Annotated in this window: 54 protein-coding genes and 3 pseudogenes (1 of these 57 running past the window's edge); 22 read left to right on the top strand and 35 right to left on the bottom strand. The window is 61.7% G+C overall.

Annotated features, from left to right (window positions below):
• Positions 1-13: 13 nt before the first annotated feature.
• The 20 genes from trbL to HAP41_RS43455 form a co-directional block, all read right to left on the bottom strand.
• Complete coding sequence (gene trbL / locus HAP41_RS43360; RefSeq protein ID WP_166075477.1) at positions 14-1,237, bottom strand: P-type conjugative transfer protein TrbL; 1,224 nt, start codon at positions 1,235-1,237, stop codon at positions 14-16.
• Entirely contained in the window at positions 1,234-1,605 is a 372-nt protein-coding gene (trbK-alt, locus tag HAP41_RS43365; protein ID WP_166075476.1) for a putative entry exclusion protein TrbK-alt, read from the bottom strand. The genes trbL and trbK-alt overlap by 4 nt, the downstream gene beginning before the upstream one ends.
• On the bottom strand, positions 1,605-2,336 hold the full coding sequence (gene trbJ / locus HAP41_RS43370; protein ID WP_166075475.1) for a P-type conjugative transfer protein TrbJ: 732 nt from the start codon (positions 2,334-2,336) through the stop codon (positions 1,605-1,607). Before trbJ ends, trbK-alt begins: the two co-directional genes overlap by 1 nt.
• A complete protein-coding gene (trbE, locus tag HAP41_RS43375) occupies positions 2,333-4,774 on the bottom strand; it encodes a conjugal transfer protein TrbE (protein ID WP_166075474.1) in 2,442 nt (813 codons plus the stop codon). The genes trbJ and trbE overlap by 4 nt, the downstream gene beginning before the upstream one ends.
• Before the next feature lie 10 nt (positions 4,775-4,784).
• Positions 4,785-5,048, bottom strand: coding sequence for a VirB3 family type IV secretion system protein (locus HAP41_RS43380; protein WP_166075473.1), 264 nt, complete (start codon positions 5,046-5,048; stop codon positions 4,785-4,787).
• The gene (locus HAP41_RS43385) at positions 5,048-5,374 is read right to left on the bottom strand and encodes a TrbC/VirB2 family type IV secretion system protein (RefSeq protein WP_166075472.1); all 327 of its coding nucleotides are present in this window, start codon (positions 5,372-5,374) and stop codon (positions 5,048-5,050) included. The genes HAP41_RS43380 and HAP41_RS43385 overlap by 1 nt, the downstream gene beginning before the upstream one ends.
• A 1-nt stretch (position 5,375) precedes the next feature.
• Positions 5,376-6,290 (bottom strand): P-type conjugative transfer ATPase TrbB, encoded by a 915-nt coding sequence (gene trbB / locus HAP41_RS43390; protein WP_175617985.1) that lies wholly within the window; start codon positions 6,288-6,290, stop codon positions 5,376-5,378.
• A 210-nt stretch (positions 6,291-6,500) separates the two neighbouring features.
• Positions 6,501-7,829: an MFS transporter gene (locus HAP41_RS43395; RefSeq protein ID WP_166075470.1), complete on the bottom strand. Its 1,329-nt coding sequence runs from the start codon at positions 7,827-7,829 to the stop codon at positions 6,501-6,503.
• A 135-nt stretch (positions 7,830-7,964) separates the two neighbouring features.
• Positions 7,965-8,387 (bottom strand): CopG family transcriptional regulator, encoded by a 423-nt coding sequence (locus HAP41_RS43400; protein WP_166075469.1) that lies wholly within the window; start codon positions 8,385-8,387, stop codon positions 7,965-7,967.
• Between the two features lie 6 nt (positions 8,388-8,393).
• Positions 8,394-10,379, bottom strand: coding sequence for a conjugal transfer protein TraG (locus tag HAP41_RS43405; protein WP_166075468.1), 1,986 nt, complete (start codon positions 10,377-10,379; stop codon positions 8,394-8,396).
• Positions 10,380-10,415: 36 nt separating this feature from the next.
• Entirely contained in the window at positions 10,416-12,179 is a 1,764-nt protein-coding gene (locus HAP41_RS43410; protein WP_166075467.1) for a relaxase/mobilization nuclease domain-containing protein, read from the bottom strand.
• Between the two features lie 556 nt (positions 12,180-12,735).
• Positions 12,736-13,824, bottom strand: a complete 1,089-nt coding sequence (locus tag HAP41_RS43415; protein WP_166075466.1) for an IS110 family RNA-guided transposase — start codon at positions 13,822-13,824, stop codon at positions 12,736-12,738.
• 193 nt (positions 13,825-14,017) lie between these two features.
• The gene (locus HAP41_RS43420) at positions 14,018-14,917 is read right to left on the bottom strand and encodes a lytic transglycosylase domain-containing protein (RefSeq protein ID WP_166075465.1); all 900 of its coding nucleotides are present in this window, start codon (positions 14,915-14,917) and stop codon (positions 14,018-14,020) included.
• Positions 14,914-15,426, bottom strand: a complete 513-nt coding sequence (locus HAP41_RS43425; RefSeq protein ID WP_166075464.1) for a S26 family signal peptidase — start codon at positions 15,424-15,426, stop codon at positions 14,914-14,916. The genes HAP41_RS43420 and HAP41_RS43425 overlap by 4 nt, the downstream gene beginning before the upstream one ends.
• On the bottom strand, positions 15,423-15,887 hold the full coding sequence (locus HAP41_RS43430; protein WP_166075452.1) for a DUF2840 domain-containing protein: 465 nt from the start codon (positions 15,885-15,887) through the stop codon (positions 15,423-15,425). The genes HAP41_RS43425 and HAP41_RS43430 overlap by 4 nt, the downstream gene beginning before the upstream one ends.
• A 289-nt stretch (positions 15,888-16,176) precedes the next feature.
• The gene (locus tag HAP41_RS43435) at positions 16,177-17,058 is read right to left on the bottom strand and encodes a replication initiator protein A (RefSeq protein WP_166075440.1); all 882 of its coding nucleotides are present in this window, start codon (positions 17,056-17,058) and stop codon (positions 16,177-16,179) included.
• 22 nt (positions 17,059-17,080) lie between these two features.
• The gene (locus HAP41_RS43440) at positions 17,081-17,362 is read right to left on the bottom strand and encodes a helix-turn-helix transcriptional regulator (RefSeq protein ID WP_166075418.1); all 282 of its coding nucleotides are present in this window, start codon (positions 17,360-17,362) and stop codon (positions 17,081-17,083) included.
• Between the two features lie 131 nt (positions 17,363-17,493).
• Positions 17,494-17,766 carry a DUF2285 domain-containing protein gene (locus tag HAP41_RS50440; RefSeq protein ID WP_321576690.1) on the bottom strand — a complete coding sequence of 91 codons (273 nt, stop codon included), beginning with the start codon at positions 17,764-17,766 and terminating at the stop codon, positions 17,494-17,496.
• 307 nt (positions 17,767-18,073) lie between these two features.
• Positions 18,074-18,268, bottom strand: coding sequence for a transcriptional regulator domain-containing protein (locus tag HAP41_RS43450; protein ID WP_166075416.1), 195 nt, complete (start codon positions 18,266-18,268; stop codon positions 18,074-18,076).
• Between the two features lie 164 nt (positions 18,269-18,432).
• A complete protein-coding gene (locus tag HAP41_RS43455; RefSeq protein WP_166075337.1) occupies positions 18,433-18,705 on the bottom strand; it encodes a DUF2285 domain-containing protein in 273 nt (90 codons plus the stop codon).
• 230 nt (positions 18,706-18,935) lie between these two features.
• Here HAP41_RS43455 and HAP41_RS43460 point away from each other — a divergent pair, with 230 nt between their 5' ends.
• Positions 18,936-19,163: a helix-turn-helix domain-containing protein gene (locus HAP41_RS43460; RefSeq protein WP_166105412.1), complete on the top strand. Its 228-nt coding sequence runs from the start codon at positions 18,936-18,938 to the stop codon at positions 19,161-19,163.
• Between the two features lie 130 nt (positions 19,164-19,293).
• On the opposite strand, the gene HAP41_RS43465 is transcribed toward HAP41_RS43460, so the two are convergent.
• The 3 genes from HAP41_RS43465 to HAP41_RS43475 form a co-directional block, all read right to left on the bottom strand.
• Positions 19,294-20,484, bottom strand: coding sequence for a DUF932 domain-containing protein (locus HAP41_RS43465; protein ID WP_175618244.1), 1,191 nt, complete (start codon positions 20,482-20,484; stop codon positions 19,294-19,296).
• Between the two features lie 376 nt (positions 20,485-20,860).
• Positions 20,861-21,172 carry a DUF736 domain-containing protein gene (locus HAP41_RS43470; RefSeq protein ID WP_166075307.1) on the bottom strand — a complete coding sequence of 104 codons (312 nt, stop codon included), beginning with the start codon at positions 21,170-21,172 and terminating at the stop codon, positions 20,861-20,863.
• Between the two features lie 716 nt (positions 21,173-21,888).
• Entirely contained in the window at positions 21,889-23,901 is a 2,013-nt protein-coding gene (locus HAP41_RS43475; RefSeq protein WP_166075267.1) for a ParB/RepB/Spo0J family partition protein, read from the bottom strand.
• A 718-nt stretch (positions 23,902-24,619) separates the two neighbouring features.
• On the opposite strand from HAP41_RS43475, the gene HAP41_RS43480 reads away from it, so the two are divergent.
• Positions 24,620-24,883 carry a hypothetical protein gene (locus tag HAP41_RS43480; protein ID WP_166075265.1) on the top strand — a complete coding sequence of 88 codons (264 nt, stop codon included), beginning with the start codon at positions 24,620-24,622 and terminating at the stop codon, positions 24,881-24,883.
• 40 nt (positions 24,884-24,923) lie between these two features.
• Here HAP41_RS43480 and HAP41_RS43485 read toward each other — a convergent pair whose 3' ends face one another.
• Positions 24,924-25,112, bottom strand: coding sequence for a DUF3606 domain-containing protein (locus HAP41_RS43485; RefSeq protein WP_166075261.1), 189 nt, complete (start codon positions 25,110-25,112; stop codon positions 24,924-24,926).
• Positions 25,113-25,216: 104 nt separating this feature from the next.
• Here HAP41_RS43485 and ligD (HAP41_RS43490) point away from each other — a divergent pair, with 104 nt between their 5' ends.
• Together ligD (HAP41_RS43490) and HAP41_RS43495 are read left to right on the top strand one after the other, a co-directional pair.
• Positions 25,217-26,137 carry a non-homologous end-joining DNA ligase gene (ligD, locus tag HAP41_RS43490; RefSeq protein ID WP_166075252.1) on the top strand — a complete coding sequence of 307 codons (921 nt, stop codon included), beginning with the start codon at positions 25,217-25,219 and terminating at the stop codon, positions 26,135-26,137.
• Positions 26,137-26,307, top strand: a complete 171-nt coding sequence (locus HAP41_RS43495) for a hypothetical protein (RefSeq protein ID WP_166075206.1) — start codon at positions 26,137-26,139, stop codon at positions 26,305-26,307. Before ligD (HAP41_RS43490) ends, HAP41_RS43495 begins: the two co-directional genes overlap by 1 nt.
• Positions 26,308-26,338: 31 nt before the next feature.
• Here the strand turns inward: HAP41_RS43495 and HAP41_RS43500 are convergent, their stop codons facing one another.
• Complete coding sequence (locus HAP41_RS43500; RefSeq protein WP_166075197.1) at positions 26,339-26,953, bottom strand: DUF1682 domain-containing protein; 615 nt, start codon at positions 26,951-26,953, stop codon at positions 26,339-26,341.
• 135 nt (positions 26,954-27,088) lie between these two features.
• On the opposite strand from HAP41_RS43500, the gene ligD (HAP41_RS43505) reads away from it, so the two are divergent.
• The gene (gene ligD, locus HAP41_RS43505) at positions 27,089-28,036 is read left to right on the top strand and encodes a non-homologous end-joining DNA ligase (RefSeq protein ID WP_166075180.1); all 948 of its coding nucleotides are present in this window, start codon (positions 27,089-27,091) and stop codon (positions 28,034-28,036) included.
• A gap of 76 nt (positions 28,037-28,112) precedes the next feature.
• On the opposite strand, the gene HAP41_RS43510 is transcribed toward ligD (HAP41_RS43505), so the two are convergent.
• The 3 genes from HAP41_RS43510 to ku all read right to left on the bottom strand — a co-directional run bounded on the left by HAP41_RS43510 (position 28,113) and on the right by ku (position 30,074).
• Positions 28,113-28,577: a metallophosphoesterase family protein gene (locus HAP41_RS43510; protein ID WP_166075154.1), complete on the bottom strand. Its 465-nt coding sequence runs from the start codon at positions 28,575-28,577 to the stop codon at positions 28,113-28,115.
• Positions 28,574-29,077, bottom strand: a complete 504-nt coding sequence (locus HAP41_RS43515) for an NUDIX hydrolase (protein WP_166075110.1) — start codon at positions 29,075-29,077, stop codon at positions 28,574-28,576. The genes HAP41_RS43510 and HAP41_RS43515 overlap by 4 nt, the downstream gene beginning before the upstream one ends.
• 64 nt (positions 29,078-29,141) lie before the next feature.
• A complete protein-coding gene (gene ku / locus HAP41_RS43520; RefSeq protein ID WP_166075061.1) occupies positions 29,142-30,074 on the bottom strand; it encodes a non-homologous end joining protein Ku in 933 nt (310 codons plus the stop codon).
• A gap of 144 nt (positions 30,075-30,218) precedes the next feature.
• On the opposite strand from ku, the gene HAP41_RS43525 reads away from it, so the two are divergent.
• The 4 genes and pseudogenes from HAP41_RS43525 (at position 30,219) to dinB (ending at position 32,938) form a co-directional block, all read left to right on the top strand.
• A complete protein-coding gene (locus HAP41_RS43525) occupies positions 30,219-30,614 on the top strand; it encodes a hypothetical protein (RefSeq protein WP_175617984.1) in 396 nt (131 codons plus the stop codon).
• A 47-nt stretch (positions 30,615-30,661) separates the two neighbouring features.
• Positions 30,662-31,111 (top strand): hypothetical protein, encoded by a 450-nt coding sequence (locus HAP41_RS43530; RefSeq protein WP_166105410.1) that lies wholly within the window; start codon positions 30,662-30,664, stop codon positions 31,109-31,111.
• Positions 31,112-31,114: 3 nt separating this feature from the next.
• A complete protein-coding gene (locus tag HAP41_RS43535; protein WP_166075049.1) occupies positions 31,115-31,840 on the top strand; it encodes an SOS response-associated peptidase in 726 nt (241 codons plus the stop codon).
• Between the two features lie 62 nt (positions 31,841-31,902).
• Positions 31,903-32,938 (top strand): annotated as a pseudogene (dinB, locus tag HAP41_RS43540) (DNA polymerase IV).
• A 208-nt stretch (positions 32,939-33,146) separates the two neighbouring features.
• Here dinB and HAP41_RS43545 read toward each other — a convergent pair.
• The 4 genes from HAP41_RS43545 to HAP41_RS43560 all read right to left on the bottom strand — a co-directional run bounded on the left by HAP41_RS43545 (position 33,147) and on the right by HAP41_RS43560 (position 37,355).
• Complete coding sequence (locus HAP41_RS43545; RefSeq protein ID WP_166075020.1) at positions 33,147-33,593, bottom strand: hypothetical protein; 447 nt, start codon at positions 33,591-33,593, stop codon at positions 33,147-33,149.
• Between the two features lie 34 nt (positions 33,594-33,627).
• A complete protein-coding gene (locus HAP41_RS43550; RefSeq protein ID WP_166075013.1) occupies positions 33,628-34,209 on the bottom strand; it encodes a hypothetical protein in 582 nt (193 codons plus the stop codon).
• Positions 34,210-34,528: 319 nt separating this feature from the next.
• Positions 34,529-35,404, bottom strand: coding sequence for a hypothetical protein (locus tag HAP41_RS43555; RefSeq protein WP_166075004.1), 876 nt, complete (start codon positions 35,402-35,404; stop codon positions 34,529-34,531).
• A gap of 478 nt (positions 35,405-35,882) precedes the next feature.
• On the bottom strand, positions 35,883-37,355 hold the full coding sequence (locus tag HAP41_RS43560; RefSeq protein ID WP_166074983.1) for a DNA cytosine methyltransferase: 1,473 nt from the start codon (positions 37,353-37,355) through the stop codon (positions 35,883-35,885).
• Positions 37,356-37,456: 101 nt separating this feature from the next.
• Here HAP41_RS43560 and HAP41_RS43565 point away from each other — a divergent pair, with 101 nt between their 5' ends.
• Positions 37,457-38,653 carry a restriction endonuclease gene (locus HAP41_RS43565; protein ID WP_166074966.1) on the top strand — a complete coding sequence of 399 codons (1,197 nt, stop codon included), beginning with the start codon at positions 37,457-37,459 and terminating at the stop codon, positions 38,651-38,653.
• On the opposite strand, the gene HAP41_RS43570 is transcribed toward HAP41_RS43565, so the two are convergent.
• Positions 38,595-39,197: a very short patch repair endonuclease gene (locus tag HAP41_RS43570; RefSeq protein WP_321576661.1), complete on the bottom strand. Its 603-nt coding sequence runs from the start codon at positions 39,195-39,197 to the stop codon at positions 38,595-38,597. The two genes, HAP41_RS43565 and HAP41_RS43570, sit on opposite strands and share 59 nt — an antisense overlap.
• On the opposite strand from HAP41_RS43570, the gene HAP41_RS43575 reads away from it, so the two are divergent.
• The 10 genes and pseudogenes from HAP41_RS43575 to HAP41_RS43615 all read left to right on the top strand — a co-directional run bounded on the left by HAP41_RS43575 (position 39,161) and on the right by HAP41_RS43615 (position 52,500).
• Positions 39,161-40,663: an ATP-binding protein gene (locus tag HAP41_RS43575; RefSeq protein WP_166074948.1), complete on the top strand. Its 1,503-nt coding sequence runs from the start codon at positions 39,161-39,163 to the stop codon at positions 40,661-40,663. The two genes, HAP41_RS43570 and HAP41_RS43575, sit on opposite strands and share 37 nt — an antisense overlap.
• Positions 40,660-43,425 carry a Z1 domain-containing protein gene (locus HAP41_RS43580; protein ID WP_166074931.1) on the top strand — a complete coding sequence of 922 codons (2,766 nt, stop codon included), beginning with the start codon at positions 40,660-40,662 and terminating at the stop codon, positions 43,423-43,425. The genes HAP41_RS43575 and HAP41_RS43580 overlap by 4 nt, the downstream gene beginning before the upstream one ends.
• On the top strand, positions 43,422-44,435 hold the full coding sequence (locus HAP41_RS43585; RefSeq protein ID WP_166074926.1) for a PD-(D/E)XK motif protein: 1,014 nt from the start codon (positions 43,422-43,424) through the stop codon (positions 44,433-44,435). The genes HAP41_RS43580 and HAP41_RS43585 overlap by 4 nt, the downstream gene beginning before the upstream one ends.
• On the top strand, positions 44,432-46,276 hold the full coding sequence (locus HAP41_RS43590; RefSeq protein ID WP_166074923.1) for an AIPR family protein: 1,845 nt from the start codon (positions 44,432-44,434) through the stop codon (positions 46,274-46,276). Before HAP41_RS43585 ends, HAP41_RS43590 begins: the two co-directional genes overlap by 4 nt.
• 47 nt (positions 46,277-46,323) lie before the next feature.
• A pseudogene (locus tag HAP41_RS50830) lies at positions 46,324-46,845 on the top strand (LysR family transcriptional regulator substrate-binding protein).
• Between the two features lie 317 nt (positions 46,846-47,162).
• The gene (locus HAP41_RS43595; RefSeq protein ID WP_166074885.1) at positions 47,163-47,393 is read left to right on the top strand and encodes a helix-turn-helix transcriptional regulator; all 231 of its coding nucleotides are present in this window, start codon (positions 47,163-47,165) and stop codon (positions 47,391-47,393) included.
• A gap of 97 nt (positions 47,394-47,490) precedes the next feature.
• A pseudogene (locus tag HAP41_RS43600) lies at positions 47,491-47,661 on the top strand (JAB domain-containing protein); the annotation flags it as partial.
• Between the two features lie 278 nt (positions 47,662-47,939).
• A complete protein-coding gene (locus HAP41_RS43605; protein WP_166074867.1) occupies positions 47,940-49,214 on the top strand; it encodes a beta strand repeat-containing protein in 1,275 nt (424 codons plus the stop codon).
• 94 nt (positions 49,215-49,308) lie between these two features.
• Positions 49,309-50,652: an IS1380 family transposase gene (locus HAP41_RS43610; RefSeq protein ID WP_166053720.1), complete on the top strand. Its 1,344-nt coding sequence runs from the start codon at positions 49,309-49,311 to the stop codon at positions 50,650-50,652.
• Between the two features lie 120 nt (positions 50,653-50,772).
• Positions 50,773-52,500 carry an autotransporter family protein gene (locus tag HAP41_RS43615; RefSeq protein WP_166074808.1) on the top strand — a complete coding sequence of 576 codons (1,728 nt, stop codon included), beginning with the start codon at positions 50,773-50,775 and terminating at the stop codon, positions 52,498-52,500.
• A 446-nt stretch (positions 52,501-52,946) separates the two neighbouring features.
• Here HAP41_RS43615 and HAP41_RS43620 read toward each other — a convergent pair whose 3' ends face one another.
• Entirely contained in the window at positions 52,947-53,192 is a 246-nt protein-coding gene (locus HAP41_RS43620) for a hypothetical protein (protein WP_135215889.1), read from the bottom strand.
• 608 nt (positions 53,193-53,800) lie between these two features.
• Between HAP41_RS43620 and HAP41_RS43625 the strand changes: the two genes are divergently transcribed.
• A complete protein-coding gene (locus tag HAP41_RS43625) occupies positions 53,801-54,277 on the top strand; it encodes a YybH family protein (protein ID WP_166074802.1) in 477 nt (158 codons plus the stop codon).
• Positions 54,278-54,616: 339 nt separating this feature from the next.
• The gene (locus tag HAP41_RS43630; protein WP_063980707.1) at positions 54,617-55,405 is read left to right on the top strand and encodes a bestrophin-like domain; all 789 of its coding nucleotides are present in this window, start codon (positions 54,617-54,619) and stop codon (positions 55,403-55,405) included.
• Positions 55,406-55,431: 26 nt separating this feature from the next.
• Here HAP41_RS43630 and HAP41_RS43635 read toward each other — a convergent pair whose 3' ends face one another.
• Positions 55,432-56,068 carry the 3' portion of a DUF1444 domain-containing protein gene (locus HAP41_RS43635; protein WP_224580582.1) on the bottom strand. Its footprint extends 182 nt past the window's final position, so only the last 637 of its 819 coding nucleotides appear in the window; its start codon lies off the right edge, out of view — the gene reads right to left on this strand; it ends in the stop codon at positions 55,432-55,434.

A 56,068-nucleotide genomic window follows, 5' to 3' on the forward strand; every position in this document is an offset into this window, starting at 1 on the left:
CATTGGCGGCGTGTCAGCGCTCTCCTTCGGACAAATCGACGGACGAGCCGCTGCCGCCATGATCGCCTGAGCGGACCGCGTGGCCGGCTGCCGACGCTCCATGTCGAACAATCTCGCCACGCTTCATGCGCCGCGCCCAATCGGGCTGCCCTTCCGAAGTGCTTGCATGCTCGCCCGCTTGCCCACCGCCGCTGAGGGCAGCCCCGGCGCGGCGCAATGGGCTCATGGCAGCCGAACCACCGGCCTCCGCGACGCCGGCCAGGCCGCCGCTTCGATAGGCGGCGGATGCGCCGCTCAAGACGGCGCCGCTCCCACGCGCGGCGCCCCCCAACGCTCCGCCAGCGAGACCAGCACCACCCGCGACAAGACCTGCGCCGGCAGCAACAACCCCGCCAGCGGCAAGGCCTGTTCCAATCGCGGCGCCGGCGCCGAGCTGCGGCCCGCCGGACACCAGGCCGTTTGCGATTCCGGGACCGAAGATGCCGAGGCCCAGCAAGGAGAGCGCCGCAAGCACCAAGGTCATCGCATCTTCAATGGTCGGCTGTGCGCCGCCGAAGCCTGCGGTAAATTGCGAGAACAAGGTCGAGCCGATGCCGACAATGACGGCCAGAACCAAGACTTTGATGCCGGAGGATATAACGTTGCCCAGGACGCGCTCTGCCGCGAAGGCCGTCTTGCCAAACAAGCCAAAGGGGATGAGCACGAAGCCAGCCAGCGTCGTGAGCTTGAACTCGATCAGGGTCACGAAGAGCTGGATCGCCAGAATGAAGAAGGCGAGCAGCACCACGACCCAGGCGAACAGGAGGACGATGATCTGGACGAAATTCTCGAAGAAACTGATGTAGCCCATCAGGTTGGAAATCGAATCGAGCAGCGGCCGACCGGCGTCGAGCCCGACTTGAGCGATCTTTCCCGGTCGCAGGAAATCCGATGCGGAGAGGCTTGCGCCGGAAGCCTTCAGCCCAAGACCGGCAAAGCTTTCGAAGACGATGCGCGCCAGGCTATTCCAGTTGCCGATGAGGTAAGCAAAGACGCCGACGAAGAGCGTCTTCTTGACGAGGCGCGCGATGATGTCCTCGTCCGGCCCCCAACTCCAGAACAACGCGGCGAGTGTGATGTCGATCGCCGCAAGGGTCGTTGCGAGATATCCGACATCGCTACCCAGCAGTCCGAAGCCGTTGTCGATATAGCGCGTGAACGTTTCCAGAAACTGGTCGATGATTCCGGTGCCGGTCATGGCTTGCTCGCCTCAGGCGTCCCCAGGGGCGGATATCCCTGCGGCATCCGACTCTGATCCTTTGGGGCGGGTACCAAGCCTGCGGCGGAATCATCGTGGCCAAGAACGGCTGGACCGTCTTTCTTGCCAAAGAAGCGGCGCCGGTTTTCGTCCCAAATCCGCTTGCAACGTTGATAGCCCGCCGTGTCCTCCGAAGTGACGCTGCGGCAGCGTGCGAGGTCTGAGCTCGTTGCACCTGTCGTCTGCTCTGCCTTGGGCGGCGGCGGCGATTCCTCTCCACCACGAAGCTGAATCGTGCAGGCAACGACGGCGAATACGCCGATTGTCGTAAGCAGCGATAACGCCTTGAACGCTCTTACATCGGTCATCAGTGGAACATCCGCACGTCTTGGGACTGATAGCCCTGTCCGGGGGTCAGGAACCGCCTGAGCTGTTCTCGCCCCTGGTCCTGGGCCGAGGCGCGCTGCGCCGCTTCGAGGCTCTGTGCCCTACCCTGCGCCGCCACGGCAGCCGTGAGGTCGGCGAGCTGTTGCGCTTGAAGCGCGAGGATCTGATTGCCGGCCTGAGTTGCCTGCAAGGCGCCACTGGCACCCTGGCTCGACGTTACGAGCGCCGACGTTTGGATGCGGTTCGTTTCGAGGTTGCCGACGATTCCGGCCTGGACACGGAGTGAATCCTGCAAAGCAGCGACAGAATTCTGCCACCGCGATTGAGCGTTGATGATCAACGCCTGGCTGGACTGGCTCCCGGTGACCGGCGCATAGCTAGTCGAGAATGCGCGATCGATCTGCTGGACGTCGTAGGCGATGCGCTGTGCCTGGGCCAGCAGTTGCTGCGTTCGTTGGATCGATGATTGCAGTTGCTGCAGCGACGAGTACGGCAGGTTTGCCAGATTCTTGGCCTGATTGATCAGCATCTGCGCCTCGTTTTGCAACGAGGTGATCTGGTTGCTGATCTGCTGAAGCTCTCGCGCGGCTGTCAGGACATTCTGGACATAGTTGTTGGGATCAAAGACGATCCACTGCGCCCTAGCTGGCACCGTGACGCCAAGCAGCAGTGCGATGGTGCCAGCGGCCGCCAATAGGCCAAGACGCCTCATCGCGATTTCTCCAGATTGACGAGATTGGGGACTAGGTCGATGGCCCAGGCGACGCCACGCTGCTGGAGCCAGGCCGGCACGAAGCCGTCAGGTCCATGTTCGGCGAGGAGGTGTGCGATGGCAGCCTGGTCAGTCTTGGAAGAGGCTGCAGTGAATGCGAGCGCAACCTCACCTAGGCCAAGTTCGAACATCCGGTTGCCCCGGCGGGATTGGCAGTAATAGTCGCGCTTTGGCGTTGCCCGGCTCAGAAGCTCGATCTGGCGGTCGTTGAGGCCGAAGCGACGATAGATCGCAGTGATCTGCGGCTCGATCGCCCGCTCGTTCGGCAACAACAGGCGCGTTGGGCAGCTTTCGATGATCGCCGGCGCGATCGCGGACCCGTCGATGTCCGAAAGCGACTGGGTGGCGAAGATGACGGACGCGTTCTTCTTCCGAAGCGTCTTCAGCCATTCCCGGAGTTGCCCTGCAAAATCCTCGTCATCGAGGGCAAGCCAGCCCTCGTCGACAATCAGGAGTGTCGGCCGGCCATCGAGACGATCACCAATACGATGGAAGAGGTACGCCAACACAGCCGGCGCAGCACTCGTCCCGATCAAGCCTTCGGTCTCAAACGCCTGGACCGATGCCTCGCCGAGACGCTCGAATTCAGCATCAAGCAGGCGTCCGGACGGACCGCCCAGGCAGTAGGGTTGCAAGGCACGTTTCAGGGAGTTCGATTGCAGCAGGACAGACAGGCCCGTCAGGGTCCGTTCCTGCATTGGCGCCGAGGCGAGCGACGTCAGCGCCGACCACAGGTGATCCTTGACCTCCGGGGTGATCTCGATCTTCTCCCGTGCCAGGATCGTGCCGATCCATTCCGTGGCCCATCCGCGCTCGGAAGGATCGTCGATCCAGGCCAGCGGCTGCAACGCAACGGGTTGGTCGCCTCCGTCAGACATTGCGCCACCGAGATCATGCCAGTCACCGCCCATGGCGAGTGAGGCCGCTCGGATCGAACCGCCAAAGTCGAACGCAAAGACCTGAGCATTCGGGTAGCGACGGAACTGCAGCGCCATCAGCGCCAGCAACACGGACTTGCCAGCTCCCGTCGGTCCCACCACGAGGGTATGGCCGACGTCGCCGACGTGGAGCGAGAATCGGAACGGCGTCGATCCCTCGGTCTTCCCGAACAGGAGGGGTGGACCCTTGAAGTGCAGGTCCCTCGCCTCGCCAGCCCATACGGCCGACATCGGAATCATATGGGCGAGGTTGAGAGTCGACACCGGCGGCTGTCGCACGTTGGCGTAGACGTGTCCGGGCAGACTGCCGAGCCAGGCTTCAACGGCGTTCACCGTCTCGATCATGCACGTGAAATCGCGGCCCTGAATGACCTTCTCGACCAGGCGGAGCTTTTCGTCGGCTGCGCCGGGATCGCCGTCCCACACAGTGACGGTCGCCGTGACAAAGGCTTGTCCGATCTGGTCCGACCCCAGTTCCTGCAGCGCCGCGTCGGCGTCCAACGCCTTGTTGTGGGCATCGGTATCGAGCAGCGTCGACGCCTCGTTGGTCATCACCTCCTTGAGAATGGCCCCGATCGACTTTCGCTTGGCGAACCACTGCCGGCGGATCTTGGTCAGAAGCTTGGTGGCATCGGTTTTGTCGAGCATGATCGCCCGGGTCGACCAGCGGTACGAGAATGCCAGGCGATTCAGGTCGTCCAGAATTCCCGGCGTCGTAGCGCCAGGAAAGCCGACAATCGTCAGAACCCGGACGTTGGATGACCCCAACATCGGCTCAAGCCCGCCGGTCAGCGGCTGGTCGGCCAACAGCGCATCGATGTACATGGGAATTTCCGGCACTCGGACGCGATGACGCTTGGTCGAGATCGTCGAGTGCAGGTAGGTCAGCGTGTCCTGATCATCGAGCCAGGCACATTCGGGCATGAACCCTTCGACGAGCTGCAGCACGCGATTGGTTTGATCGATAAACCCGCGGAGCACCTCGCGCGCGTCGGCCCCAACGGTGCGATCGCGCCCCTCATAGAGCAGTCGCTCTGCCCTCGCGGCCCCCTCCTCCGGCGGCAGATAGAGGAAGGTCAGGAAAAAGCTGGACTCATAGTGGGCGCCCGCCTCTTCGAACTGAGCTTTGCGCTCGGCGTCAACCAGCGCTGACGCGACATCCGGAAAGATGTTCGGCGGGTAAGCACCCGCAAAATGACGCTGCGCCTCAACGAATACGGCCCAACCTGATCCCAGCCTACGCAAGGCGTTGTTCAAACGGCCGGCGACGCCGACAAGTTCAGCCGGCACCGCGCTGTCGAGGTCGGGGCCGCGGAATTTGGCCGTCCGTTGAAACGAACCGTCCTTGTTCAGGATGATACCCTCGTCGACCAGGGCCGCCCAAGGCAGGAAGTCGGCGAGACGCGCGTTGGAATGACGATATTCGGCAAGATTCATCATGACCGTGAGCTTAGGTGTTGAGATGGCCGGGAATGCGCAGATGTCGGCGCACCACGTCGACGAAGATAGGGTCGCGTTTGGCGGCCCAGACGGCGGCCATGTGACCGATGAACCAGAGCACGAGACCCGCGATCCACAGCCGCAGTCCAAGTCCAAGGGCTGCTGCAAGCGTGCCGTTAACGATCGCGACTGACCGCGGCGCGCCGCCCATCAAGATTGGCTCAGTGAGCGCTCGATGAACGGGAACGACAAAGCCTGTGACCTGCTCATTCATCAGATCACCACGCCGCCGCCGAACGAAAAGAACGACAGAAAGAAGCTCGACGCCGCAAACGCGATCGACAGACCGAACACGATCTGGATCAGCCTCCGGAACCCACCGGACGAATCCCCGAACGCAAGCGTCAACCCCGTGACAACGATGATGATAACGGCGATGATCTTGGCGACCGGCCCTTCCACCGACTGCAAGATTTGATTGAGTGGCTGTTCCCATGGCATGTTCGAGCCAGCCGCCCATGCCGGCGCCGAGACCAAAAGAACCGTGCCGGATGCGGCGAGTAGAGCGGCATCTCGAAGAAGGCGAAATTGCTGACGCATGTCAGTCTCCTGCTGATGAAAGGCTGTAATCGCCAGCGGCCCCGAGCCCTGAGACCGCTGCGAGCTCGGCGAGGCGGCGGTCGGCGCCGCGGCCCGCAAGAACGGCGATGAGGTTGATGGTCTCGGCAATCAGCGCACGTGGAACCGTGATGACGGCTTCCTGGATGAGTTGCTCGAGCCGCCGCAGCGCGCCGAGCGCGGTGCCCCCATGAATCGTCCCGATGCCGCCGGGGTGACCGGTGCCCCAGGCCTTGAGCAGATCGAGCGCCTCCGCGCCGCGGACCTCGCCAACCGGAATGCGATCAGGGCGCAGTCGCAGCGAGGAGCGGACAAGATCCGACAGCGTGGCCACACCGTCTTTGGTCCGCAAAGCTACAAGATTGGGCGCCTTGCACTGGAGTTCACGTGTATCCTCGATCAGCACGACCCGATCAGAGGTCTTGGCCACCTCGGCCAAGAGCGCATTCGTCAATGTTGTCTTGCCGGTCGATGTCCCACCGGCGACGAGGATGTTCTTGCGTGCGGCGACTGCGTTCTTCAGGATCTCGGCCTGTTCCGAGGTCATGATCCCCTTGGCAACGTAATCGTCGAGCGTGAACACGGCGACTGCGGGCTTGCGAATAGCGAAAGCGGGAGCTGCAACGACCGGCGGCAACAGTCCCTCGAAGCGCTCGCCGGTCCCGGGCAGCTCGGCCGAGACACGTGGCGCGCCGGCGTGCACCTCGGCGCCTACGTGGTGCGCCACCAAGCGAACGATGCGCTCGCCGTCCGCCGCGGACAGAGTTTCGCCTGTGTCGATCAGACCATTCGACAACCGGTCGATCCACAGCCTCCCATCCGGGTTGAGCATCACCTCGACGATCGCTTCATCTTCGAGGTAGCCGGCAATCGCGGCACCAAGCGCGCTGCGCAGCATTCGCGCGCCACGCGAATTTGCCTCTGATTGAAAGGAATGGATTGCCACCGTTCGCCCCCATCGGATTTGGACGTCCAAAGCGGGTCCTCAGATGGGGATCATTAGAAAAGGCACCAATGCACTTGGCGCAACAAGCGCCTTTGATGATCGTAGGCTGGCGTAGAAAAAGGAAGACTGAGAACTGCGTATCGGTTCGCTGGGAGTGGCTGTTCACCACTCCGCATCGTCATCCGCGGGCAGGAGGATGACCGAATCCTCATACAACCCAACTGACTCAAGAGCGTAGGAAACATCAGCCGGCCTGAACAAGAGGATTGAACTCCTCCACGAAGCGATGGATCGGCGCCAGGGCCGCGCGAACCAGATCAACGTCGCGATCTGCAGTGCTACGTTGAGACTGAACGCGACTTGATAGGCTTGGACGGGCCTATGGCCATCATTCGCAGACCATTGCTCCAGGATAAGACCTGTCGCGTATTGTGCCAGAAACGCCCAACCAAAGTGCAAGACGTTCAACGCGCCGTTGGCACGACCGGCAAGCTCCGGCGGAAAGTAATCCGCTATCACCGCGAAGCTAACCACGGTTGCCGTTCCGACAATTGCGACAACGGACCAAGGCAAGACGGACGGCAGAGGCGCTCGTAGAACCAAGGCTGACTCGGCTGCGATAAACAGCACCGCAACGATTGCTAATATCGTCTCCGCCCCGATTCCTCTTCGTTTGAGGTAATGGACCATCGTGCCGAACAACCAAGCGCCGCCGCTAAGTACGATCGACATCGTGAACAGCTGCCCGACCAGACTCGCGCGATCAAGGCCTTCCACGTCCACTAGCCACGGCGATGCCCACAACCCCTGCAGGGACCAAGCCGATCCAACGCAAGTCGCCGACAACGGGGCCATTCGCCAGAAGCGCTGATCGCCGAAAACGGAGCTGAGGGTGGCGGGCGCTGTTGATGGGACAATGCCTCGCTCGGGCACCACGACATAGATGAGAATGGCTACCGCACCAGTAGCGGCCGCCAGGATCTCAAAGAGCTGCCGCCAGCCGATCCAGGCGAGAAGGTGTTCGACGGGAACGGTAGCGGTCACCGCTCCCAGCGAGCCCAGCATGACCATGTAGCCGTTCAGCAAGGCAACTCGCTCCCTGGAACTCCAGATGATGATGGACTTCAGTCCTGCTGTCAGCGCCGCCGCCACGCCAAGCCCGATCATTGCCCGCGCGATCAAAAGTGACAGGAAGCCGGTCGATATCGCGAACAGTTCGGCGCCGGCGGCGGCGACCAAGAGCAGAACACTCTGGACTCGGCGCGGACCAAAGCGGTCCAACAATATGCCGACGGGGATCTGAGCCGCTGCGAAAACAAGGAAATAGACTGACGTAAGCAACCCGAGGTCGGCGGTCCCAAGCCCGGCATCCGAGCTGAGATGACTCCCGATCAAAGCGTTGATCGTTCGAAACAGATACGAAAGATAGTATCCAGCAGCAAAGGGGAGGAAAACGCGCGCAATTCGACACCATCCTATTGAGATTTGCATGCTGGTCCTTTTCGCTATCGGCTCGTTCGAGCCGATAGCGCGTCCAGCTTTTTGCCAGTTCGGCTAAGTTGCTGCGGTCGTAGGCTGGCGTAGAAAAAGAAGAGCCGACGCGGTCGGCGCATCAAGGACGCTCAGTCAGGTTTCGCCGGCCGGTTCCTGACGGATATCTTCTGGAATCTCGCGCAGAAAGCTTTGCCCTTTTTGCAAGCGGCGTCCGAGCGCCTCGACAAATCCTTCGAAACGCTCCCTACCCTTTATCTGCGCCACCGCCTGCGCGTCGTTGGGCAACGGCGGCGTGATTGTCAGCCAGAAGCGAATGAAGAGGGCCAAGGTCTCAGCCGTTAGACCAACGTCACGCTCCAAGCGCTGCATCTGACGCGACAGCCGATCGAGGCGCCGCGTGAATGCTGCTTCCCGCCTGTCCGCTCCGTCCGGCGACAGAAACGAAGCGACAGCCGCTTCCACGATCGCGGACCGAGAAATCTTCTTGCGATCGGCCAAATCCGAGATCTGTTTCAGAAGCTCTGGCGGGAAATAGACGTTCATCCTGTCGCGCATATTGCCTCAGAGCTCCATGCCGTCATTCGGGTCCATGGCGACCTGTCGCGCGACGCCTCGCATCTGCTGACGCATAAATCGGGACTGGCGGACCGCATCCTCGTGGTCGTCGAGAACGACGGCAAATTCCTCTGCGGGCGTCGGCTCGGTCGTCTCCTTTGCGATCGCAACGTGATCGGGGAGTTCGGGCTCGCGACGAAGGCCGCTGTTCGCCGTGTCTTCCTCTCCTTGCGCTCTGTCGGTTGCAAGTGGCACCGGCCTCGGCGTCCCGACCGTTGACCATCCGTCCGTTCGCGATGACCGACCGGATGTCGCCGGATCGGGCGGCGGCAAGACCCGCTCGCTAAACCGCCGATCCTCATAGTAGCGCACCTTCTTCGCCCGGATCGGCGGCGTGCCTGCCACCATCACGATTTCGTCCACCGGCGGAAGCTGCATGACTTCGCCAGGGGTCAGCAGCGGTCTCGCCGTCTCCTGCCGAGAGACCATGAGGTGCCCCAGCCAGGGATTCAACCTGTGCCCGGCATAGTTTTTCATCGCGCGCATCTCCGTCGCCGTACCCAAGGCGTCGGACACCCGCTTGGCGGTCCGCTCGTCATTGGTCGCGAAGCTGACTCGGACGTGACAATTGTCGAGGATGGCATTGTTGGGCCCATAGGCCTTCTCGATCTGATTGAGCGACTGCGCGATCAGGAAACTTTTGATGCCGTACCCCGCCATGAAGGCGAGCGCGGATTCGAAGAAATCGAGACGCCCCAGTGCTGGGAACTCGTCAAGCATCATCAGGACTCGATGTCGACGATCGCGGGCGTGCAAGTCCTCGGTCAGGCGCCGGCCGATCTGGTTCAGCACCAGACGGATGAGGGGCTTGGTCCGCGAAATATCGGAGGGAGGCACCACCAGGTAGAGCGTCGTTGGGCGGCTATCTGCGATCAGATCCGCGATCCGCCAGTCGCATCGGCAGGTCACCTTGGCCACGACGGGATCGCGGTACAGCCCCAGGAAAGACATCGCCGTGGACAGGACGCCCGAACGTTCGTTCTCCGATTTGTTGAGCAGTTCGCGCGCGGTCGAGGCGACCACGGGATGAGCGCCAGGCTCGCCCAGGTGTGGGGTGGTCATCATCGCCTTCAGCGTCGCCTCGATAGGCCGCTTCGGGTCAGACAGGAAGGCGGCGACCCCGGCCAAGGTCTTGTCCGACTCGGCATAGAGGACGTGGAGGATGGCTCCGACCAGGAGCGAATGACTGGTCTTCTCCCAATGGTTCCGCTTGTCGAGCGAACCTTCAGGGTCGACCAGGACGTCGGCGACGTTCTGAACGTCGCGAACCTCCCACTCCCCGCGCCGGACTTCGAGGAGCGGGTTGTAGGCTGAAGACTTTGGGTTGGTCGGATCGAACAACAGGACGCGGCCGTGCCGCGATCGGAAGCCGGCGGTCAGTTGCCAGTTCTCACCCTTGATGTCGTGCACGATCGCGGAGCCGGGCCAAGCCAACAACGAAGGAACGACGAGACCGACACCCTTGCCGGATCGAGTGGGTGCAAAACACAATACGTGTTCCGGTCCATCATGGCGGAGGTAGTCGCGGTCGAGCTTGCCGAGCACCACGCCATCCGGACCAAGAAGTCCGGCCGCTCGAACCTCTTCCGCACCGGCCCAGCGCGCCGAGCCATAGGTCTCGACATTCTTGGCCTCACGCGCCCGCCAGACCGACATGCCGATCGCGACCGCGATCGAAACGAAGGTCCCCGACGCTGCGATGAAGGCACCCTCGACAAAGACCTGCGGTGCGTAGGCGTCATACACGAACCACCACCAGAAGAAGACGGGCGGATAATAGACTTTGAAGCCCAACAGTTCGAACCAGGGTCGCCCGAGCTCCGGTTGATAGGCGAGGCGCCAAGCCGTCCACTCGGTTGCTCCCCAGATGGCAAGCAAGACGATCAGGCCGACGACGATCACCTGTCCCCAGAGAATTTTGGTTCCCGACATCCCTAACACCCTTCCGCAACTGAATTGGCAAGTTAGCTAGAGACCCAGGTCGCGCTTTCGACCAAAGCCCCACTCGATGCCACCGCCGTCCTTCACGATGCCGGAGACGTGTTGACCGAGCCTATTTTCGAGCTCGCGCGACCAGGGCACGAGCTGGAAGCCGAGCCCACTATCGATCATGGCGAAGCGTCCCGAGGTGAGCGTCAACCGCTGGCGATAGGTGCCCGCCACATGCTCCCCGGAGGCGGCGTTCACGTGAGGCAGGCCGGTGTCGGCCGAGACCTTTGCCGCCACCTCGTCCAGTTCGCGCCGCCGCAACGTGTTCAGGAGGTCGCGCTGCAGGATGATGTGCTGACCTTGCCGCCGCGCCAGGCCCTCTCGGATCAGATGCTCGGTACGGGCTTCCAAGGCATCGCGGGTCTCGCGGCCGAATCCGCCCATGGCGAGCGGCATTGGGTCGCGCTCGACCAGCCTGTGATCGAGCCAAGTCGCCCCTCTCGCGGTGACCTGCGCACCAAGATCGAAATCGGAACGGGTCGCGAGCACCAAGGTTGGGCGCGGGTCTCCGGCATGACCGAGGCGCCGAATTTCGACGATGCCACCAACTGGCGGCGCCTGGTCGAAGGCCTCGATTCCTCGGAAGCGCACGTGGTGCACGCGCCCGTCTGTTCCGTCGATCAGGGCGTAGGCCTCGCCCGTCAGTTCGTCGTGCAATCCCCGATCAACCAGCCGTCCGATGATCTGGGACGTCGGCTGTCCACCATCGATGACATAGTCCGAAACGCCGCGCGCTCCCCCCCGCTCGGTAAAGGCGCGGTGCATGGTCTTGATGATGTCGCCGCGCATACCGAGGTCACGCAAGCTACGCTCGGCCTCGAGCCCAACCATCCACTCCCCAGGCGCGGCGGATGCAGCAAGGCCCATCTTCTCCAGATGTTGAAGGCGGCCGACCATCAGGCGCCGTATCTCTGGGTCGGAGCTGCCGGGATTCTCGGGGCGAAGATCGATGTAGCCGGTCTCATCTGCAACCAGCCGGATCTCCCGATCGAGCCGCGTCCATCGTTCCGCCGTGACTTCCCTTTCCAGCGAGTTGCGGATCTCGTGCTCCGGTTTTGGACCCAGTTCGATGGCGACCAGTTCCTCGGCGCGGGAGCGCAGGCCCTGGCTGATGTAATCGCGAGAGATAACGAGATCTGCCCCTTCCCCCTCGATGCCCCGAACGAGAAGATGGACGTGAGGATTGTCCGTATTCCAGTGATCGACGGCGATCCAATCGAGCGGGGTGCCGAGATCGGTCTCCATCTGCTTGGCCAGATCGCGGGTGAAGGCCTTGAGGTCGGTCATCTCGCCAGCGTCCTCGGGCGAGACGATGAACCGGAAATGATGCCGGTCGTCGCTGCACCGTTCCGCGAAAGCTGCGCCATCAGCACGATCGCTGCCTGCATCGAACATCTCTGCCCGCTCGCCAGTCCGAGTGACGCCCTCGCGCTTCAGATATGAGAGGTGGGCGGTCAGTGGTGCCGAGCGGAAGGCGCGCCCTTTGTGGCGAACCACGCGCGCCTTCACCACAACGCGCCGCGTTGGGCTGAACAATCTGGCGCGACCAAAGGACAGCCGGCCGCGGCCAAACGTCGAGCGTCCGTAGGCCGCCGAACGCCTGCCGGCTGCAGCCTGACCCGAGGTGTGCCCGGCCTTCTTCGCAGCGCGCAGGACCTGGTTGATGAAGCTCTTTTGCTTCGGCGCGCGGGTACTGCGGATGCGCCCGGGCCGAACCTGAAGATCGCTGTCGCCTGCCGTCATGGCCGGGCGTCCCAGCAATCAACAGCGCAAGCGGTGCCGAAAAGGCCTTTGATTGCATTCGCCAAAACCCAAGGCGCGGCACGCGCCCCGACCGACCGGCACGCCGGAACCCAAGCCATGTCAATGGCTTGCGGTTCGACCGGCGAGCCCCTTTTATCTCGCCGTCTTAATCGGGCGTGTCGTCTCTCTGATCTCAACCATTCTCGCTTCCTTTCCCGTTTGCGACAAGGTCCTCCGCGCCACGCCATGACACGATGCGCCGCGATCGTCATGAGTCCTGATGCGCCGTGCAGTCTTCCGCGCTCATCGACGGCCAGGCTTCGCTGCAGCAAGGCAGCGCGGACGCCGTCGCGGCGCATCTTTCCATCGGCATGACGGAGCCACATCACAGGCAATCCGGCGCGATCGGTCGGCATCCGAAGATGCACCGTCGCAGGCAAGATAACGTGCGTTCCGTCGTTCGTGTGCTGCACCAGTTCCTCATCCGCTCGCGCGGAGCTCCGTGTTCAATTCGCGGCGGGGATCGTGCCGCCGACGTGCAAATCCCTTGCGCTTCTCATGCGTAGACTCCGAGCAGCCGGCGATCCTTGGCCGCGGCGCGTGCGCTGACGTCGGCCGCCGCGACGTCCGGATCGCCGCAGTAGAAGGTGCCGCCACTCCACATCGCGTGCATGATCACGGCGAGCTTGCGCGCCACCGCGACGGTGGCCTTGCGGTGCGAGGAGCGCTTCGCCAGCGCCAGCCCCCAGGTCTTGACCTTGTCCTTTTTCCTGTAGCGGGTCAGCAAAGCGCTGGCCGCTTCATAGAGCGCCCGCCGCACGTCGCCGTCGCCGGCCTTGCTGATCCGCCCCTTGACGTCGATCGAAGAGCCGGACTGCCAACGCCGCGAGGTCAGACCAAAATACGCCGCGACGTCGCGCGAGCGCTTGAAGCGCGACGGATCATCGACCGCGGTCATGAAGCTCAAGGCCGCGATCGGACCGACGCCGGGAATCTGCATGAAGCGGCGGCACAGCTCATGGCCGGCGACCAGGCGAACCACCAGATCGTGCAGCCGGCAGTACTCCTTCCACAAGGCGGCGCGCGCATTCAACATGGCATCGATCAGTTCGCTGACCAGCGCATCGCCGGCCACCGCCTCGCGCACGGCTTGCGCAAAACCGCCGCGCCCGACCCGGTTCAGCCGGATGCCGAACACCTTCAGCGAGTGCCGGATTGCGTTCTCGAGGTCCAGGAACTTGCGCTTCAAATTGCGCCGGTGGGTCAACAACAGCCGCAGCCGGTAGCAGGCCGCGCTCTTGATGTGGGCGCGCCGGAACCAGCCGGTCCGCATGATGTGAGCGATGCCGAGCGCGTCCGCCTTGTCGGTCTTGTTGCGCTGCGCCTTCAGCGCCGCGCGCACGTGCAGGGTCTCCAGGCAGACCGCCGGCAGGCCGAGCTTGAGCAGTTCCGGATGCAGCCAGGGCGACAGCGAGCCTGCCTCGTGGCCGAGCCGCCGCAACCGGCCCTGATACGGCGCAAGCGCCGCCCTGATCGTCTCCGGATCGGTCACTACCGCAACCTCCAGCGCTACCTCGCCCTTGTCATCCACCACGCACACGGCCGTCTCGTCCATGCCGACATCCAGACCACAAAAGTATTCCATCGCACGCCTCCCGCGTTGCCGAGGCGGCGCACTGTGCGCGTCATTCATCGCGCAGACCACTTGCGCTGTGGCCGCAACTCCCGGTGCAGACCGATTACGGGCGGCCGTCCTGACGTCGTGCCTGCCCACTGCGCTCGCCTTTCCGCCCATTCATGTCCAACGTACGCCACTGCATGCCAGCTTGTGCATTCGCTCATCGCGAGCCTCCTGCATCAGATCTCGCGACGAACAACCCTGTTGCCGGCGGCACGATAGCCGAAATGTCGTGAACGGAGGTCGCCGTCAGAGCCCGATTTGACGAGCGCCCAAACTGCAGCGGGTCAGCGGTGTTCGTACTTTCAGATCGCACAACAAAGAGCGCCGCTGCTGGTGGCCGCAGATTGGCGACGGCACCAGAAGCTGCGATGTCGCTACCGATGACAGGTACAAGCTTCTGCAAATAGGCCTGGGTCTCGGCCGGCAATGGGCGGCCGGCGAGATGTTCTTCGTAACGAGCAGGTCCCGCGTTGTAGGCTGCAAGGAAACCTGGCGAACCGTACCGGTCGAGCAGTTCGCGCAGGTACGCGGTCCCCGCAAGAATATTGTCACCGGGATCGTAGGGATCGTTGCCGAGGTCATACCGCAAACGCAGCTCAGCCCACGTCCCCGGCATGATCTGCATTAATCCCATGGCGCCTTTCGGTGACCTAGCACGCACGTTTCGGGCGCTTTCAACGTCTATGACTGCGCGTATCCAGCGCACCGGCACGCCAAACCAGCGCGAGGCATGCTCAACGAAATGCACAAATGGATCGCTGGTTGCATATTTTGCCGTAGGGTCCGCGGGTCGCCCCTCGGCGACAGCGGTAGCATTGCCTGCTGCCAGCGCAGCGAACAACGGTACGATCGCGCGCAGGCTGCTCTCGAACAAGCGCAAGCATGTCGTCGTGCTCGCGCCCGTCCAGGGTAAAGCCGCTTCGCGCCGGCCCTTCGGCCGCCCTGGACCGGCGCTGCGCGCGACGGCCGCGTAGTCGTTGGTCGGGACGGAGGAATGGTGCAGCACTCGGCCGAACAGAGGAATGGCAGGGCGGAAACGTAGGACACGCACGATCATTCCTCCCACGTCCACACCGGGACGGCACGGCCGATCACGGCCGACGCCGGAAGAAATCCAAAATATCGACCGTCAAGGGAGTCGTCCGACTGCCAGTTCATAAGGAAGAGCTCGCCGTCGCCGACCACGCGACAACCCTGCCATTTCGGCAGCGGCCGGCCGCGCACGTCGCGATCTCGCGCCTTGCCCATTTCGATGCCGTCAACCGAAATCGCGAGCCCGTTTCTGCAGACCGTCTGTCCGGGCAACGCAAGGACCCGCTTGAGCATGGGGACGCCGACCGGTAGATAGCCGTTCAGGTCGAGAAAGGTCGCGAGCGGCTCCGGCGGCTGAATGGCGATCAGCTCGGTAACATGGAGGCGAGTCGCTGGCCGCAAACGATAGAGACCCATTGGCACGCTCGCCGTTGCATTCCAGATGTAAAGCGGAAGCGGCTCCAGTACAATCGTCGCGACGAGCGCAGCAGCGACCACAAACGTCGCGGTCAGCGTCTTCAGGCGGCTGGTCATCGCATTACCCTCTGACGGTGAAGCCAGGCCTGGTGACGCGCTTTCGTGTACGAACGCGGGTTCTCGTTGACGGACAGACGGTTATGAACGTGATGCCAATGATCGGGCGCGACGTCGGCGGGATTGATGCCGAGCGCCTCAACGGCATCGATCATCTGCAGCACGCGCTCGACCTTGGGCCACCCTGACAGGCGCAGCAGAATCTCGCCGCCGGGTGTCACATAAGGAACGGTCGAGCAGCGCTGTCCCGGCGCAACCGCGCGCAGGATGTCGATCCGTGAAATGACCGTTCCAAAGTCGTTGGAGGTCCAACGGACAAAGGCAAAGATGCTGCCTGGCGCGAAAGACAGGACACGCCGTTGACGATCAAGCTTCCGTTCCTTGACGATGCGGCCGAACCGAATGCGGTTTTCAATCCGCTTCTCGAGCCACAGCACTTCCACTTCGGTGAGATCGCTCATGCCGTTGCTCCCTGAGGCTGGAATGGGGAGCGGTGAGTCTTGGGGACAGTGAAGTACCTGCACGGCCTCTGCCGACAAGCACGACCGACGGCCGGCCATTGCCAGTCGCCGCCAGGGCGGCTTGTGGCCTGGTCCGTTAGAAGAAATCCGGAGGATTTCTGGTTAGTAAAGTTAGAGCGGCTGGAAAGCGCTGAGAAACAAGCGCTTACGCTCGATTCCGGTCCCCGATAGCACGAGGATCGGGTCCCCGATAGCACGAGGGTTGCGGTCCCCCATAGCACGAGCTGATTCACAGGTTATCCTCCGAATTTGGAACGAGACCGCGCCGGCGCAGGCGCGCCGCTAGGGGATCGACGGGTGTTGGCGCGAAGTTCAGCCGCTCGGCACCGTTCGGATCGCGTGTGAGCACGAGCCGATAGCCAGGCAATGTCTGACGCTGGACGATCTGACGTACGTCGTAAGCAAAGTGCTTGAGCGGAGAGAGGATGCCGGACTTGGCATGGAGGTGCACAAGGTCAAAGCTCCATCCGCCATCCTGACGGCCGCCGTGCTTGCGCACGAGACGGTAAAGCCATCGTTCAAGCCCGCCCGTCAGGTCGAAATAGGCGCGATCGATCGTCAGCACGAGCGCGTCATCAATAACGCTGGCATAGAACCAATCTGGCAGGATCAGTTCGAGCCCGAACGGCCGGCCATTTGCATCGGCCGTCTCCTTCCACTCGTTGATCCAGGAGAAGCGATGCCGTCTCCGCTCTGTCGGCTGGCGGATCGAAGTCAGCACCGTCGTTGACTGCAACCTGTCGAGACCAGCCTTCAACCGGTCATAGTCTCGCGCGCTGGTGCCACGGCCGACAAACGTCAGAATCTCGTAGGGCGTTGCAGCCATCAGGCGCGACGTCTTCAGGCCGACGTCACGTGCTTCGACTATCTGGGAAGCAGCCCAGATTAGAACGTCCGCATCCCAAATGGTCGCCATCCCGTGTTCCGGCATGGCTTCGACACGAATTGCGATCGCACCGGCACGGAAATCGATCGGTACAATCCGCTTTGTTTTTGCGAGCGAGAAGAATGGATAAGCCATCAGATCCTGCGCGTCGCGCGGCGCGAGGTCGCCGGGCAGCGCCCGAAAGAGGTCAAGCTGGTCGCGCTCGGAATGGGGTTTGCGCCGCATGGTCACTGCTCTCAGGCGACGATCAGCGACGTTCCTGGCCTGCATACGGGCGCAGTACCGGGTGCTTCTTGGCCGGCAGAACAGTGCCCTTGCCGGGATCCGACGTTGACGTCTTGGCGCCGAGATCAGCCCATGCTTTCAGGTCATCCAGAGCGTAGACGACGCGCCCGCCGATCTTCCGATACGTCGGCCCGGTGCCGTACGTACGGTGCTTCTCAAGCGTGCGTCCCGAGAGACCAAGATAGCGCGCGGCCTCCGGTGTACGCAGGAAGCGCGGGGGGAGATCGGCCATCGAATCGGGCATTTGAGAACTCCAAGGTGACAGCGCACCGCGCGCGGCGGAGCCGGCGCGTGTGCGGTCATCATGGAGAAGCGCGATATCGGAGGGGGATGCCGAATATCGGGGGGTCGATATTCGGCACCCCAGGAAGGGCGCTACTCGTCCCTGCGCCTGGGCCGAAGCAGCTTGCGATAGCCTCCGCGGACAAATGCGAGGCCGCTTTGTACAAGGCGACGGGTTCGGCTGCGCAGATCGTGTGTTTTCCAGGCACGATCCGATATTCGCGCCTTGCCAAACAGAGCTTCTGCGATGCTGCGATAAGTCGCGCCGGCGAGATACGCGGCGGCCGCGCGAAGGGCTGCGCACAGTCGTTCGCGCCACTGTTTGGGCACGCGATGAAACGGAGGTCCTGGCGCGCGTCCATTCATCGCGCGCCACAGCCGCGTGGCGGCATGCGCGCGCGCCTCGAAATCGCGGTCAAATGGCAACTCGGCCGCATAGCGAGCGCCTGCGGTCAGCGGCTGTTTCGACCAGATGCGATGCTCCGCCGAACCGATTTGCAGCACGGCGTGCCAGCCGTCAGCGGCACGGCGCACGTGGCCAGTTGCAAGATCAAGCGGTGGCTGAGACGTTGGGCCTTGACCAGGCGTTGAAGCGGTTACTGCGACCGGGACGACGGCCGGCAGAACCTCGGGCGCCCAAAAGATTGTCTGCTCGTGGAACGACCTTTGCGGGTCATGCGCGAAAGCAGAGGCCCCACCTCCTCCTGAATTCCTCGGTCACCTCGCCATCTGAGCTGCTAGCGATGATCGCATCGTAGTCACGCTGATAGTCCACGTTCATACGAAGGCCTACCCAGGCGATTTCAGTGATCTCAGCGTTCTCTAGGCTCTTAAACGAATCCGGTGATCGCCAGTCGAATTCAGGCATTGCTTCCGCCCCATTACACGCAGCTAACAAGGATTGCGGGGCAATAACTATAAACGATGCGGTTGTGGGAAGCCCCTAGTTTGGCACCACGTGGTGCATGAGAATGACCACCGCTAAGCGGAAGAAAATCATTCTGGCAGCAAGTCCCTCGTCGGCGGTTTTTTCTATTTTGAACCGCCACCACGTAAGAGACGTCCCTGCTCGGTGACCCATTTGGCGCGCGAGAGATGACTCTGATATGCGCTCTGCGCACGGTCCGGCTCTCGCTCTGGATCGATGTGCAAGACGATTCGAGCGACCTCACGCCAGTCCGCCCCCTCACCCTCCGCCTGCAGAAGGCGAATGTACGTGACGACATGCTGTTCGTCATAGGCCGTCAGCGCCGGCTCGTTCGGCGCGACATCCGCGACGTCAGGATCTAGCTGCGGCTTCGACATCAGAGACTTTAATATGCAAGTGATCGAAACCAAGTCGCGAGCCGTGAGCTTTGCCGGCTCGAATAGTTCGGTGCCGTAGCATATGGCATGCCACATGCCGGCGCGAGGGCCCAAGAAGCCGCATTTCCGCACATTTCAGCAATCGAAGCTCCGTCCGTGCTGCTCAACATCCAGTTTCCGCGTATTATAACACGTAGCGCTAGAATACGCGATTGCTTCCTATCCTGCGGATGGATATTCGCAAGGTCTTTGGAGCGAACGCGCGTCGATTTCGCCTGGCCCTTGGCTTGAGCCAAGAGGCCGTGGCGGAACGCATGGGCGTTGATCGGGCCTTCGTAAGCAGCATGGAGCGAGGGCTGCAGAACGCGACATTGCTCACTGTCTGGCAGATTGCCCAAGCCTTGGAGGTCCGGCCAGCAGACCTGCTTGAGGAAAGAATGTCTAAGGTTCGATCCTAACCTTCCGCGAGCCGGGCCGAAGGCCCGGCGAGCGGCCCGACGCGGACACGCGTCATCGTCGCCGGACCGGCGACGATGCGTGGGCTTGGGGAGTGGCCGTGCAACCGGTACCGATTGCGCGGCTCTCCTCTCAGATCGCGCGTTCCATCAAGCGCTTTGCCTTCCCTTCCAGTTCAAGCCTCGCATCCTGATGCGACTTAGTGCGGGCCAGCGCCGTAATCCCCTGCACGAAATCAAAGACACTTTCCGGCTTGCGGTTTTCTTCGCCCAAAACGGTTTCGATAATTTTTGTCGTCTCCGATTTGGAGAACCCGCCCTTGCGGAGAAAGCTTTCGCGATCCTCGTCGTTGCGAGCAACGATCCGCTCCCGCGCGGCCTTGATACCGGCGACGAACGGCGCGGGTGAGGAATTTGCAAAGCTCGTCAGCGCGGGGGCCGCTTCATGCGCGAAACGTTGCGCTGCAAATTTCGAATGCCGGATCGTGATTTGCTCGAAATTCTCCACGCCCCACAGATTGCGGTTCAAGCAGACGGCCCGAAGGTAGAAGCTCGCAATGCCCAGCGTCTTGCTGCCCACCTCGCTGTTCCAGCAGTAAAATCCACGGAAATACAAGTCCGGCGATCCATCCGGCAACCGGCCCGCCTCGATCGGGTTGGTGTCGTCGACCAGAAACAGGAATACGTCGCGGTCGCTGGCGTAGAGCGTCGTCGTGTCCTTGGTCACGTCTACAAAGGGATTGTGAGTCATTGTTGACCAATCCAGAAGGCCCGGCACCTTCCACCGCGTATCGCCCGTGCCGTTGCCCGCGATCTTCATCACGGCGGCGACAAGTTCATGGTCCCAGATACGGCCGTAATCCGGCCCGGTGATGGCGCGAAGCTCGATCCGTCCGTCGTCGGCCTCGAGGGTTTTCACGAGCTCGGCGCGGTGCGAGAGCAAGCCATGTTGCAGGTTGATGCCTGACAGAGCCGCAGGAAGCTGCCGCAGATAGGACGTTGGGGCGCCGACCAGCGTACACAACTGGCCAAAGCTCCAATGGGTTGGCGCCACTGGTTCGTCACGGCCGGGGACCATCAAGGCCAGTCGCTCGGGATCGTTGCTGTTGGCCTCCACCCGGATGGCCCTGCTTTCCACCGTCCGCGCCTGCGCGCGCTCGGCGCGGCCGCGCACGGCGTCATAGAGGTCCGGCAGGTTCAAATAACGTTCGTCATCCGGTCGCGAAAACCATTCCGACGACACACGGCCAATCCGCTGGCCACGCGATACATCCACACGAAAGCCGCCGGAAGCGGGCTGTTGGCCTTGCGACAAAGTCATCATGTTCATGGTCGTTTCTCCTGGGGCTGAGGTTGAAGCGCAGCGCTGCGCTGCAACCCTGCCCGTCGGCGAGACCTGGGGTAGCAAGGGCAAGGGCGGCCGAAGCGGAGGGGGATCACCCGCCTGACAAGGGCGCCTCGATCAGCGCGCGTCTGCACGCGCCATGACGACTTTGGTCGTCATGAAGATCCTTGGCGCGGAAGACCGGGGATACCGCTTCGGCCGGCGCCGTCAGGTGCTTCACCCTTGCTCGCGCGAGGGCGGAGCCCTTAGCGATTCACTTCCAAAAAACAATGCTCTTCCTGCTTGCCTGCAAAGGCATGACAGAAACGCAAAAAGCCCCGCCTCCGGAGGAGGCGGGGCGGATGATCCGGATGGATCAGTCGCCGTTGCGGCGGGACCAGATCAGGGTGAAGCCGTCGTCGCCCTCGACTTTCACCAGCGAGGCGTAGATCGGCGCCGGGAAGCTCGGATCGTCGAGCTTGACCGAGAGGTATTCGCGTTCGGTCTCGCGGGCGGTCTTTTTCCAGGCGGCACCGAATTCGGTGGTACCGGCGAAGATGCGGAAGTCGGGCGCCTTGTCGTTGTCTTTCTCGGACGCAGCGAACCTTGCCTTGATGTTGAGCGTCAACGTCTTGATCGAGCCGACATAGCCGTTGTCCGAAGCGGTGAAGGTGCCGATGGTAGCCATGGTAATCTCCGTTGGTTGCTCGGGCCGCGCCCATCGCGGCCTCGATGGCCATCCTTGGCCCGGGGAGCGATCGGCCCGCAGCCGTCAGGCCCGCAGCGCAGCGAAGGACGGCGTAAGCCTGCTTTTTTGTTTCCGCGAGGAATGCCGCCCCTTTGCGGCAGGGGAAAAAAGCAGGCGTAGCCGTTGCGGGAAGGCGATCGAGGCTCTTGCCGTCCCTCGGGCCTGATCAGCCCATTCGAGGTTGCGTTGGACGCTGCCCGGGAACGAACTGACGGAGATATCCATGGCTGCCCGCATTCAAGCAGCACAAGGACGTGGCTCGATCGAGCGAACACACGCTGACATCAGCGCATCAACGGCGGCAAAGACGCGTAAGACGAAACGATGAGCGACCGATTTCGCATGCTGTCGTGGCGCATCGGAGCGCCACTGGAAGAAGCCCCCGCTGGAAGATAATCCGAACGGCGGCAGTCATTCGTCTGATCAAGGACCGGCCAAGGGCACATCGCCGCTGATGAAGCGGGCTAGACGACGATCCCGTGCTCGCGGTCCGCTACGATCGGCACAGATCGGAAGCACCGTACTCCGTGGTCCAGGTGCGGGCTTGCGTCTCTAAGTTGCCGCCTTTGCATCAATTAAACCGGCCGCGCGCCAAGGCGCGCGGCCGAAATTTTTGCGTGGTTGGCCGGGGCCGCATGCGCGGCCCCGGCCAAAACTCACTCGGCAGCCTCCGAATAGGCATCATCACGCCCAGCAGTGGGCGCATCGGATTGTTCTTGCTGCTTGGCCGTCCTCAGCAGGGCGGGCAGCCAGTCGGTCGCAGCCAACAACTGCTCGGCCGCTTCCGCCATATCGGCCTTTTTCATATCGGCCATTCGATCGGCCGCCTTGCCGCTCACGCCTTCGCAGACGGCCTCCTGAATGCGGGCCTTGGTGACGCGACCGAGATAGCTGAGCACGGTCGGCCGCCAGTAGCCGGTCATATCGAGCGAAACCGCTTCCGCAAGCCGGTCGGCCGTTGCCAAAGCCCGGGGCCTCCGCTCCCACGGCAGTTTGACCGCGTTGACGGTCAACGCGACACAATGAGCGAACAAGGCCATGCGGCTGTCGGCATCAAGCTCGGCCACGAACGCCCAGAGGCTCGTGACGTCGCGCGGTATCTGCCTTGCCCAATTGGCGTGGCGGTCCGCCCATGCCTTGCCTGCGGGCGTATCCTCGATCCGGTCCGCATGCCCTGCCAAGTCCGTCTTGATCGGCTGGATACCGACAACATGGGCGTCGGCGCCTAAATAGAAGATTTGCGCGGCGAGTGCGTGGGTGACCGCAACGATGGCAACGTCCGGCTGTTCGCTCAGATTGAGCCGGAGGCCCAGGGTTCGGTGCGCGGTGAGGTTACGAACGAGAACGTCGGACAATGGGCGGTCGTCGTCTTCCTCGTCGGCGGCACCCGTACCCTCCCCGCTTTCGTCTTGCCCTGCCTGACCCTCGGCTCCCTCCGGATCGCCTGCCTCCGAGGTTTCCGCGGTTTGCTCCGCTTCGGATTGCGGCTTTTCGTCCGTGGGCCGGATGAAACCGCGTTCGATCCGCACGGCACCGTCGTGATTGAGGATCACGAACGCGCCGCCGCGCGCGACGTCGTCGGGATCGTAGGCCTGCCGCTTCGGTTCCAGCCGTTCGATCTCAGCTTCAAGTTCACCGAACCTGGCATCCACATCGTCAGGCAGTTCATCGGCCGCCTGGCGCTGCTCGGTGAGGCGGTCGAACTCGGTCTGTGCCGCCTCAAGGGCGGCCTTGTCTTCCGTCGAAAGCTCGACCGGATGCGGGTAGGTCCGCCGCATGCCATGGGCATGCGGAAAATCGAGATGGGCTTCGGTCCATTTCCAACCCTCGGCGGCCCGAACCGCATCGGCTTCGCGACCGAGCTTGGCCGTGACCAGCAAATCAAGCAGCGCCACATCTTCCAGATAGCCGCCGCGATCCTCGGTGAAGAGGTCGCGAAGGATCGAGCCGCCTGCTTCGGTGTACGCTTCGATACCGACAAAGCGCGCGCGGCGGTCGGTTGCGGCCACATGCGTTTCGGTGAGAAGGCGGCGGATGGTGCTGGCGTCGCGGTTGTAGGACAGCCGCTCATAGACGCCTTCCTGCCGGGCGTGATCATCGGTGATGGCAAAGGCCATCAATTGTTCAAGGGCCAGATCGCCCTCGCGGTAAACCTGCATCAGCTTTGGGGAGACCGCCCCCAACCGCAGGCGTTGCCGCACCACATGCGGCGTCACCCCGAAGCGGGCCGCGATTTCCTCCGCGCCGAAACCGCGCTCTTCCGACAGCTTCTTGAAGGCCTCGAACTGGTCGGCGGGGTGCATGTTTTCCCGAGTGACATTCTCGTCCAGGCTGATCTCGTGCGGATCGTTCGCGGTATCCACGATGCAACGGATCGGTTCGGTCTTCTTGATCTCCTTCCGCTTTACCCGCAAAAGCTGGGCAAGCCGCCTGCCTTCGCCGATGGTCACGAAATAGAACCCCGTGGCCGCCCCTTCTCCATCGACCTCCGGTCCAACGACCAGATTTTGCAGAATGCCCTTGGCGGCGATGCTCGCCGCATAGGCCTCGATCGCCGCATCGCTGTGCGGCGTCTTGCGCGCGTTCTTCGGCGACTTCTTGAGCTTGTTGAGCGGAATGAGAAGTTGCGTTCCGTTCTCGGGGAGTTGTTCAATGTGCTTGGCCGACATGATCGATCTCCTTTTGCTTTCATGGGTGCAGGGCGCACTCCGCGCCTGCGCCCCTGCCCGTCGGCGAGACCAGGGGTAGCAAGTGCCAGGGCGACCCGAGCGGAGGGGGATCGCCCGCCCGAAAGGGCCGCTCGCAGAGCGGGTCTGCACAAGCGCGTGCCGGGGTTTCTGCTGTTTAGGATCTGAGAAAGCGCGGAAGACCGGGGAGACCGCTCGGGTCGGCGCCGGCATGACCGGCGCTTCACCCTGGCGCGCGCGAGGGGCGGAGCCCCTTAGACCGAGAGGACGGGGCATGTTGGATGTGCAGTCGTGCCCGACAGAGAAAGAGGCACCCGCAGGAGGGTCAGCATAGCGCCGACGCGTAGCGGCGGGACCCGGGACCGAGTGCAGTCGCGAGACCGGTTAAGAAGGCACCCGAACGCGGGACAGTGATAGCGACGCCGGCATGTAATGACGGCGGGGCCCGCGAGCGAGTGCCTCCGGCGAGCGACACATTATTCGGCGCGAGGGATCGAAGCCGGATGGCCGAGACGCTGAGCGGCTCGGTTCAACGAGAGCCCGGTCCGGCACTTGCTGGACGCGCACGAACGGAATGAAGAGCTGGGTGGAGGCTTTTCACTCCCAAACCTTGAGTTCTCACGATTGCGAATCCCAGTCATGTGCTAGCAGCCGGAACGAATGACGGACAAAACGATTCGCCGTATCGGGAGCGATTCCTATGCTGATGACGAGTGAACGAAGGCCAGCGGTCCGGACGATGCGCGGCTGGGCGATCCAGGTGCTCCAGGAAGCCGGCGCCATCCGCGAGTGCGAGGAGCACGGCTGGATGCAGGACCGTGCCGATCCGCATGCCCGGGAGCGGGCCTTCAATATCGCCCATGAAGATCCGCCAGCGGGAGTCTCCCCGGACGCGGCAGCGGCCGAAGTTCGCGACGTGCTGAACTCGATCGGTGATACCTGCCCGGAATGCCCTCCTGAATAGAAGGACGGCGCCGGGCCTCGAGGCCGACCCAGCTCTCCGATCAGCGGCCCAGCCGTTTCTCGACGCGCTTGCGCGCATTGCCGACCTTTTTGACGGCCTTTTTCACCGCCGGGGCCGACTTTCCGGTCTTCTTCGCCTCGTATCGCACTTCGTAGTCCTGCCCGCTGGCCACTCGTGCTCGGTCCTGCTTTCGGCCACGTGCCGTCTTCGTATTCTTCGCTACCGCCATGGATTCCTCCTGTTGCGACACCGAAGCAACGCGATTGGGATTCACGGGTTCCGGAACGATTCCAACTGTGTCAGTTTGAATCAGCTGTTGCGTGGAGTGCTTGAGTGGCGTTTCAGCGTAAAAACCCGGCGGCCATCGGCGTCAAGGCGCCCTTCCCCGGCTTCATCGAACCGGCCCTAGCGACCTCAATCGAGAGGGTGCCGTCTGGCAGGCGATGGATTCACGAAATCAAGTTCGACGGCTACCGTGTCCAGCTCCATCTCGCCAACGAGTCGGCCAGGATATTCACCCGGCGTGGCCACGACTGGACCCACCGCTTCAAGAAGGTCGCACACGATGCCCGGCGGATCAAGGCGAGCTCCGCCGTCATCGACGGCGAGATCGTTGTTCCCGCCGCCGATGGCACGACCGATTTCTCGGTGCTGCAGGACGAGCTCAAGGGCAAGTCGACCAAGATCGTGCTGGTGGCGTTCGATCTGCTCTATCTGAATGGCCGCGATCTGCGGAAGCTGCCGCTGATCCAGAGGAAGGCCAAGCTGAGCAAGATCGTCGATGGCACTGACGTCCAGTTCAGCGAAAGCTTCGAGATCGAAGGACGTGAGATGTTCGCGCACGCCTGCAAGCTCGGCCTGGAAGGCGTCATCTCGAAGGTGCGAGACGGCCCCTATCCAAAGGGCCGTACAAGCGATTGGGTCAAGAAAACGTGCATCCAGCGCGAGACTCTGACGATCGCCGGCTTCGCACTCGACGAGGGAAAGTGGGACGGCATCTATGTCGCGCGCCGGAAGGGCGACGATCTGGTGTATGCGGGGAAGGTCGACCACGGCTTCGACAAGACGTCCGCCGCAGATCTCCAGAAGAGACTGAAGCCGCTGATCCGAAAGACGCAGCCATACACGAAGCGGATCGCACGTAAGGGCATCTGGGTCGAACCAAAGCTGCTCGCCGAGATCGAATATCGCGCGAAGTCGGCCGAGGGAAAGGTCCGGCACCCGTTCTACCGAGGCCTGCGGGAGGATTTGTGATGGATGCATTCGATCGCTTCTGGCAGTGGGCCAACAAGCCCCTGGAGAGTCATCTGACCATACCGGCCGAGTTATATCGGGCCGTCATGGAGCTCGCTCCGGAGGACCGACGGGACCGCGCCACCGTGAACGAGGCCGCGGCACGCACTTTGGATCCCAGAAAGGATTGAAGGGACTTCACGCGTCGGTCCGCGACAGAAACTAGCCCCGCGCGCGCCGCAGCGCAGCTTTCAGCCGCTCCTTCTCCTTATTCCAGCGAGCGTCTTCGGTTTGCGATTTCTTCTCCAGAGCCTCGACCTCGGCCCGGATCGCGGCAACCCGCTTTTCGTGCTCCTGCTCGGCCTCGTCCAGCGCAGCCTGCGCCTTGTTCACCGCCTGCTGGCGGCGTTCACGCTCCTTCTGCTTGGCGGCCTCCTCCTTGGCCCGCTCAAGCTCGCGGCGCCTTTGCTCCCGTTCGTAAGCCAAAGCGGCCTTCCGCTCCGCAGCCTTGTCGACGGGGCGAGAGGGGCGCTTGTTCGCCTTTGAGCCTTTCGACTTGCGGGAAACTTTCGTTGATCCGCTGCCACCAAGATCGGTGGGCAGCTCGGCGTGTTCGCTGAAAGGTCGTTCGGTTCCGACCGGGCGCCTGAGAACGACGCCAGGCTTTGCCATGGCCGCGGCGATGACGTCCGGATCGTGGCTCTCCTTCGCCGCGCCCTGATGAAACAGATTGCTGTCGGCACCCCACGCCTCCAGAGCCGCCTTCATAGATGGCGCGGCGATCACCTGATCGTAGAAGCCCAGCGAGGTCTGATAGGTCTTCAGTTTTCTGGCCATCGGTCTGATGCGCCCTCCGCTATCGATCGTGCTCGCACCACGGCGCGTGCGGAACTCGCCGCGGGCTCGAAGCGTTCCCTAAACCTTGAAGGACGTCCATGCATTTCGCAACGCGCTCTTAAGGATTCACCTCGCATGAGCCGGACGTCGACCCTGCCCAAGCGCCTGCAGCCGATGCTCGCCACGCTCACCGACGCGCCGTTCGACGACCCTGGCTGGGTTTTCGAGGACAAGTACGATGGCTTCCGGATGATCGCCGAAATCCGGCGGGGCAAGGTTGCCCTCTACAGCCGCAGCGGCAAGATCATCAGCCGCAGCTATATCGAGGTCGCCAAAGCGCTGGAGGGCGTGAAGGGTGACGCCGTGATCGATGGCGAGCTCGTCGCGATCGGAAAGGACGGCGTCTCGCATTTCCAGCTACTTCAAAACGCGCTGCGTCATGAAGCGAAGCTCCTGTATTGCGCCTTCGATCTCATGTTTCAGGACGCAACGGACTTGCGCAAACAGCCCCTCCTCGAGCGCAAGAAGCGGCTGAAGGCGATTCTGCCGCGCGACAAGCTGATTGCCTTCAGCCGTCACCGCAAAAGAGACGGCACGAAATTCTTCGCCGAGGCCGAGCGGAAAGGTCTGGAAGGCGTCATGGCGAAGCGCGCCGACAGCGCGTATGCGTCCGGAAGCCGGACTCCGGATTGGCTGAAGATCAAGACGGCAAAGCGACAGGAAGTGGCGATCGCGGGCTTCACAGCGCCCAGGCGCACCAGGCCGTTCTTCGGCGCCCTGGTCCTCGCCGTGCGGGAGAACGATACATGGCGCTACATCGGACATGTCGGCACTGGCTTCAGCCATAAGGTCCTGGAAGATCTACATGCCAAGCTCGTGAAGCTCACGGCCCCCAAATCACCCTTTCCTGCCAAAGTGAAGGACGAGGCCAACACGACCTGGGTCAAGCCCTCGCTGGTTGCCGAAGTCAAGTTCGCGGAATGGACGAGCAAGGGTGAACTCCGCCAGCCCGTCTACCTCGGGCTCCGGTCCGACAAGCGGGCGAAGGATGTTGTGCGGGAGCGAGAACGTCCGCGCAAATAGAGCTTCCCTTCGGGCGTAACCAGCCAGCGAAACGAATTAACTAATTCGCCTGTAAATGCCCAGCGCGGTGGCGCGCTCAGTCGCCTCCAAGGTCGTGGATTTCCGGTCGAATGCCCTCAGGCGTGATTTCGAGCGTCGCAAGCGTGATCGGCAGCTTGAAGCGCCGCGGTCCCGCGCTGCCGGGATTCAGGTAGAGAATGCCCCCGACTGTGTCGATCTTCGGCATGTGGGAATGCCCGGAGACGATGACGTCGATGCCCGCGCCAAGATCGGCCTGCAGCCTCTTCAGGTCGTGCAGAACGTAGATAGACTTTCCCGCCAGGCGCACAAGGTTCGTATCGGGGTATTCGCGAGCCCACTCGCCGCTGTCCACGTTTCCGCGGATGGCGGTGACAGGCGCGATCCGGCGAAGCGCATCGACGATCTCGGGGCGCCCGATGTCGCCGGCATGGATGATGTGATCGACGCCCGTCAGGCCTCGTTCCGCCTCGGGCCTCAACAGGCCGTGCGTGTCCGAAATGATTCCAATTCTGAACGTCATTTCCCGGCGCTCTCAATCGCGATCGCCAAGAGACGATCGAGAAGCTCTACCTGCCCGGACAGCATCTTGGTCCGCGCGAACTCGATATTGAACCATTCCGCGCGGTCGACCTCGGGAAAGCTCTGCCCTCGACCGCTTCGTGGCGGCCATTCGATATCGAAGGTATTGCTGATCAGCGCCGCCGGGTCAAAATGGCCCTTGCCGGCGAATGCGATGACGCGCTTGCCTCCTCGCTGTCGAATCTCCCCGAGCAGCTGGAGTGGACCAATCGAAGCGCTCGGGCCGAGCTCCTCGGCAAACTCACGCCGCGCGACCTGCTCCGGAGCATCCGCGGCATCGATTTCGCCCTTGGGAATGGACCAGGCGCCATTATCCTTCTTGCGCCAGAACGGACCGCCGGGATGAACGAGCAGAACCTCAAGCCCGCGAACGCCCTTGCGGTAGGCGAGAATGCCAGCGCTTAACATCGGTCTCCTGGAAGTCTTTTTCAGCGCAGCCATATCGCTCCCCTGCCGCCGACACGAAGTAACGGCCGTCTGGCGTTACTGGATGCCGAACGACACGCTAGGCTGACTTCCGCTGCGGTCTGGCCGCTGGCTTCTTCGCCGCGGCCTCCTTGGCCGGTTTCTTGCCGGCGATCGGCATCAGCATTTCCTTCTGCCCGGCCGACGCCTTCCGCGCCTTCCTGGCTGGCTTCTTCTGCGACTCTGTCGCTGCCGTCGCGTCTGCTCCAATGCTCTTCCGCAGCGCGTCCATCAGATCGACCACGTTCTCACCGCGGGGACGCGCTTTCGCGGTGATGGGTTTGCCGGCGCGCTTCTGGTTGATGAGATCGATGAGAGCGGTTTCATACTGGTCTTCGAACTTGTCCGGCTCGAAATGTCCCGACTTTTGATTGACGATGTGCTTGGCGAGATCGAGCATGTCCTTGGTGACTTTGACATCCTGGATGTCGTCGAAATATTCGTCCGCAGAACGCACCTCATAAGGATAGCGCAGCAGCGTCCCCATCAGGCCCTTGTCCATGGGCTCCAGCGCGATGATGTGCTCACGGTTAGTCAGCACCACCCGTCCGATGGCGACCTTGTTCATTTCGCGGATGGTTTCGCGGATGACGGCGAAGGCGTCGTGCCCGACTTTGCCATCCGGAGTCAGGTAGTAAGGGCGGATCAGGTAGCGTGGGTCGATCTCGCTGCGGTCGACGAACTCGTCGATCTCAATGGTTCGCGTCGATTCCAGCGCAACGTTTTCAAGCTCCTCCTTCGTCACCTCGATGAAGGTGTCCGTGTCGACCTTGTACCCCTTGACGATGTCCTCGTTGTCGACCTCCTCGCCGGTATCGGCATCAACCTTGGCGTACTTGATGCGGTGGCCGGTCCTTCGATTGAGCTGGTTGAACGAGACCTTTTCGGATTCCGACGTGGCCGGATAGAGCGCTACCGGGCAGGTGACGAGGGAAAGACGCAGGAAGCCTTTCCAGTTCGCGCGGGGGGCCATGGCGGGGAACTCCAATCCTGATGCCGGATTCAAGACGAACGGCCCGGCTTGGTTCCGACAGCGCGCCCCCTCCAACAGGAGGATTTTTTCTCGGCGCGGGCCCGAGCGGACTCGACATTCGTTCTCTTTATGTTCTAATTCGGAATGACCGACCGACCCGCGAGCTGGCGCATGCCGACCCCGAAACAAATGGAAAAGCTGGCCGCTGAAGCCGCCCGCAGGCCGGCCCCCTCGGCAGCTGCCCCGGATGCTCCCCTCCCGGCGGAATATTGGGAATCGGTCCTCAAAGACCCTCGCGCCGGCGCGACCTGGGCCCAGATGCGGCAGAGACGTCTTTCGGAAATTCAGCGCCACGTGCTGCGCATCTCCTGCCGCCGCTGCGAGCGGACCGTGGAAATCCAGACCGCCGATGCAGTCCGATTGTACGGCGGCAACGCGGTCTGGAAGGACGTCGCGCAGCGACTGCTCGGCAACACCTGCCAGCAGCGCACCGGCTGGCATGAAGAAGACGGGTGCTGGCCGGCGTTCGAGACGCCATAACCTGCTCTGGATTTGCCGATCCGATCTCTTTGCGCCTGGATGTCCGGATGGCCCCGAAGTATCACCCAACGCCCCTGTCGGGCGGCGACCGCAAAGCTCTGGCGAAAGAGCTCGGCAAGGCACGCGCGATGGCCAACATCCTGGCCGCCCAATCGGCGGAGATGCGGGCCAAGGGCGAGGCGATGATCCAGCAAGCTGACCGGCTGCTTTGCGAAAGCTGGAATGAGCGGATGTGGAGCGACGGCGAGCCGATCGATCCGTCGCCTACCATCGACCAGGCTGTGAATGGAGGCTTCCCCTGGCTTGAGATCAGGTGTGCGCGCTGCAAGATGCCAAGCGACGTCGACCTCGCGGCGATGAAGCACCCCCCGACCACCTTCGTGCACGATCTCGCCAGCCGGCTGCGCTGCCGCAAATGCGCCAAGGCGGGCCGGCGTCCATCCGCGACTCTGCTACAATTGGGTTGGCAGCCGCGCCATCCTCGAACCGAAGCCTGACTGATGTGCAATCTCTATTCGATCACGACAAACCAGGCCGCGATCAGCGCGCTGTTCCGCGTCGTGAACCGATATATTGGCAATCTGGCGCCGATGCCGGAAGTTTTTCCGGATTACAAGGCGCCGATCGTACGCAACGGGACCGAGGGCCGCGAGCTCGCTACGGCGCGGTGGGGAATGCCGTCGTCGTCAAAAGCGTTGATGGACGCCACCAAGAAGCGGGCCGAAAAGCTGCAAGCCAAGGGCAAGCCTGTCGATTTCAAGGAACTGCTGCGGATGGAGCCGGACGGTGGCACGACTAACATCCGCAACGTGAATAGCAAGCACTGGACGCGATGGCTGGGAGCAGAAAACCGCTGCGTGGTGCCGTTCAACTCCTTCAGCGAGTTCAACAAGGCCGAGGGCGGCGATATCTGGTTTGCGCTCGATGAGACCCGTCCCCTCGCCTGCTTCGCCGGCATCTGGACAAGCTGGACATCTGTCCGAAAGGTAAAGGAAGGTGAGACCACCAACGACCTCTACGCGTTCCTCACGACGGAGCCAAACGCAGAGGTCGGCGCCATCCATCCGAAGGCAATGCCCGTGATCCTGACGACGCAGGAGGAAGTCGAGACCTGGATGACCGCTCCTCCGGACGACGCGTTGAAACTGCAGCGGCCCCTGCCGGACGGGTCACTTCAGATCGTCGCCCGCGGCGTCAAGGAAGATCCGACTGGGCCGGAGGCGTGACCGGCGAAGGCGACGATCAGGGATCGGACCCGCCCCGCCAGCGCAAGATCATCCACGTCGACATGGATGCGTTCTACGCATCGGTCGAGCAGAGGGACAATCCGGACCTCCGCGGCAAGCCGGTCGCGGTCGGCGGATCGCGCGAGCGCGGCGTTGTCGCCGCCGCGAGCTACGAAGCCCGGAAGTTCGGCGTCAGATCAGCGATGCCGTCAGTGACGGCGAAGCGCCAGTGTCCGGACCTGATTTTCGTGAAGCCCCGCTTCGAGGTCTACAAGGCGGTCTCCCAGCAGATCCGCGAGATCTTCGCCGAGCACACCGCCATCATTGAGCCGCTGTCCCTGGACGAGGCCTACCTTGATGTCACCGAAAACCTGCAAAGGATCCCGCTGGCGCGCGATGTCGCGCTAGCGATCCGCGCCAAGATCAAGCAGGAGACCGGCCTCAACGCCTCTGCCGGTATTTCCTACAATAAGTTTCTCGCGAAGCTCGCCTCCGATTACCGCAAGCCGAACGGCCAGTACGTCATCACACCAGAGATGGGGCCGGCGTTCGTTGAAGCGCTTCCGGTCGGCAAGTTTCACGGTATCGGACCGGCGACCAGCGCCAAGATGAATTCCCTCGGCCTCTTCACTGGCCTAGACATGTAACCAGTCGCTCGAATTCATGCAGTCCAACTTCGGCAAGGCCGGGAGCTACTACTACTGGATCTCGCGCGGCGTTGACGAACGGCGCGTCCGTACCAACCGGATCCGGAAGTCGGTCGGCGCCGAAACTACCTTCTCAAGTGACCTCACAGAATTCGATTTCATGGTCACCGAGCTCGAGCCTCTTATCGACAAGGTGTGGCGACACTGCGAAGCCACCGGCAATCATGGGAGGACGGTGACGTTGAAGGTCAAATATAACGACTTCGAGATCATCACGCGCAGTCGCTCCGTGCTTGGCGCTGTATCGAGTCAGGCCGAACTTGAGCGCATTGCCATCGGTCTGCTAAAGAATGAGATGCCATTTCCCAAGCCGGTCCGGCTTTTGGGCGTCTCAGTGTCGGCGCTACAGCATGCCGACGACGCAGCGCCGCAGCTGGCACTGCCGATGTGATCGCGTCATTCAACTCGTTTTCAAAGCCGGTTGCTGACCTTGATCCGCCAAGCGAAAGAGGCTGCACCAACGATGGTAGGCTTCACCCGCTACCTACATCGTATCGGTGCGAAGGAATGGGATTCACGCCGGGATTGCGATCGGCACGTTATTTGGATTACTGCGCCGATATCAGGCGCCAGTTTGAACCTCGGAAGAACGAGGGTGCTCAAACGACCCGGATGTGCTGCCAAGTATCTGAGAGCAATGCGTCCACCGCGTCATCGAACTCTGATGCGACCCAGACCTGGCCGGGCGATTTAGGGTATCGCGCTACGTGGTTCTTGTGGATTTCACTCAGGTACTGCATTTCGTCGAGGACCTTGAGATTTGATTTCAGGCCGAGGTTACACGCATATGCATACAAGGCTGCCAGATCATGATTGCCCGGCTCTTGACCGGCAGCACGTTCCCCCGCCGTTTTGGCGTGGATTAAGACAGATCGAATTGCGAGTTCAGCCGCGTGCGCTAGGAGGAAATATCTAGGCCAGTTCGGCTGTCCATTCACGATATCCGGCATCCCGACAGCCTGGTCTCGATACATGCGCGCCCGCGCATGCCAATCCAAGGCCGGAAGAGAGGCTTTCAATGGGGGGAAGAAGATCGGCGGTTTCATGAGCGGCTCCGAAGCGCGCTCGTCGGTTGCATTGTCATCGCGCGAGCTCCTGCTGCACTCTCTTCACGCTTGCATCCACGTTCATCTTGAGTTTGTCCGCATCGAGCCCGATCTTGCGCACCTCATCCATAGCGACCGCCTCAAGATCCTTAGCCAGCTCTTCGAAGAATGTCTGATCCGCTTGCAGGTCGGCGATTACTGCGTCGCGCCGCCTAACCGAGATCGCCTCTTGCCCGCGCTCCCGCCAGAAGTTGTGCGCGAGGTAATCCCGCCGCCGCTTCGCCTCGTCGACGCGCTTTTGGAGCGCTGGATAGAGCTGAAGGAACTCCTTGATACCGCCTTTTCGGCTGATGAGCTGGCCGAACGTCTTAGCCTGCTGTTCGGCGAGATATTCCTCGAGTTTGTGAGCCATCGTGTACTGGTCGTAGATCGGCTTCCCGGCTTTCTTCGACTCCTCGTACATCCGCTTCACGAAATCCGCCGTCAGGATCAGGTTGGCCAGGATGCCCTCGACATTGCAGCCGTGAGAGAACGTCAGCCCGAAGTGGGCATACACGTCCTTCATATCGTCCTCGTCCCCCATGAGCCACCAAAAGACGCGCCACAGCCAGCGCATTGTCTGATCCCGGAAAGCGTGAAAGCCGCGGAACCCTACACCAGAACGCGAGAGACTAAAATGTCCCATCCTCGACGCGTTTCATGGCCGGACTATTGGGGTTTTTGACCTTTATCCAATGCCTCGATCGGTCGCTCTCGTACGGCAGGTCGCGCCGCTTGCGCCCCGGGGTGCCTACTTACATGCGCCACTTAGCCGAAAGCATCAAGGTGCGATACAGGAGCTGGGGCGCGCATCTCGAATATGCACTCTCCTACGCTCGTGAGGCTGCGGCGAAGCAAATAACGCTTCCAACTGCTAAGGCCGGCTCTTCAACTGATCACAGTCCGTAGAGCACGACTGGCTCATTGTTCGGGCGCACATAATTCGGATGTTCGGACAAGAACTTGAACTCCTGCTCCGCAGCATCACGCACTGTAATGTGTCCGATCCGCAGCTTATTGTAATACTCGTTCCTCTCAAGGTACGCCGTCGCGTCGTTGGGAACGGTCGCGTAGAGGAGTCCGTTCGACAATGAGAGAAGGTCGATGAGCAGATCAAAGGCGAGCAGCAGCCGGTGCACATCTTCGAGCCGGTAAAAGTTTCCGGAATCCATCCCGTGCAAAACGACGTGGCGATTCAAAACCGACAATGAGAAGTCGGCCACGCCCGTGTCGACATAGATGGACTGGTTTATGAAATTGCTGAAGGCGGCGCGGTACATGTCTTGGACCGCATCGAACTCCGACGCGTTCGCAAAATGATGAACAGGGATATTTGCGATTGCCGTCTTGAGCCCCGCAAAACTCGGCTTCCTGTTCGGGCTCCCAAGCTGCCAGCCTGCGAGTGACAGCACCACGCCTTCGAGTGCCATCAACAGGAGCGCTATCGCAGCCGGATACTCGCGCTTGTAATAGCTAAAGATCGCCGACTCATACAGGTGCGAGTATTCCTTGAAGTGCGGCGTCTGAAGACCGAGCCAGACGTATCGAGCCCGCACCTGATTGCTGAAGGCGACGTCGCAAAGGCGCTCGAAGATCTTCTGCTCGATCAGCCTTTTAGCGTTTAAATCGGCCGGCGGGTTCGCGTCGATGAATTGCGAGAGCGCGTTCAGCTCGGTGAACTCCTCGCCCACGACATATGGCGCGACGAACCAGCCGTAGTCCTCCAATTTTGCGGTAATTATCGGGTATTTTTGGATCCATTGGGACATCATGAGCCTTCAATCCGTTTGTCTTTGCGGCATCGTTCAGTCAAGACGATTCGATAGCTTTTCCGGTCTCCGGCAGCCTGTGCGTAAACCGTGCTACTCAACCGCCTTTATCATATGACCCCCGCGGCTGCGTGATCAACAAGTCGACGCCGAGATCTACGAGCGCCATTTCTCGCACCACCAAAATATCCTCGACCACCCTCTCCACATGCTCAGAAGCTGCAGATCCAGTCGGCTCGGTGGTCAGCCTCGCCCTGACGCGTTACGCCAGCCCGGTCTCAGCCCCTCGCATCTAGGGACTAACCGAAGTTCGAACAATGCCTCTGAGCAATCGAGATGAATTCTCCAACGTCCTGTATTGCGGTCGCTCAAAGAGTCCGCGAGAGTTTGAGTGAACGCACCATAGTTCAGTGCGGTTATCCCTTTGACGGGGCTTTAGTCCACGGCCCTCGCGATACTTGCGAAGGCTTACCTTGTATTTCTATTCCGCAGCTACAGCGGGAATGAGCGCGCTTCGCAGGCTTGAAATGATCTCAAAGGCCAGTTCGCGCGCCATGACCGGTGGGACAGCATTTCCTATCTGCCGAAATGCGGGATTCATCGTTCCGGCAAAGACAAAGCCGTCCGGAAACGATTGAAGTCGCGCTGCCTCGCGAACCGTGATTACCCGCGCCTGGTCGCTGTCGTAGTGAATGTGCGTATAGGTATCCTTTCCGATGTGCGCCGTAAGCGTCCGAACGGGACCGTTCGCCCGCAATTTCCACCACCGGTTCGGAAATTTGCCCGGGTCGTACGGCGGCACCATCGAATCGCGAAGGGATCGCCACTCCGCGCTCTTGGGTGAAAGTTTGCGACGGCTTGCGGCGGCCTTAAACAGTTTCAGTGCCACAAGGTGGGCCTGCGGATATTCATCGCCGGGCGCCATCGCCCTGAATATTCTGGAGTCGCGAGGCAGATAGCGAAGCACGTGATCATAGACAGCCTCGCCGGCCTTGAAGCCGGGCCACGATCGCATGAGCTGGGCGTAGGAAGAGAGGTTCTCCCAGGCCGTTCTGCGGTAGTATGCCGCCTCGGTAAAGCGCCGCGCCCCACGCTTTAACGTGCCTTCGAGGTGAGATGTGACCAGCGGCAGGTCGCCGATCGCTTCGCGTGCAGTCACCGCATGCGGAAGCCCTTTGTGGCCCGTGTCCGGTTTGACGAACGCGTATCCCTCTGACGAGTTGATCAGCTTCAAGGAAACGGCGCGGGTGCCGGCGTATCCTCGCGGAAGATCGCAATGGTGCGTTGCCCGGGGAAATTGGACGATCGCTCCCAGCTCCTTGCGATAGGCGATCATGTAGACGCGATCTCGCATCTGAGGCACGCCGTGATGCGCAGAGTTGATCAGCGAATAGGCGGCGTCATATCCCATATCATTGAGCGCCTCCACGATCTCCTGGACGACGTTGTGACCGCCATAGTTTAGAACGTCAGGCACGTTCTCGAAGAGGATCGCGAGCGGTTTCAGCCGATCGACATAGTGGAGATACCGCAGATATAGATTTCCCCTGGGATCAACTTTGAACGCGCGTGGGTGATCGGCTATCTCCCGTAGCTTCGCTCGGCCGACCCGTGCATACGCCTGGCAGGGCGGCCCCCCTATAATAATATCGATCGCATGCGAGGTCGCACCCAGTCCGAATTCCTCGACAAGCTCTTCGGGTTCAAGCGAGGCTACGTCGCGCGGCATTGCATGGAGATCAAGGACCTCTTTTGGCGCACCGTTGAAGAAATTTATCGCGTGCGAGCGGGCAGCCAGTTTGTCAATTTCCAGCGACGCGGCAATGTCGCAACCGGCCGCATGGAAGCCGAGGCTCAGGCCGCCACAGCCTGCGAATAGATCGAGAACCCGCGGGCGCGCCTGTGGATTGCTAAGACGAGCCAATTTGGCGGCAACGCCGTCGAGTGATTTCATCGACGAGAAAGTCCATGGTAGGGAGTGGTGCGCCGCCGCAACTTACCAGGTTCGACGGACATTGCCAGGCCGCCTGAGCAGAAATAACCGGGGAGAGTGCCGTGGGGGATGCGGGAAGGTCGATCTCGTTCGACGCGCTTGGAGGGGCCGATCTGCACGTCGACGCACTATATGAGGGCGGTCGCTCCGGCAATGCTGGCGATGACCCGTTTCCTCGTCTTCTTCGGGTTTCCAACCAGGGTGGCTTCCGGTACCGCGGTTCTCTCGCCGCCCTTGAAATGGTCGTACTGACTTCCTCGATGAGCGACGCCAACTGGCCTGATGAGCTTGATCGGGAAACCGGCGCGTTCACGTATTATGGGGACAACAAGCAGCCGGGCCGCGCCCTCCATGCGACGCCCCGCAACGGCAACGAACTACTTCGCCGCATTTTTGCCGCCGCGCACGAGGGCGAGACTGGCCGGCGCACCGTTCCGCCGATTTTCGTATTCGGCAACACTGGTGATTGGCGGGACGTGATGTTCCTCGGGCTCGCGGTGCCGGGCACTTCGGAGCAACAGGTTGCGGAGGACCTGGTCGCGATCTGGCGGACTGCGAACGGCATGCGCTTTCAGAATTATCGCGCACGCTTCACCATCCTGAATGCGCCCCTTATTGAACGGACCTGGATCGAAGAAGTAATAGCAGGGACGCCCCACACGCAACGCGCGCCGCAGGCGTGGACCGACTGGGTGGAGAGGGGCCGGTATCAACCGCTCAAATCTACCCGCTCCATTGAGTACAGGACAAAGATCGAGCAACTCCCCTCCGGCGCAGAAGACCTTGCCATCATTCGCGAGGTCCACCAATTCTTCGCAGAACGTCCGCACGATTTTGAGAAGTGCGCTGCCGCGCTTGCTAGGCTGATGCTGCCTGACATCGCAGAGCTCGATCTGACGCGTCCGTCACGGGATGGCGGTCGAGACGCGATAGGCAAGCTGCGCCTTGGTCACGGGATCGCATCCATCCTTGTCGACTTTGCCCTGGAGGCAAAGTGCTACGCGCTCGACAACAGCGTTGGCGTGCGGGAAATGTCGCGCCTCATCTCTCGGCTGCGCCACCGGCAGTTCGGAATACTCGTCACGACGAGTTACGTCGATCTGCAGGCGTATCGCGAGATCAAGGAGGATCAGCATCCGATCATCGTGATCTCGGCGCGCGACATTGCCGGCCTCCTCAGGCGACACGGGCACGCGGACGCTACCGCCTTGAGGGCTTGGCTTGATCGCGAGTTTTCTGCGCCGACCGTCGCACCTTAGATATCGGACCAGCGCGGCGACCTTGCTTCCCTGGCGGTCCAAGCTCCTTTGCGAGCCGTCCCGCCAGGGAAGCAAGATCGCCCAGCTGGCACTCCCAGACGGTGACCACTCGCCAGCCGGCAACCTCTAGTTCCCGCTTCGTTCTTCGGTCGCGAGCAACGTTGCCATCGAACTTGCGCTGCCAGAACTCTGCACGGGTCTTGGGAATGTACGCCAACCCGCAGTCGTGGCGGTGCCAGAAGCAGCCGTGCACGAAGAGGGCAACCCGCCTGCTCCGAAAGACGATATCTGGCTTACCCGGAAGGTCCCGGGCATGGAGCCGAAATCGGTACCCCACAGCATGCAGGAGCCTGCGAACGGTCATCTCCGGTCCCGTGTGGCGGCCCCGGATGCGCCCCATCAGGGCGCTGCGCTTGGCTTGGCTCATGATGTCGAACCGCACACTCGGCTCGCCATCGTCCGCAACCGCTGGTAAGTTGCCGTCTTTCCCTTCCCGTGGGGCTCTCATTGCCTTTGCCCGTGCCAACGCGTGCCGTACCGCCATCCGCTGCCGCCCTTGTTGGCTCCCTTCGGGGGGTCGGCTATTCGCTTGAGACAGCGATTGCCGACATTCTCGACAACAGCATAGCCGCCGGCGCCAAGAGTATCGAGATCCAATGGGAATGGAACGATGGTGAGCCGGTCGGGTGGATACTCGACGACGGGTCCGGCATGCATGCCGATCGCCTGGTCGAAGCCATGCGCTTTGGTGGCATCGGGCCGGAAGCCGAGCGAACGGCTGAGGACCTCGGTAGGTTCGGGTTAGGTCTTAAGACCGCATCACTGTCGCAATGCCGACAGCTGACTGTGGTCTCAAAAACCTCTTCCGGCCTGGCGTCGTTCACGTGGGACTTGGACCAGCTTCGCAAGAGCGGCGGCGGGTGGGATTTGATCGAGGGCGACGCAGGCCTCTGGAGCGAAATCCGCGATCAGTTGAAATCGAAGAAGTCGGGCACGCTCGTTGTATGGCGTAAGGTCGACTTTGGACGAACGAACGATCGACCGAGCTACGAATCGTTTCTCGCCGATCTCCAGCGCGTCGATGCGCACCTTGCTATGGTCTTCCATCGCTTTCTCGCAGGTGACGCCGCAGCGCTCAAGATCACGCTCAATGGTAGTCGGGTGAAAGCGTGGGACCCTTTCTTGGAAAGCGATGAATCGATCATCCGAAATCCAGAGCAGCATATAGATGGCCCGGGCGGCAGGGTTCGCGTCCGCGGCTTCGTTTTGCCACACCGGGACCGGTTCCGCAACGAGATCGAATTCGAGAAGGCCGGCGGCCCGGATGGATGGACGGCCCAGCAGGGCTTCTATGTCTACCGGCACAAGCGCCTGCTGTCGGCGGGAGGTTGGCTCGGACTTGGTGGAAGCCGCGCGTGGACCCGAGACGAAACGAGCCGGTTGGCCCGCATACGCATCGATATTCCCAATACGGCGGACCATGATTGGCGTATCGACGTTCGGAAGGCGATAGCTCGTCCACCGGATGCGATCCGTAAGTCACTCCAGAGGATAGCCGAAGACGTTCGCCGCAAAGCGCGGGAGGTATTCGTCCATCGCGGACAGTACGGCAGTCGGCAGAAGGCGACCGGCGTATCTCGAATATGGCAGGTAAATCCTGAGGGCGCGAAGCGCCGGTATACGGTGCGACGCGACCACGAACTGATCCAGCTGCTCAAGGGGCGCATGGACAAGACGGGTTTCGATCTGCTTGATGGGCTGCTCGATCTTATCGAGAGAACCGTTCCTGTTGATCGCGTATGGCTTGACGTGACGGAGCGTGGCGTACCTGACGAGGCGGTCGACAGCTCGGAGCTCGTCAACGCTGCGCTCTCCATGGCGAGAATGATGGAGCGAGCGGGCCTCACTCCTCACGAAGCCGCGGCGCGGCTGGCCACGATGGACCCGTTCGACAAGGTCGAGGATATCGAAGGAAAATTGATGCGGAAGCTGCAGGGGGCGAAGCGATGAGTTCAGTTGAGGATGCGATCGGCTCGATGGCCCTCATGATGCTTCGGCAGCGCCATCCCGACACTGCGGTCGGCAGGGAGGAGATCGAGAAGGCGGTCGGCGATTGTGCGAAGCTCCTTGCGCGGGAGATGTTGGCTGAGCAGCTCGCGGCGATCGTGCAGGAGTTGGAAACGAGGCTCATCGTCAAGGTTGGGCGGCCAACGCGACTCGTTGACGAGCGAGGCCACGTTCCCTGGTATTTCGGGGATCGAAAGGAAGGGCGCAGGTTCTTCAAGCGCTACAGCGATTTCCTGATGCAGGATCAGGGTTGGCCACCGGCGGCGATCGATGCGATCGACCTCTCTACCGATCTGATCATTGAGCAGATGGAAGACCCGAACCGTGACGGCCCCTGGGATCGTCGCGGGCTCGTCGTCGGGCACGTCCAATTCGGAAAGACCGCCAACTACGCCGGACTGGCGAGCAAAGCGGCCGACGCAGGGTACAAGCTGATAATCATACTCGCCGGCATGCACAACGCGCTCAGGCAACAAACTCAGCGTCGCATGGATCGCGATTTTCTTGGCTACAATACGACTCCCGCAAGTGGCGGCGCTGGCTTCACGCGCATCGGTGTCGGCGAGCTTGATCGCAGCATCCATGCCGAGCACCTCACCACCCAGGCAGCGAACGGGGATTTCAATCGCGCGTTCGCGGACAATCTTGGGATCGGCGTGCAGCAGAGGCCGGTGCTTCTGGTCATCAAGAAGAACGCTCGCATCCTCGAAAATCTGAACAATTGGGTCAGCGAGGTCTTGGCGCCGCGGGGCGACACGGAGGCGCGTCCGCTTCTCCTCATCGACGACGAGGCCGATCAGGCATCGGTCGACACGGGCGAGCAGCAATTTGACGAGAATGATGCTCCCGATCCAGATTACGAGCCCAAGCGCATAAACGGTCAGATACGACGCCTGCTCTCGTCGTTCTCTCGATCTGCGTATGTGGCGTACACCGCGACCCCGTTTGCGAACGTGCTCATTCATGATGCCGCGGCAACGGAAGAGTACGGCGACGACGTTTTCCCGCGAAGCTTCATCATCAACCTTCCGTCGCCGTCAAACTACGTCGGACCGGGCCTGCTGTTCGGAATTGATGGGGCCGGTGCCGACACGGCGCAGGAGCCGCTCGACGTCACGCGGGACGTTGATCAGGACGATGAAGGATGGATCAAGGTCGACCACAAGAAGGGGTTTGCGCCCCGGCACGACGGGGAGGACCGTATTCCTCCGTCGCTTGAAGACGCCATCCTGAGCTTTGTGCTCGCATGTGCGGCCCGCGCGGCGCGTGGCCAGCGCAACGTGCACAACTCGATGCTGGTCCACGTCTCTCGCTACAAGGACGTGCATCAGGCGGTCTTTCGGCAGGTCGACGAGTGGGTCGCCGATCTCAAACGCAGGCTCAAGTATCGAACAAAGAAGAAGGACCCGATCCTCGATCGACTGCGAGAGCTCTGGGAGCAGGATTTCTTGCCGACGTCGGCGACGATCAGAGCAACGGAAATCGGAGGAACGCTCCCCATAACCGAATGGTCCGCGGTCGAGCGCGAACTTTCTACCGCCGCCGACAAGATCAGGCCGCAGGTCGTCAACAGTGAAATTCGCGATGCGCTCGACTATGACGGCAATGCCGCGCAGGGGCTCAACGTCATTGCGATCGGCGGCGACAAGCTCTCGCGCGGACTGACGCTGGAGGGATTGACGGTCAGCTATTTTCTGCGACCGTCAAGAATGTACGACAGTCTCATGCAGATGGGCCGTTGGTTCGGGTACCGGCCTGGCTACGTCGATCTGTGTAGGCTGTACATGACGCCTGACTTGCAGCTGTGGTTCCGCCATGTGGCGACCGCAGCAGAAGAGCTGCGCGCGCGCCTCGATCACATGGCCATGATCGGGGCGACCCCTGAGCAATATGGTCTCAGGATTCAGTCCCATGACATCCTGCTCGTCACCGCCCCGAACAAGATGCGTCACTCAAGGGAATTCCAGGTCTCATTTCAGGGCGAGGCAAAGATACAGACGGTCCTCTTCAATGATCAATCGAGAAACCAGCGCAATGCTGCGACGATCACGAACTTTCTGGATCGGATCGGCCGACCTGCCGAGCCTGCGCGCGAAGCGAACTTCAAGGCTCTTGGGGAGCGCCGCCTGTGGAGAGGCGTAGCCGGCGCTGAGGTAGCTACTCTTTTGGGGTCGCTCCTTTTTCCTGAAGAGGCGCGCGATGTGAATGCAGCTCGCCTTAGCGCATACATCCGCGAACAACTCGGTGCACGCGAACTGACCGACTGGACGATCGCGGTCCTCAGCGGGACGGGCGAGTCGCTGACGGCGAATGACTGGGCCTTCAAGACGATCGAGCGAGCTCCCTTGGACCGTGGGAAAGCATCCGGCCGGTATGTGGTGAAGACCATACTCTCGCCTCGGGATGAGGCCATTGACCTTGATCAATCAGAATTTGATCGAGCGCTTGCTGCCACAAACGCAAAGCGCTCGGCAGCCGGCAAAGACCCGGCAACCACTCCCGATGGGCCTGAGATACGGAGGGTTCGCGGCGAAGACCCCAAGAGAGCCCTTCTCCTACTCTATCCGCTCTCGCCCGAAAAGGCGGAGCTGCGTGACATCGACGTACCGATCTTCGGGGTCGTTGTGAGCTTCCCTGACTCTCGCAGCGGCCGATCGATCCGGTATCGGTTCAACACCGTCGAACAGCGGCTTGAACCGGTATGACATCGATTCGGAACGATCTCGTATCGAAATGGGCCGAGGCTGCGCGCGCCGCACCAAGCGACCGCGAATGGAGAGCAGTCGCCCTCGCTGTACCTGCAACAGTGCGCTTTCTGGCGGGCATACGAGAGCCGGACGGTCGTATCGCACTCCTCATTGAAGCCCCCCTTGGCGCCGCGCCGGCCACGCTGTTGAGAATCGCCGCAGAAGGCGTGAGTCTCAGCGACCGACGGGACCCGGCTCAAGGCGTCGTTCGCATCGCCGTCGCCCTGGAGCGAGAGCCGCTGCGCGATGTGTTTGAAGTCCTGGCAGCCGATCTTGTGGATGTCATCCGACAAGCTGCAACCCCTGCTCAGGCCCTCACGATCGGCGTTTCGCGGCTGGAGGCTTGGCAGGCCTTTCTGCGCTCCGGCCGACGCGGCCTCTCAAGAGAGGAGCAGATCGGACTGCTCGGGGAACTCACCATGCTGGAGCTTCTCTCTGGCGAGATCGGCCATGAAGCGGCTGTTGAGGCTTGGTTCGGTCCTCTGGACGGCATTCACGACTTCAGCAGATCGGGGATCGGGATCGAGGTCAAAGCGGTTGCCGGCGGAGGAAACCTCGTGCGGATATCGCGCTTGGACCAGCTTGATCGCCGGGGACTTTCATCCCTGCTCATCGCTCGTGCACGATTCCAGGAAGCACCCGAGGGACGTACCGTGCTCGCGGCCGTGCGCGACATTCGTGAGGCCATCGATCGATCCGCACCCGGCGTAAGGCGAGCGTTCGATGATCGGCTTCTCAGGGCAGGACTGCTTGAGGTCGAGCCGCAAGCACCTCCGGAATTCGCATTCATTCTACAGGACCTGTACGGCTTTGAGGTGCGGGTAGACTTTCCGCGGCTGACCGGCCTTTCGGTACCGCCCGAAATTGTGGATGCGTCGTACTCTCTGGACGAAAGACTACTTGGCGGCTTCCTGATCGGGGCGGATAGTCTATCTCGATCTCTTAGAATGATGGGCGGGGCCTCATGACGGACGAAGCAATGGAGGCGTTCGCGCGGGAACTTGCGAGTGAGGTTGACGAGGCGATCCAGTCAGGCGACGGCAGCATTTATAGTGAGGAAGAGTTCACCCGCATTGTTTTGGACCGCCTTGGCGACGAAGGAGCGATTGAGAACCCCACGCTCTTGTGGCAGGAGGGCACCTTCGCGCGAACAAAATACAAGATAACCGGCTATTCCATTCCCGACGACGAGGAACGTCTCATCCTTGTGACGACGATCCACACGGGAGAAGTGCAGCCGCGCGCGTTGACCCGCGACGAAATTCTGAGCGCACTTCAGCAGGCGATGAAATTCTACGAATGCAGCTGCAAAGGGCTGCATACGAAGATCGAACCATCGAATACTGACGCGAGCGAGTTGGCTCGGCATATCTATGAAGCCCGCGAGCAGATCGGCGTCCTTCGGGTAGTCCTTCTATCTGACGGACTCACAGGGCTCAGATCAATCGACCTCAAGAAGGCTTTTGATGGCACGCGAGTCATTGTCGACCTGTTCGGCGTCGAGCGGCTTCAGCGACTCCTCGGACAGGGACTGCGCCGCGACGACATCGTCGTAGATTTCAGCGCCGACTTTGGCGGCCCCCTTCCATGTCTCAAGGCTTCCTCAGGCAGCGCCGACTATGAGGCTTATCTGGCTTCCATACCAGGCGCGTTGCTTGCCGATGTCTACGAGAAATACGGTACCCGACTGCTCGAATTGAACGTGCGAGCGTTTCTCGGGCTACGTGGCCGAAAGAGCGTGAACGCGGGACTTCGAACGACAATTCGCGATCTCCCGCACCGCTTCCTTGCATATAACAACGGTATCGTGGCAACCGTGGATTCGATGGAGGTCGAGGACAGCGGAAACGGGTACTTCGGAGTCAAATCGGTTCGCGGACTTCAGATCGTCAACGGTGGTCAGACAACCGCCAGCCTGCATCGTGCCAAGCGGCAGGATGGGGCTAACCTGGACGCGATCTCAGTACCGGCCAAGATCATCTGTGTGAGCGGCGCGGATCTCGACGAAATGGTGGCGGCAGTCTCGAAGTCCGCCAACAGTCAGAACACCGTTCAGCCCGCGGACTTCTCTGCGAACGATCCTTTCCATGTCGTCGTGGAAAAACTCGCGAACAATACCTGGTTGTCCGACGGCAAAGGCCGCTGGTTCTACGAGCGCGCTCGCGGAAGTTATGGCGCAGCAGAGCTAAAAGCGTCATTCGCCGCAGGCCAGAAACGACGGTTTGCGCAGGAGACGCCGAAGGAGCGCAGGTTCTCGAAGACCGACCTCGCGAAATACCTGAATGCCTGGGAGGGGCAGGCACATCAAGTGAGCTTCGGTAATCAGAAGAACTTTCAGTTCTTTATGCAGGCGCTGAAGGACGAGCATCCGGATGGATTTGAGCCGGATACGGCGTGGTTCAAGGCGTTTGTTGCTAAGGCGATTCTCTTCCGGGCCACTCTATCGATCGTGCGAGGAAAGAAGTTCGCCGCGTTTCAGGCGAACATCGTCGCGTACACCATTGCGAGCCTTTCCTGGGCATGTAGTGGACGCATTGACTTCGACATGATCTGGACGCGACAGGCGATATCGCCTGAGCTGCATAAGCTTCTTGAGAACTGGGTGGGGAAGATCGACAAGGCGCTTCGAAAGACAGCAGGCAATCGCATGGTGAGCGAGTGGGCCAAGAAGGTCGACTGCCGCGATGCGCTTCGTGAATTGTCGTTCGACCTGCCGGACAAGCTTCCTCCTGAACTGGTCGCTCAAGCAGGCGCTGGAGGGCGCAGGTCCAGCCGTTCCAATATCCAAGACGACGCGCTCAGGCTTTAAGGCGCGTACCCGCACACCTTCGAGCCTTTCAAACTCGCTATCCCAAGATCGACGTCACACTCCCGGAGGGAGGCGATAACGAGGTGCGAGATTGGGTGGTACGAGACGCCATAGACATCGGATTCACTTCAGAATCGTCGAGCTGGCGACCGAAACGATCGCGGAGGACGAGTACGTTGTAGTCACAAGCGCTCGTCATTCATCGTGGCCTAACGAACCAACTCGCGATTCCTGCGATTGCAGGACGCTCTTTCATCATGTCAGCGTCGGGTTGCGAGCCCGCCATCCAGGCCATGTTTGCTGAGAGTGATTGCTCTCCAGACATTGCGTTCCGGGTTCGAGATATGGGGACGCTCCTAGAAATGGTCCGCCAAGGACTTGGGGTGTCGGTCATCCCGGCCTTTTCGGCGCCGGCTAAACAGACGGGCCTACGTTTTCATAAATTGAACCCGGCACGTCGACGTGCACTTTTGATGGTGACAAATAGCCGGTCCCAACCCACTCCCGCAGTACGCGCGTTCAGTGATATGATACGGTCACAATTGCGCATCTCCGCACGCAAACAATGATAGCGTTGGATCCGGTTCGCCGCTGGTTGCGAACCGCGAAGGGTTGGGGCACCACCCTTCCCTTCGCTTCTCTATGGTCGATTAGGCTAGCGGCCGAGCGTCCTATTTGCCGCCGTCTCTATCCAGCTGCCGCACACCGCACAGCCGTCTCTTTTCAATAATGAAGTCGTGCTGCATCTACGATCGTGCAACAGCGTGAGCCACGACGTCTCAGATTTCCTGTCAGGGATCGAAACCGACTGAGCGGCCAAGCTTCACGATCGACAACCGTTCCGGTGGCGATACGGCCCGACTCTCGTGTGGCCGAAGGAGGCGTGATGACGAGCAGCAAATTCCTGACACCTGAGGAAGTCGCCGAGCGCTACCGTGGTGGCATCTCCGTGGGCACGCTCAGAAACTGGCGCGCAATGCGGATCGGCCCCTCATTCGTGAAGATCGGCAAGGCCGTCCTCTACCCGATCGATGAGCTTGATGCGTGGGACGAAAAGAATAGAGTGCCTTGCCGTGCGTCAAATAGAGTCACGGAGCATTCTCGTGACCGCGCGTGATGATCACGACGAGGCACTTCGAACATGCCCCAATTCCCGGCACCAACAACCACGTTAATCTCAGATTGACGCGCTATTTCAAGTATTTACGCGAGAGATGATCCTGCTGCACAACCACCCCAGCGGCGATCCCTCGCCGTCGCAGGCCGACATCCAGATGACCAAGGCGATCATCGACATCGCAAAACCGCTCGGTATCGCCGTGCACGACCACATCATCGTCGGCAAACAAGGTCACGCCAGTCTGAAGGGACTGAAGCTGATCTAAACGACGTCGCCTCTTGGGGGCTAAAGCGGACCTTACCGCGAACCTCGCAAAACGACGCGATTGCCCCAGAGCAGTCATCAGTCCCGCTGGCAACTAGAGGTTGTCCAGAGAGCACGGCGTGGATCCGTTGGATCAGCATTGTTGTCCCATGCGTGACTCGTGAGCGACAGCGGTCGGGATAATGGATTGCTGCCGCGATCGCCACAGATGCGGCGTCTTCGCACAACAATTCTGGTGCTCGTTGCCTTTCGTGATCGCGTGTGATCGGGCGCAACAAAATGGAACTGCGCAAGCCTTTGCGATTACTTGCCGGTCAGGCGCCGCGTCGGCACCCTCTGCGAGCACGGGTGCTTTCCGTTGTTCTGCCTTGCGTGATTATCATCGCCGCACCGCAAGCGGCCCGCGCTCAATGTACAACTGATCCTGTCAACGGCGGCATCCTTCAGAACGGCGGAACCTGCGTAGCCAATAATCCGGTGAGCACCGGTTTCAACATCGCGGTCAGCGCGTTGAACGGCGCAAACGTGACTACCAATGGCACGGTGACGGCCAATGGTGGTGGAACAGGAATCCAGGTCACCGCAAACGCCACGGTCACCGCAAACGCAAATGTAACCGCCGCCAGCACTGGCCTGATTGCGAACACCGGCGGCACGATCATCATTAATGCGATCACCCTGGCGAATTCTGGCGGCGGCGGCGCGGCCATGATCGCCACCACCGGCACGATCATCGCGAATAGCACGACTGTGAATTGGAACGGCGGCGCCGCGGTCGGGGTGGGCGGGGTGGTGCAGGCCACGGCGGGAGGTCTGATTCAATTCACACCTGGCTCGTCGATCAATCTCAGCGGTGGCTTCGGCAAGTTGATGACCGCCGACGGTGCGACAAGCCAAATCATCGCCAATGGTCTTTCCGTGAACATGGGTGCTTCGGGCGGCATGACCGCGGCTACGGCGCAGAACGGGGGGAGTATCCAGCTTGCGAGCGGCAGCAGCATCACGTTCGCCGGAGGCGGCGGGAATACCGGCTTATCGGCAACAGGGACCAACAGTTCGATCACGGCGACCGATCTGAGCTTGTCGGTAGGTAATGGCGGTGGTGATGTCGGTGTGAACGCCGCGTCCGGGGGCCAGGTGACGTTGACGCGCGGCTCCGTTACCGTTCCGGGCATTGGCGGCGGGGAGATAGGACTTCGGGCGACGGGGGCGAACAGCCTGGTTACCGCAAACGATGTGGTCGTCAGCGTGACGGGAGGCGGTGGAAACGCTGGAGTGAATGCGACGACCGGCGGCACCGTTACGACGAGTGGTGGCTCGGTGTCCGTCGTCAACGGCGCGGGCGGGCTGCTGCAGAACGGCGGCAACGTAACCATGACCGGAACCGACGTGACCGCGTCAGGAAATGGCGGCTTCGGCTTTCTGTTCAACGGTAGCGGAAACACGTTGCAGTACAGCAACGCCACCATCGTGGCCAGCGCCGCCTCCTTCTCGGTGCAGGGCGGCGCGGCCAACATCAGTCTTAGCCCGTCTTATTCGTCAGAGGGCGCCTGAGAGGCTGGCGAGCGTGGTGTAAAGCGCTGATGCGGCGTAGGATTCGGTTGCAAAGCCAACCCCATCACCTTCAGCCGCGAACACCACGCCCGCCATGACCGACGATACGATTCTGCCCTTCTCGTTTCCAGCCGTTCACGCCAAGAAAGTCACAGCTGCCTTCGATGGCGGTCGGCTGACCTCGAACGGGGGCGTGATGCTTCTGGCGATGGCCGAGCGGCGTCTCGGCTTGGCCGACAATTTGGCCCGGGTGTTCCCGGATCGGCGCGATCCGACGCGGGTCGTGCACAGCCTGGTCGATATGTTCCGCGCGCGCATGTTCGCGATCTGCTGCGGCTACGAGGACGCCGACGACCTCGATCATCTGCGGTCCGATCCCGCATTCAAGCTGGCCTGCGGACGGCTGCCGGACACGGGTCGCGATCTGTGTTCCCAACCGACGCTGTCGCGTCTGGAGAATGCTCCGCGCCTGCGCGACGTGATCCGACTGACCTACACTTTGGTCGACGCATGGATGGATAGCTACCCGCGCGAGCCGGCATCCGTCACGCTCGACATCGATGATACCTGCGATGTCGTCCACGGCCATCAGCAGCTCTCGCTGTTCAACGCTCATTATGACGAACGCTGCTTCCTGCCGATCCACGTCTACGACACGGAGAAGAGCCGGCCCGTGGCGGTCGTGCTGCGGCCCGGCAAGACGCCGGGCGGCGTCGAGGTGCGTGCCCATCTGCGCCGCCTGGTACGGCATATCCGGACGCGGTGGCACAACACGCGAATTACGTTCCGTGGCGACGGGCACTATGCCCGGCCGGAGGCAATGGCGTGGTGCGAGACCAACGGCATCGACTACATCTTCGGTCTGTCCGGCACCAAGCCGCTCGCCAGAAAAGTCGACGCGGTCGCCGACGACATCCGCACGCGACGCGCCATCGAGAACCTGCCGGTTCTGCGCGGCTATACCGAGACGCGCCACAAGGCAAAGTCCTGGGATCGCGAACGACGCACCGTCGCCCGTATTGAGGCGACGATGCTCGGCCTCGACATCCGCTTCGTCGTCACCAGCCTCGATGTCGGCTCGGCCGAGTGGATCTACGACAGCCTGTATTGCGCGCGCGGCCAAGCCGAGAATCTGATCAAGCTGCATAAGACGCAGCTCGCCTCCGATCGCACCAGTTGCCGTTCGGCGCTCGCCAATCAAGTCCGCCTCGTTCTCCATACCGCCGCTTATTGGCTGATGCTGACCGTGCGCGACGCCATTCCCAAAGTCCGGGAATTGGCCACTGCCGAGTTCGCGACGCTGCGTCTTCGGCTCTTGAAAATCGCCGCCCGGGTTGTCGAGACCAAGAGCCGCATTCGCCTTGCGTTCGCCGCGGCATGTCCCGAAGCCGACCTGATCCGCAGCTTGCCCGGCGCGCTGCTGCCGCTCGGTCCTTGACCGGTGGGGCGTCCGCCCGCGTTCACCCAACCCATCCCTCAAGCGCGTTGCAAAGTACCGGTCGTCAGGCGGTGAAAAGCCGAAGGCAATCCTGTGCGCCTCGTCAGCGGAGGTGTGCGGATGCACCAGTCGGACCAAAATACCGCGCTCTCACGAATAGGGCGGGTTAGTAATGCCGTCGCAGTAACAAATAACAACACCCTGCTCGAAACGGTGTCTGGAGCCAGCACGACGTTCAACGCACAGGCATCGACCTTGCGAGGGGTGATTACGACGGCGGCCGGCGGCATCAGCACAGTCACCCTTGCGCAGAATACCGTCTGGACGATGACGGGCAATTCGAACGCAACCAACCTGACCAACAACAGCAGTGAGATCATCTTCACCCCGCCGACCGCGGACCCCACACAACTGTCGAGCTACAAGACGCTGATTGCGAATAACTATGGGGGCGCAGGCGGCTTGATCACGCTCAATACTTTTCTCGGCAACGACACTTCGCCATCCGACAGGCTGGTCATTAACGGCGGCGCAGCGACGGGCTCGACAACGCTCAGAGTATTGAACACGACCGGTCCCGGCGATCAGACCGTTGCGAACGGCATCCTTTTGGTGCAGACCGTCAACAACGCCACCACGGCGCCCGGCGCTTTCTCGCTCGCCGGCGAGGTGCGCGGCGGCGCTTATGATTACTTCCTGTTTCGCGGCGGCATTAACGGCAATGCGCCCCAGGATTGGTTCCTGCGCTCGACTTTCGATTCGGGGCCGACACCCCCGGACCCGCCGATTATCCCGCCGCCGATCCTGCCGCCCGATCCGCCTCCGGACGGGCTGCCGCCCGGCTCCTACCCAATCATCGGGCCTGGACTTGCAACGTACGGGTCCGTTCAACCTATGGCCCGGCAAATCGGCCTCGCCACGCTTGGTACGCTCAACCAGCGAGTCGGCGACACGATGACATTGTTGAATGCGGGTACCGACCCTAATGGCTGGGGCCGGTCAGACTGGGCGCGCGTTTTCGGTCAGCAGATCAACGGCCACTACCAGCCCTTCGCCGACCCGCGCACCGATGGCTGGCTGGCGGGCTTCCAAGGCGGAATCGATCTCTGGCGCGGCAGCACCATCCCCGGTCACCGCGACTCTGCTGGACTTTACTTCGCCTATACCCAGGCGCGGGCCGACGTGACCGGGCTGGTCACAAACCCGGCCGCCACTGGCTACATGCTCACCCACACCGGGACCAACGACATCCAGGCTTACTCGGCCGGCGGCTACTGGACGCACTACGGTCCGACCGGCTGGTACCTCGACGCGATCCTGCAGGGGACGCTCTATCGCGGCAACGCGACGACGCAATTCACGCAATTGCCGCTCAAGGGCGCCGGCTTCGTTGCCTCCCTGGAGACGGGCTATCCAATCCCGCTGCCGCTTGGCCCAGGCTTCGTGCTCGAGCCGCAGGCCCAGATCATCTGGCAACGGGTATCGTTCGACGAAGCCAATGACGGTCTGGGCCCGGTCGGGCTGGGCACGACGTCGGGTCCGATCGGACGGCTCGGCCTGCGCGGGCAGTGGAACATTGCCAGCAGCAACGGGATGCTCTTGCAGCCTTATGCAGGCGTCAATTACTGGCGCAGCTGGGGCGCGGGAGCGGACACCACTTTTGGCATCGATCAAGTGCTGCTGCTGCAGAAGATGCAGACGGTCGAAACCTTCGTCGGCTTCACCGGCAAGCTCGACAAGAGCTATAGCGTCTATGCTCAATTCGGTTATCAATTCGACGTCGGCAGCACGGTCAACGCGGGCCCGCAAGGCGCCAAAGGCACCGCGGGCATACGCTACAGCTGGTGAATAGGGTTCCAGCAAGCTGCTTGCGATCTCTACGCGCAGCGAGGCCCGCATTCCGCGGCCTGCCGTATAAACTATGTGCATGTCCGGATGCGGCCCTGTTTGAGACATGCCGACCGACCTTGAGAATGTCCGCGAACCGAGGAAGACCGGAAGTGGCCAGCGCACAAGGCAGGCCGCTTCCATGCGGCCGTCTTCGCTTGGTCACGAATGACCCGGAATGGCAGCCTACAACGCGCCGATCGCCTCGGCTAAAGCATGATCCGGAAAAGTGCGCAGCGGTTTTCCCTCTCGACAAACGCGGAGCGCGTTTGCGCGGAGATCATGCTCAAACAACAACCTAAAGCGCGATGACGATTCATCCCAATCTCATCGCGCTTTAGGCAAGATGACTGGCCAGCCGAAAGGTCTCTCAGCGAGCTCGGCAGGGCGGGCCGATGATCACTTCCTTACGGCAGCGACCCTCTAAGGTCCGCGACACCAAAATCTACCGTGGCTCCGCCACCGTTCTCAGAAGTCGTCTGGGTGCGGGCCTCGCTGTGCGCTGACACAGCGATGACCCGGTCGCCTTTCTTCTCCGCCAGTCCGACATTTCGAGCGAGGATCGCGCCAAGCAAAAGCATCGTGACCATCAGCCCGCTCACGGACGCAGTCACATAAACATTGGACCAATTGCGCATCACTACACCACCCATGCGCATCGCCCCGGCCCGATGCAACATGCGTCGTTGAGTCGTTAGGCGATTTGGTGGCGCGGCAGTGGCGTTCTGGAGTTCACCTCACTTGTTACGCGGTGGCGGCCACTCGTTGCAGGTTCGTGGCGAGCGGATTGCTTTGAGCAGCCTTTCCTGTGGACCGCCGCACTTCCATCACAGGAGGCAGCATGGACTCAGGCATACTCCGAAATTGCGCGGCTTGCTCTCCCGGCCGCGCGGATCTCGCCTGGAGCCCCGGCTGGTACGGTCGGGGCTCTCTTTGGAGCGGCTCTCCGAGACCGTTCAGCTTGGCCTCGGGCGGCGGTCTTGGTGCTGCCAGTCGCCTAAGCCACTAACCCGATCACTAGCTCCGTCAGAACTGCTGACGTTGCTATCCGCTTCCGGGATTTCAGCGCTGTTCGTCTGGATCAGAAATAGCTGTTTCTGCATCTCGACGAGGCGCGCGCGGCTATATTGCCACCGGATAAACTAGCTTCACCGGGTGAGTCTCCCGCACATTTCTGGCATTTCGCGAACCAACGGCATGGGATAACCTCTGTCTGTTTTCCTGACTTCATTTTCTCAATGGCAGACAATAGGAGAGGAAAATGAGTGCGAAATCATTGGTCTTCGCATTGCTTCTCCCGCTTCTGATGTGGGGCTCATCTGCAAGGGCGGATGATCTTCGTACAGCGATGGAAGTCTCCAACCAACAATGGCTGAACGCATTTAACACTCCAAATACCGCGGCATTTCCAGCCATGTACACTGACGATGCTATCTTGGTACCAGGAGGCTCCCCGGTCGCAATTGGGCCTGAGGCAATCAAGCAATTTTGGGAGGGTGCCATCAAAGCGGGCTTCAAGGATCACACCTTCGAGATAATTGAGACCCGCGCCGATGGAAATCTCGCGTACCTCCTGTCGAGTTGGACTGTGAACCAAGTCAAGAGCGGGGGCGAGGTACGGACGATGAGCGGGCACACGTTGCGCGTTCTGCTTAAACAAGCTGACGGGAACTGGAAGACCAAGGCCCACACCTTTATTCCGCAGAATCCGCCAGCACCCAAAGAAGCAAAGAACTAACATCTTTGTAATGGAAGACAGCGCCCGTTTACGAAATGAGCAAGCGGGCGCTATTTCCACTTACGGCGTCGCGAGCTCCTCCAACAACGCCTTTGCTCCACTCAGGTCACGGGTGTCGAAGCCCTCGGTAAACCAGCCGTAGACCGGAGCGAGAAATTCTCGAAGGGTCCTCATTCCGTCTCCCTTGATCGCGCCGCAGCCGCGCCGTGCTAATTGTTGCGCGCAGCTCAAATGACGACAATTCCGGGCTGCATCGTGGTTCGTCGTCGGCACGAGCGGCCACGCCGGCCTGCGCGGATGCGGTTGATCTAGGGCTTCGAATCAAGTGACAACAGCGGCATGAGCGACTGGCTGCACAATCTGCCGGTGCCTGCAATGGCGCTGGTGATCTTTGGATTCACGTACCTGCTCGCCGCGGCCATCTTCGCAGGCATCGCGAGGGCCGCGACGGAGGAGCGCGCGAAGTCGCTGAAGGCGATCTCGCCGGGCATGCTGCCGGTGCTCGGCATCATCTTCGGCCTGTTCGTCGCCTTCATCGCCGCGCAGGTCTGGGGCGACAGCGACCGCGCCAGCGCCGCGGTGAGCCGCGAGGCCAGTGCGCTACGCAGCGCCGTGCTGCTGGCCGCCGGCTTGCCGGCGGAGCAGGAGACGAAGCTCCGCGGCCTAGTGCGCGACTATGTCGGCCAGGCCGTCGCGGTGGAATGGCCGATGATGGCGCATCAGGAAGTGTCGCTGAAGGTCACGCCGCCGGCACTTGCCGAAGCCCTGCAGTTCGTCGTCGCGATGACGCCGCAAGGCCCGGGGCAGGCGAATGTGCAGCGCGAGCTCATCGCCGCGCTGGAGCAGGCGCTGGACGCGCGGCGGCAGCGGATCATCGTCAGCCTCGCCGCGGTGAACCCGGTCAAATGGTGGTGCCTGTATCTCCAGGCGGCCTGCGCGCTATTGGTGATCGGCCTCGTTCATTGCGACAACCGGCTGGGATCGGCGATCGCGATGGGCCTGTTCGCCACCGGCGTCGCCACCTCCGTGCTGCTCATCGCTGCGCACGACCGGCCGTTCGCCGGCCAGATCTCGATCCAGCCGGAGCCGCTGCTCCAGATCATGCCGGCAGACCCCGGCAAGAGCTGAGCAGAGCGGCCGCCCGAGAGGGCATCTCACCGGATGAGTTGCCATCCCTTCGGCGTCCAGCGCAGCAGCGTGCCGGACAGCGGCTTCGGCGCGCGCGCCATCATGTTCCTGGCCAGCGCCCGCAGCGCGTCGATCGCGGCACTGCTGTCTTCGCTTGCATAGAGCACGAGATCGGCCGACGGCGCCGCGACGATCAGGACACCGCCCTGGGCCTGCGCGAGCGGCGCCCAGCTGTCGATCAGCGCGAGCCGGCTGGTCTGATAGTAGTCCCCCGTCAGCGTGCCGAACTGTCCTGACGGGACCGCTTTTGCGACCGTCGTGAGCGGCTTCACGCTGCTGCGCAGATTGGCGATGGCGATGCCGAAGACCTGGTCCTGCGTCAAGCCGAGCGCGGCACGATCCTTGTCGTTGAACACCTTGACCGCCCGCGGCGAGTCCAGCACCGGGACGATCACCAGCCCCTCTGCCAGGGGCCGCGTCAGCGCCGGGCCGCGCGCGTCAACCTCCCGAAGCGCCTGCCGCATATAGTCGGCCGAGCGCACGACCACGCGAAGGGCTGCTCGGGTCGGCGGATCATTTCGGCTGCTCGCCGTTGCCTTGACGCCGCTGACATAGGCGCCGATCTCCCTGGCGCAGCCGCCGGTATTGGCTTTGCAGAAGGCG

Origin of the sequence: Bradyrhizobium barranii subsp. apii (assembly GCF_011516635.5) — a bacterium.
Lineage (GTDB): Bacteria > Pseudomonadota > Alphaproteobacteria > Rhizobiales > Xanthobacteraceae > Bradyrhizobium > Bradyrhizobium barranii.

Bases quoted from the DNA above. Each gene is read 5' to 3' on its own strand.
- trbL (WP_166075477.1), bottom strand. From the start codon at position 1,237: ATGACCGGCACCGGAATCATCGACCAGTTTCTGGAAACGTTCACGCGC.
- trbK-alt (WP_166075476.1), bottom strand. From the start codon at position 1,605: ATGACCGATGTAAGAGCGTTCAAGGCGTTATCGCTGCTTACGACAATC.
- trbJ (WP_166075475.1), bottom strand. From the start codon at position 2,336: ATGAGGCGTCTTGGCCTATTGGCGGCCGCTGGCACCATCGCACTGCTG.
- trbE (WP_166075474.1), bottom strand. From the start codon at position 4,774: ATGATGAATCTTGCCGAATATCGTCATTCCAACGCGCGTCTCGCCGAC.
- HAP41_RS43380 (WP_166075473.1), bottom strand. From the start codon at position 5,048: ATGAATGAGCAGGTCACAGGCTTTGTCGTTCCCGTTCATCGAGCGCTC.
- HAP41_RS43385 (WP_166075472.1), bottom strand. From the start codon at position 5,374: ATGCGTCAGCAATTTCGCCTTCTTCGAGATGCCGCTCTACTCGCCGCA.
- trbB (WP_175617985.1), bottom strand. From the start codon at position 6,290: ATGCTGCGCAGCGCGCTTGGTGCCGCGATTGCCGGCTACCTCGAAGAT.
- HAP41_RS43395 (WP_166075470.1), bottom strand. From the start codon at position 7,829: ATGCAAATCTCAATAGGATGGTGTCGAATTGCGCGCGTTTTCCTCCCC.
- HAP41_RS43400 (WP_166075469.1), bottom strand. From the start codon at position 8,387: ATGCGCGACAGGATGAACGTCTATTTCCCGCCAGAGCTTCTGAAACAG.
- HAP41_RS43405 (WP_166075468.1), bottom strand. From the start codon at position 10,379: ATGTCGGGAACCAAAATTCTCTGGGGACAGGTGATCGTCGTCGGCCTG.
- HAP41_RS43410 (WP_166075467.1), bottom strand. From the start codon at position 12,179: ATGACGGCAGGCGACAGCGATCTTCAGGTTCGGCCCGGGCGCATCCGC.
- HAP41_RS43415 (WP_166075466.1), bottom strand. From the start codon at position 13,824: ATGGAATACTTTTGTGGTCTGGATGTCGGCATGGACGAGACGGCCGTG.
- HAP41_RS43420 (WP_166075465.1), bottom strand. From the start codon at position 14,917: ATGATCGTGCGTGTCCTACGTTTCCGCCCTGCCATTCCTCTGTTCGGC.
- HAP41_RS43425 (WP_166075464.1), bottom strand. From the start codon at position 15,426: ATGACCAGCCGCCTGAAGACGCTGACCGCGACGTTTGTGGTCGCTGCT.
- HAP41_RS43430 (WP_166075452.1), bottom strand. From the start codon at position 15,887: ATGAGCGATCTCACCGAAGTGGAAGTGCTGTGGCTCGAGAAGCGGATT.
- HAP41_RS43435 (WP_166075440.1), bottom strand. From the start codon at position 17,058: ATGCGGCGCAAACCCCATTCCGAGCGCGACCAGCTTGACCTCTTTCGG.
- HAP41_RS43440 (WP_166075418.1), bottom strand. From the start codon at position 17,362: ATGCCCGATTCGATGGCCGATCTCCCCCCGCGCTTCCTGCGTACACCG.
- HAP41_RS50440 (WP_321576690.1), bottom strand. From the start codon at position 17,766: ATGAATGGACGCGCGCCAGGACCTCCGTTTCATCGCGTGCCCAAACAG.
- HAP41_RS43450 (WP_166075416.1), bottom strand. From the start codon at position 18,268: ATGCCTGAATTCGACTGGCGATCACCGGATTCGTTTAAGAGCCTAGAG.
- HAP41_RS43455 (WP_166075337.1), bottom strand. From the start codon at position 18,705: ATGTCGAAGCCGCAGCTAGATCCTGACGTCGCGGATGTCGCGCCGAAC.
- HAP41_RS43460 (WP_166105412.1), top strand. From the start codon at position 18,936: ATGGATATTCGCAAGGTCTTTGGAGCGAACGCGCGTCGATTTCGCCTG.
- HAP41_RS43465 (WP_175618244.1), bottom strand. From the start codon at position 20,484: ATGATGACTTTGTCGCAAGGCCAACAGCCCGCTTCCGGCGGCTTTCGT.
- HAP41_RS43470 (WP_166075307.1), bottom strand. From the start codon at position 21,172: ATGGCTACCATCGGCACCTTCACCGCTTCGGACAACGGCTATGTCGGC.
- HAP41_RS43475 (WP_166075267.1), bottom strand. From the start codon at position 23,901: ATGTCGGCCAAGCACATTGAACAACTCCCCGAGAACGGAACGCAACTT.
- HAP41_RS43480 (WP_166075265.1), top strand. From the start codon at position 24,620: ATGCTGATGACGAGTGAACGAAGGCCAGCGGTCCGGACGATGCGCGGC.
- HAP41_RS43485 (WP_166075261.1), bottom strand. From the start codon at position 25,112: ATGGCGGTAGCGAAGAATACGAAGACGGCACGTGGCCGAAAGCAGGAC.
- HAP41_RS43495 (WP_166075206.1), top strand. From the start codon at position 26,137: ATGGATGCATTCGATCGCTTCTGGCAGTGGGCCAACAAGCCCCTGGAG.
- HAP41_RS43500 (WP_166075197.1), bottom strand. From the start codon at position 26,953: ATGGCCAGAAAACTGAAGACCTATCAGACCTCGCTGGGCTTCTACGAT.
- ligD (WP_166075180.1), top strand. From the start codon at position 27,089: ATGAGCCGGACGTCGACCCTGCCCAAGCGCCTGCAGCCGATGCTCGCC.
- HAP41_RS43510 (WP_166075154.1), bottom strand. From the start codon at position 28,577: ATGACGTTCAGAATTGGAATCATTTCGGACACGCACGGCCTGTTGAGG.
- HAP41_RS43515 (WP_166075110.1), bottom strand. From the start codon at position 29,077: ATGGCTGCGCTGAAAAAGACTTCCAGGAGACCGATGTTAAGCGCTGGC.
- ku (WP_166075061.1), bottom strand. From the start codon at position 30,074: ATGGCCCCCCGCGCGAACTGGAAAGGCTTCCTGCGTCTTTCCCTCGTC.
- HAP41_RS43525 (WP_175617984.1), top strand. From the start codon at position 30,219: ATGACCGACCGACCCGCGAGCTGGCGCATGCCGACCCCGAAACAAATG.
- HAP41_RS43530 (WP_166105410.1), top strand. From the start codon at position 30,662: ATGGCCCCGAAGTATCACCCAACGCCCCTGTCGGGCGGCGACCGCAAA.
- HAP41_RS43535 (WP_166075049.1), top strand. From the start codon at position 31,115: ATGTGCAATCTCTATTCGATCACGACAAACCAGGCCGCGATCAGCGCG.
- HAP41_RS43545 (WP_166075020.1), bottom strand. From the start codon at position 33,593: ATGAAACCGCCGATCTTCTTCCCCCCATTGAAAGCCTCTCTTCCGGCC.
- HAP41_RS43550 (WP_166075013.1), bottom strand. From the start codon at position 34,209: ATGCGCTGGCTGTGGCGCGTCTTTTGGTGGCTCATGGGGGACGAGGAC.
- HAP41_RS43555 (WP_166075004.1), bottom strand. From the start codon at position 35,404: ATGATGTCCCAATGGATCCAAAAATACCCGATAATTACCGCAAAATTG.
- HAP41_RS43560 (WP_166074983.1), bottom strand. From the start codon at position 37,355: ATGAAATCACTCGACGGCGTTGCCGCCAAATTGGCTCGTCTTAGCAAT.
- HAP41_RS43570 (WP_321576661.1), bottom strand. From the start codon at position 39,197: ATGGCGGTACGGCACGCGTTGGCACGGGCAAAGGCAATGAGAGCCCCA.
- HAP41_RS43580 (WP_166074931.1), top strand. From the start codon at position 40,660: ATGAGTTCAGTTGAGGATGCGATCGGCTCGATGGCCCTCATGATGCTT.
- HAP41_RS43585 (WP_166074926.1), top strand. From the start codon at position 43,422: ATGACATCGATTCGGAACGATCTCGTATCGAAATGGGCCGAGGCTGCG.
- HAP41_RS43590 (WP_166074923.1), top strand. From the start codon at position 44,432: ATGACGGACGAAGCAATGGAGGCGTTCGCGCGGGAACTTGCGAGTGAG.
- HAP41_RS43595 (WP_166074885.1), top strand. From the start codon at position 47,163: ATGACGAGCAGCAAATTCCTGACACCTGAGGAAGTCGCCGAGCGCTAC.
- HAP41_RS43605 (WP_166074867.1), top strand. From the start codon at position 47,940: ATGGAACTGCGCAAGCCTTTGCGATTACTTGCCGGTCAGGCGCCGCGT.
- HAP41_RS43610 (WP_166053720.1), top strand. From the start codon at position 49,309: ATGACCGACGATACGATTCTGCCCTTCTCGTTTCCAGCCGTTCACGCC.
- HAP41_RS43615 (WP_166074808.1), top strand. From the start codon at position 50,773: ATGCACCAGTCGGACCAAAATACCGCGCTCTCACGAATAGGGCGGGTT.
- HAP41_RS43620 (WP_135215889.1), bottom strand. From the start codon at position 53,192: ATGGGTGGTGTAGTGATGCGCAATTGGTCCAATGTTTATGTGACTGCG.
- HAP41_RS43625 (WP_166074802.1), top strand. From the start codon at position 53,801: ATGAGTGCGAAATCATTGGTCTTCGCATTGCTTCTCCCGCTTCTGATG.
- HAP41_RS43630 (WP_063980707.1), top strand. From the start codon at position 54,617: ATGAGCGACTGGCTGCACAATCTGCCGGTGCCTGCAATGGCGCTGGTG.